This window comes from Alistipes sp. Marseille-P5061, from assembly GCF_900290115.1.
Taxonomy (GTDB): domain Bacteria; phylum Bacteroidota; class Bacteroidia; order Bacteroidales; family Rikenellaceae; genus Alistipes; species Alistipes excrementigallinarum.
The window spans coordinates 1-57,671 of the sequence record NZ_LT985750.1 but is presented as its reverse complement, the minus strand read 5'-3'; the positions used below and the strand labels follow the sequence as shown (position 1 = coordinate 57,671).

39 protein-coding genes (1 of these 39 running past the window's edge) are annotated in these 57,671 nt (G+C 66.2%); 27 read left to right on the top strand and 12 right to left on the bottom strand.

Translation table 11 applies throughout. The features are described 5' to 3' along the window. From C8267_RS07230 to C8267_RS07165, 14 genes are all read left to right on the top strand, one after another. On the top strand, positions 1 to 234 hold the 3' portion of the coding sequence (locus C8267_RS07230) for a beta-ketoacyl-[acyl-carrier-protein] synthase family protein (RefSeq protein WP_106634214.1). It extends 939 nt beyond the left edge of the window; only the last 234 of its 1,173 coding nucleotides appear in the window; its start codon lies off the left edge, out of view; it ends in the stop codon at positions 232 to 234. Beyond that, positions 231 to 1,055 carry a beta-ketoacyl synthase chain length factor gene (locus C8267_RS07225; protein WP_106634213.1) on the top strand — a complete coding sequence of 275 codons (825 nt, stop codon included), beginning with the start codon at positions 231 to 233 and terminating at the stop codon, positions 1,053 to 1,055. The genes C8267_RS07230 and C8267_RS07225 overlap by 4 nt, the downstream gene beginning before the upstream one ends. Beyond that, positions 1,034 to 1,744, top strand: a complete 711-nt coding sequence (locus C8267_RS07220) for a polysaccharide deacetylase family protein (RefSeq protein WP_106634212.1) — start codon at positions 1,034 to 1,036, stop codon at positions 1,742 to 1,744. The genes C8267_RS07225 and C8267_RS07220 overlap by 22 nt, the downstream gene beginning before the upstream one ends. Next, positions 1,728 to 2,363, top strand: coding sequence for a LolA family protein (locus tag C8267_RS07215; RefSeq protein WP_106634211.1), 636 nt, complete (start codon positions 1,728 to 1,730; stop codon positions 2,361 to 2,363). Before C8267_RS07220 ends, C8267_RS07215 begins: the two co-directional genes overlap by 17 nt. A 19-nt stretch (positions 2,364 to 2,382) precedes the next feature. Then, a complete protein-coding gene (locus C8267_RS07210; RefSeq protein ID WP_158699755.1) occupies positions 2,383 to 2,751 on the top strand; it encodes a polyketide synthase dehydratase domain-containing protein in 369 nt (122 codons plus the stop codon). Next, positions 2,744 to 3,937 (top strand): DUF2062 domain-containing protein, encoded by a 1,194-nt coding sequence (locus C8267_RS07205; RefSeq protein ID WP_234025726.1) that lies wholly within the window; start codon positions 2,744 to 2,746, stop codon positions 3,935 to 3,937. The genes C8267_RS07210 and C8267_RS07205 overlap by 8 nt, the downstream gene beginning before the upstream one ends. Next, positions 3,930 to 7,781, top strand: a complete 3,852-nt coding sequence (locus C8267_RS07200; protein WP_106634209.1) for a trifunctional MMPL family transporter/lysophospholipid acyltransferase/class I SAM-dependent methyltransferase — start codon at positions 3,930 to 3,932, stop codon at positions 7,779 to 7,781. Before C8267_RS07205 ends, C8267_RS07200 begins: the two co-directional genes overlap by 8 nt. Continuing rightward, positions 7,778 to 9,274: a phytoene desaturase family protein gene (locus C8267_RS07195; RefSeq protein ID WP_106634208.1), complete on the top strand. Its 1,497-nt coding sequence runs from the start codon at positions 7,778 to 7,780 to the stop codon at positions 9,272 to 9,274. The genes C8267_RS07200 and C8267_RS07195 overlap by 4 nt, the downstream gene beginning before the upstream one ends. Continuing rightward, positions 9,267 to 10,952, top strand: coding sequence for a C45 family peptidase (locus C8267_RS07190; RefSeq protein WP_106634207.1), 1,686 nt, complete (start codon positions 9,267 to 9,269; stop codon positions 10,950 to 10,952). The genes C8267_RS07195 and C8267_RS07190 overlap by 8 nt, the downstream gene beginning before the upstream one ends. A 2-nt stretch (positions 10,953 to 10,954) precedes the next feature. Next, positions 10,955 to 12,268: a phenylacetate--CoA ligase family protein gene (locus C8267_RS07185; RefSeq protein ID WP_106634206.1), complete on the top strand. Its 1,314-nt coding sequence runs from the start codon at positions 10,955 to 10,957 to the stop codon at positions 12,266 to 12,268. Between the two features lie 331 nt (positions 12,269 to 12,599). Then, positions 12,600 to 13,175 carry a hypothetical protein gene (locus C8267_RS07180; RefSeq protein WP_106634205.1) on the top strand — a complete coding sequence of 192 codons (576 nt, stop codon included), beginning with the start codon at positions 12,600 to 12,602 and terminating at the stop codon, positions 13,173 to 13,175. 27 nt (positions 13,176 to 13,202) lie between these two features. Continuing rightward, on the top strand, positions 13,203 to 14,903 hold the full coding sequence (locus C8267_RS07175; protein WP_106634204.1) for a hypothetical protein: 1,701 nt from the start codon (positions 13,203 to 13,205) through the stop codon (positions 14,901 to 14,903). Positions 14,904 to 15,764: 861 nt separating this feature from the next. After that, positions 15,765 to 18,164 carry an outer membrane beta-barrel family protein gene (locus C8267_RS07170; RefSeq protein WP_158699754.1) on the top strand — a complete coding sequence of 800 codons (2,400 nt, stop codon included), beginning with the start codon at positions 15,765 to 15,767 and terminating at the stop codon, positions 18,162 to 18,164. 244 nt (positions 18,165 to 18,408) lie between these two features. Beyond that, positions 18,409 to 19,185, top strand: a complete 777-nt coding sequence (locus C8267_RS07165) for a S1/P1 nuclease (RefSeq protein WP_106634202.1) — start codon at positions 18,409 to 18,411, stop codon at positions 19,183 to 19,185. 404 nt (positions 19,186 to 19,589) lie between these two features. Here C8267_RS07165 and C8267_RS07160 read toward each other — a convergent pair whose 3' ends face one another. The 3 genes from C8267_RS07160 to prmA all read right to left on the bottom strand — a co-directional run bounded on the left by C8267_RS07160 (position 19,590) and on the right by prmA (position 22,185). After that, positions 19,590 to 20,030, bottom strand: coding sequence for a hypothetical protein (locus C8267_RS07160; RefSeq protein WP_158699753.1), 441 nt, complete (start codon positions 20,028 to 20,030; stop codon positions 19,590 to 19,592). Between the two features lie 244 nt (positions 20,031 to 20,274). Then, positions 20,275 to 21,000: a DNA repair protein RecO gene (gene recO, locus C8267_RS07155; protein WP_106634200.1), complete on the bottom strand. Its 726-nt coding sequence runs from the start codon at positions 20,998 to 21,000 to the stop codon at positions 20,275 to 20,277. 351 nt (positions 21,001 to 21,351) lie between these two features. Continuing rightward, positions 21,352 to 22,185, bottom strand: coding sequence for a 50S ribosomal protein L11 methyltransferase (gene prmA / locus C8267_RS07150; RefSeq protein WP_087361924.1), 834 nt, complete (start codon positions 22,183 to 22,185; stop codon positions 21,352 to 21,354). A 69-nt stretch (positions 22,186 to 22,254) separates the two neighbouring features. Between prmA and xerD the strand changes: the two genes are divergently transcribed. The 4 genes from xerD to C8267_RS07130 all read left to right on the top strand — a co-directional run bounded on the left by xerD (position 22,255) and on the right by C8267_RS07130 (position 27,958). Next, positions 22,255 to 23,151, top strand: a complete 897-nt coding sequence (gene xerD, locus C8267_RS07145; protein WP_087361925.1) for a site-specific tyrosine recombinase XerD — start codon at positions 22,255 to 22,257, stop codon at positions 23,149 to 23,151. 421 nt (positions 23,152 to 23,572) lie between these two features. Beyond that, positions 23,573 to 25,150, top strand: a complete 1,578-nt coding sequence (locus tag C8267_RS07140) for a sensor histidine kinase (protein WP_106634199.1) — start codon at positions 23,573 to 23,575, stop codon at positions 25,148 to 25,150. A 7-nt stretch (positions 25,151 to 25,157) separates the two neighbouring features. Next, a complete protein-coding gene (locus C8267_RS07135) occupies positions 25,158 to 26,576 on the top strand; it encodes a response regulator (protein ID WP_317046027.1) in 1,419 nt (472 codons plus the stop codon). Next, complete coding sequence (locus C8267_RS07130) at positions 26,573 to 27,958, top strand: sigma-54-dependent transcriptional regulator (RefSeq protein WP_106634197.1); 1,386 nt, start codon at positions 26,573 to 26,575, stop codon at positions 27,956 to 27,958. Before C8267_RS07135 ends, C8267_RS07130 begins: the two co-directional genes overlap by 4 nt. Positions 27,959 to 29,030: 1,072 nt before the next feature. On the opposite strand, the gene C8267_RS07125 is transcribed toward C8267_RS07130, so the two are convergent. Further along, on the bottom strand, positions 29,031 to 31,334 hold the full coding sequence (locus C8267_RS07125; RefSeq protein ID WP_106634196.1) for a patatin-like phospholipase family protein: 2,304 nt from the start codon (positions 31,332 to 31,334) through the stop codon (positions 29,031 to 29,033). Between the two features lie 89 nt (positions 31,335 to 31,423). On the opposite strand from C8267_RS07125, the gene C8267_RS07120 reads away from it, so the two are divergent. The 5 genes from C8267_RS07120 (at position 31,424) to mnmG (ending at position 38,700) form a co-directional block, all read left to right on the top strand. Further along, the gene (locus tag C8267_RS07120) at positions 31,424 to 32,446 is read left to right on the top strand and encodes a phenylalanine--tRNA ligase subunit alpha (protein WP_087361929.1); all 1,023 of its coding nucleotides are present in this window, start codon (positions 31,424 to 31,426) and stop codon (positions 32,444 to 32,446) included. Positions 32,447 to 32,481: 35 nt separating this feature from the next. Then, positions 32,482 to 34,269, top strand: a complete 1,788-nt coding sequence (locus tag C8267_RS07115; protein WP_158699751.1) for a tetratricopeptide repeat protein — start codon at positions 32,482 to 32,484, stop codon at positions 34,267 to 34,269. 54 nt (positions 34,270 to 34,323) lie between these two features. Beyond that, positions 34,324 to 35,448, top strand: a complete 1,125-nt coding sequence (locus C8267_RS07110) for a murein hydrolase activator EnvC family protein (protein WP_106634195.1) — start codon at positions 34,324 to 34,326, stop codon at positions 35,446 to 35,448. A 159-nt stretch (positions 35,449 to 35,607) separates the two neighbouring features. Then, positions 35,608 to 36,108: an rRNA maturation RNase YbeY gene (ybeY, locus tag C8267_RS07105; RefSeq protein ID WP_106634194.1), complete on the top strand. Its 501-nt coding sequence runs from the start codon at positions 35,608 to 35,610 to the stop codon at positions 36,106 to 36,108. A gap of 570 nt (positions 36,109 to 36,678) precedes the next feature. Next, complete coding sequence (gene mnmG / locus C8267_RS07100) at positions 36,679 to 38,700, top strand: tRNA uridine-5-carboxymethylaminomethyl(34) synthesis enzyme MnmG (protein ID WP_106634193.1); 2,022 nt, start codon at positions 36,679 to 36,681, stop codon at positions 38,698 to 38,700. Between the two features lie 577 nt (positions 38,701 to 39,277). On the opposite strand, the gene C8267_RS07095 is transcribed toward mnmG, so the two are convergent. Continuing rightward, entirely contained in the window at positions 39,278 to 40,291 is a 1,014-nt protein-coding gene (locus C8267_RS07095; protein WP_087361935.1) for a branched-chain amino acid aminotransferase, read from the bottom strand. Positions 40,292 to 40,918: 627 nt separating this feature from the next. Next, the gene (gene metG / locus C8267_RS07090; protein ID WP_106634192.1) at positions 40,919 to 42,961 is read right to left on the bottom strand and encodes a methionine--tRNA ligase; all 2,043 of its coding nucleotides are present in this window, start codon (positions 42,959 to 42,961) and stop codon (positions 40,919 to 40,921) included. Between the two features lie 223 nt (positions 42,962 to 43,184). Here metG and C8267_RS07085 point away from each other — a divergent pair, with 223 nt between their 5' ends. Beyond that, positions 43,185 to 43,559, top strand: coding sequence for a hypothetical protein (locus tag C8267_RS07085; RefSeq protein ID WP_106634191.1), 375 nt, complete (start codon positions 43,185 to 43,187; stop codon positions 43,557 to 43,559). A gap of 292 nt (positions 43,560 to 43,851) precedes the next feature. Here C8267_RS07085 and C8267_RS07080 read toward each other — a convergent pair whose 3' ends face one another. From C8267_RS07080 to C8267_RS07065, 4 genes are all read right to left on the bottom strand, one after another. Next, positions 43,852 to 45,990 (bottom strand): S46 family peptidase, encoded by a 2,139-nt coding sequence (locus C8267_RS07080; protein WP_106634190.1) that lies wholly within the window; start codon positions 45,988 to 45,990, stop codon positions 43,852 to 43,854. A gap of 145 nt (positions 45,991 to 46,135) precedes the next feature. Beyond that, a complete protein-coding gene (locus tag C8267_RS07075; protein ID WP_106634189.1) occupies positions 46,136 to 46,630 on the bottom strand; it encodes a pyridoxamine 5'-phosphate oxidase family protein in 495 nt (164 codons plus the stop codon). A 4-nt stretch (positions 46,631 to 46,634) separates the two neighbouring features. Beyond that, a complete protein-coding gene (gene nadA, locus C8267_RS07070) occupies positions 46,635 to 47,576 on the bottom strand; it encodes a quinolinate synthase NadA (protein ID WP_106634188.1) in 942 nt (313 codons plus the stop codon). 381 nt (positions 47,577 to 47,957) lie between these two features. Next, a complete protein-coding gene (locus C8267_RS07065) occupies positions 47,958 to 49,010 on the bottom strand; it encodes an Mrp/NBP35 family ATP-binding protein (protein ID WP_087361941.1) in 1,053 nt (350 codons plus the stop codon). Positions 49,011 to 49,622: 612 nt separating this feature from the next. Between C8267_RS07065 and sppA the strand changes: the two genes are divergently transcribed. From sppA to polA, 3 genes are all read left to right on the top strand, one after another. After that, on the top strand, positions 49,623 to 51,416 hold the full coding sequence (sppA, locus tag C8267_RS07060; RefSeq protein WP_106634187.1) for a signal peptide peptidase SppA: 1,794 nt from the start codon (positions 49,623 to 49,625) through the stop codon (positions 51,414 to 51,416). A gap of 215 nt (positions 51,417 to 51,631) precedes the next feature. Next, positions 51,632 to 52,084, top strand: a complete 453-nt coding sequence (locus C8267_RS07055) for a 6-pyruvoyl trahydropterin synthase family protein (protein WP_087361943.1) — start codon at positions 51,632 to 51,634, stop codon at positions 52,082 to 52,084. Between the two features lie 602 nt (positions 52,085 to 52,686). After that, positions 52,687 to 55,764 (top strand): DNA polymerase I, encoded by a 3,078-nt coding sequence (gene polA, locus C8267_RS07050; protein ID WP_106634186.1) that lies wholly within the window; start codon positions 52,687 to 52,689, stop codon positions 55,762 to 55,764. A gap of 280 nt (positions 55,765 to 56,044) precedes the next feature. Here the strand turns inward: polA and C8267_RS07045 are convergent, their stop codons facing one another. Beyond that, the gene (locus C8267_RS07045; RefSeq protein ID WP_106634185.1) at positions 56,045 to 56,665 is read right to left on the bottom strand and encodes an outer membrane beta-barrel protein; all 621 of its coding nucleotides are present in this window, start codon (positions 56,663 to 56,665) and stop codon (positions 56,045 to 56,047) included. A 23-nt stretch (positions 56,666 to 56,688) separates the two neighbouring features. Beyond that, positions 56,689 to 57,333, bottom strand: coding sequence for a DUF4136 domain-containing protein (locus C8267_RS07040; protein ID WP_106634184.1), 645 nt, complete (start codon positions 57,331 to 57,333; stop codon positions 56,689 to 56,691). Positions 57,334 to 57,671 lie beyond the last annotated feature (338 nt).

Genomic DNA, 57,671 nt, shown 5'->3' with positions numbered 1-57,671 from the left:
AAGGCGACGACGGGACACACGCTCGCCGCCGCCGGAGCCATCGAGGCGGTCATCTCGGTGCTGGCGCTCCACCACGGCGAGTGCTACCCCACGCTGCGCTTTGCGGAGCCCGACCCCGAGGGGGACATCCGTCCGCTGGATTGTCTCACGCGGAGCGACCTGCGCTGCGTGCTGTCGAATTCGTTCGGATTCGGCGGCAACTGCGCCTCGCTCCTTCTCTGCCGGGAACCATGAAGTGCCGCTGCTACATAAACGGGCATGCGCTCCACGACGAGCAGCAGCCCCCCTTCGCCGAGCTGGTCCCCTCGGCAGCCATGCGGCGACGCATGAGCCGCTTCCTGCGCATGGGCGTACCCACGGCGATGGCCGCGCTGCGCCGCAGCGGGGTCGACCCCGCGCAGGTCGACGCCATCATCACCGCCACTGGGTTCGGCTGTCTGGGCGACAGCGAGAAATTCCTGCGTACGATGGTCGAACAGCGCGAGGAGCTGCTCAACCCCACGCCCTTCATCCAGTCGACCTTCAACACGCTCGGGGCGCAGATTGCGCTGCTCTGCGGCAACCGCGCCTACAACATGACCTACGCCCACCGGGGCTACAGCTTCGAGTCGGCGTTGCTCGACGCGGCGATGCTCCTCGACGAGGGGCAGGCGCACCACCTGCTGCTGGGGGCCGCCGACGAGCAGACCCCCGCGCAGCACCGCATCATGGAGCGCATGGGGCTCTGGCGCCGCCACGCGGATGGCGAGGGGGCCCTCTTCCTGCTCCTCTCCAATGAGGCGGGGCCCCGCTGCGCGGGCTGCATCACCGAGGTGCTCTTCCCGGCCGGGGAGGAGCTCCGCGCGTCGGACGACGAGCTGATGCGGCGCTTCGAAGCCGACCGGGTGGTGCGTCCCGAACCGATGCAGCCCGACTGCGCCACCGGCGCGGGGCGGCGGCTGGCCGAAGCGCTGCCGCTGCTGAACAGCGAGGTGCGGCGCATCGTGCTGTGCAACAACTATATGGATACGAACCCAACGGTCATCGTCATCGAATGGGCAGCGCAACGTTCATAATCGCGGCCGCCGTGCTGCTTGCGGCCGTGCTCCTGGTCCGGGGCTCGGCCTCGGTGCGCGCCTCGTGGTACCTGCGCATGCGCTGCCGCGCCCGGAGGGCGGGGCGCCGCGTGGCGCTCACCTTCGACGACGGACCCGACCCGCAGCGGACCCCCGCGGTGCTCGACCTGCTGGCACGGCAGGGGGTGCGGGCCACCTTCTTCGTGGTGGGGGCCCGGGCGGAGGCCCATCCCGAGCTGGTGCGCCGCATGGTGGCCGAGGGGCATGTGGTGGGGAACCACTCCTACACCCACTCGTGGCGCTTCCCGCTCCGCAGCCTCGGCCGCACCATGGAGGAGCTGTGCCGCACGGGCGAGGTGCTGCACCGCATCACGGGGCGGCAGCCGCGCCTCTTCAGGCCCCCCTTCGGGGTGACCAACCCCACGATTGCCCGGGCGGTGCGCCGCCTGGGGCTCGACCCCGTGGGGTGGAGCATCCGCTCGCTCGACACCATGGGACAGAGTCCCGAACGGGTTGCCGCACGCATCCTGCGCCGCCTCCACCCCGGTGCGGTCATCCTGCTGCACGACCGCTGCGCGGGGAGCGAGCGGCTGGTCGGGCTGCTCGTCGAGGGGCTGCGGAGCCGCGGCCTCGAGCCGGTGACCCTGCCCGAACTTTTTGACATCGAAGCCTATGAAAAGACTCGCTAAGCTGACAATAGCCTGCATGCTGCTCGCCGCCGTCGCGGCACCGAACGCCGCACGGGGCCAGGAGGCCTCCGCCGCCGAGCGCTTCGCCGAGCAGTTCGCCGCGCGGAGCCGCTCGGTCGAGAGCATCCTCTGCGCCTTCACCGAGACGCGCCACATGAGCGTCCTGGCCGACGACGTGGTCCGCAGCGGCACCTTCCGCTACAAGCGCCCCGCGCGCATGGCGCTCGACTTCGACTCGGGCGACCGCATCGTCATGACCGGGGAGCTCTTCCTCAACCGCATGGCGGGCCGCACCACCACGGCACGCATGAACTCCAACCCGATGCTCCGCCAGATGCAGTCGATTTTCGGCGCCTGCATGACGGGCGACCTCGAGGCGCTCCGCCAGACGGGGCGCATGAGCGTCACCCCGCGCGAGGGGGGCTACCGCGTGGTGCTCATCCCCGAGAGCCGCGCGGCGCGCCGCTACGTGAGCTCCATCACGCTCGACTTCGACGCCGCGGACATGACCCTCGACCGGCTGCGCATGGAGCAGCCCTCGGGCGATTACACGCTCTACCGCTTCAGCCGCAAGCGGCTCAACGTCGCCATCGACGACGCGGCATTCGACGCCAACTGACCCCTTCACACGAACGACCATGCTGCGCAACGAACTCTATACGCTCGAACAACTCGGAGGCGGCCCCGCCGAGGGTGCCGCTCGGTGCTTCCGCGTGCGGCTCAACGCCGCCCACCCGCTCTTTGCGGGCCACTTTCCCGGGCAGCCGGTGCTCCCGGGCGTCTGCACGCTCGACATGGTGCGCGAGGCGCTCTCGGAGGCGGTGGGACGCCCCTGCCGCTTCGCCGCGGTGCGCGACTGCAAGTTCACCGCGCCGGTCGACCCGCGCCTCACGCAGCAGCTCGAAATCAGCCTCCGCGCCGACGCGGGGCGCATCGACGCCACGGTGACCGACCGCGAACGGACCGTACTCAAACTCAAAGCCTCATACACCGACCTGCATGTCTGACTCCGAGATGAAGATACCCTGGGCCGAACGGGCCCGAAGGCTGGGCTGCGCCGTGGTGATTCCCACCTACAACAACGACCGGACGCTGGGCGGGGTCATCGCCGGCGTGCGGCGCTACTGCGCCGACATCTTCGTGGTCAACGACGGCTCGACGGACCGCACGGCCGAGGTGCTCGCCTCGACGGAGGGCATCCGCACCATCGCCTACGCCCGCAACCGCGGCAAGGGGTACGCCCTGCGCCGCGGGCTCCGCGCCGCACGCGAGGCGGGCTTCCGCTACGCCCTGACCATCGACTCCGACGGGCAGCACTACCCCGACGACATCGCCCGCTTCATCGAACGCATCGAGCGGCGGCCCGACACGCTGCTCATCGGCGCGCGCAACCTGACGGCCGACAACATGCCCGCACGCAACACCTTCGCCAACCGCTTCTCGAACTTCTGGTATCTGGTCGAGACGGGGCGCCGCCTCGAGGATACGCAGTCGGGCTTCCGCCTCTACCCCCTCCGGCAGCTCGGGCGGCTCCGCTCGCTCTGCAGCCGCTACGAATTCGAGGTCGAGGTCATCGTGCGCGCCGCATGGCGCGGCGTCGAGGTGGAGAACATCCCCGTGAGGGTCTACTACGCCCCCGACGGGGAGCGCGTCTCGCACTTCCGCCCGCTGCGCGACTTCACCCGCATCTCGCTGCTCAACAGCGTGCTGGTGCTCGAGGCGCTGCTCTTCTACTACCCGTGGCGCTTCTTCCGCGCACTCACGCGCGAAAACATCCGCCGCTTCATCCGCCGCAACATCACCCGCTCGCCCGAGAGCAACGCCCGGCTGGCCGCAGCCATGGGCTGGGGCGTCCTCTGCGGCATCCTCCCCATCTGGGGCTACCAGATGATTTTCGCCGGCCTGTCGGCCCACTTCATGCGGCTCAACAAGCTGGTGGCCATCGTCTTCTCGAACATCAGCATCCCGCCGATGATACCCTTCATCCTCTACGGCAGCTACTGGCTCGGAGGCCGCATCACGGGGCTCCCCGTCGAGCTGACGCTCGCCGAGGTGACGCTGCGCCGCATGGCCGAGTGTCTGGCGCAGTACCTCGCCGGAAGCGTGGCGCTGGCCGTGGCGGCCGGCGCCGCGGTCTGGGCGGTGAGCTGGTGCGTCATGACCCTCATGAAACGAACACCCTGTCATGAATAGGCTCTTCACATCGCTCTACGACCTGCTGCACCGCCGGCGGGCGCTGCTCTGGACGCTGCTCGCGCTCAGCACGCTGGTCATGGGGTGGTTCGCCGCACGGCTGAGCTTCGCCGAGGACATCACCTCGTTCCTGCCCGACGACAGCCAGGGGCGCCGGACGGCCTCCATCTTCCGCAGCCTGCGCATCAAGGACAAAATCGTCATCATGCTCACGGCCAACGACCCGACCTCGGACGACACCCCGCAGCGGATGGTCGAGGCGGCCGACGCAATCGCCCGGGGGCTCCGCAGCGCCGTTGACGATGGGCTGCTCGAATCCATCACCGACCGCATCGACGAGGGGGTGCTCGACTCGGCCACCGAGCTGATATACAACCACCTGCCCGCCCTGATGGACGACCGCACGCTCGCGCGGCTCGACTCGCTCACCTCGGCGGAGGCCATCGACCATGCGGTGGCGCGCGCCTACGGGCGCCTCACCTCCCCGGCCGGCATCGCGCTCGGGGAGTTCGTCCTGCGCGACCCGCTCGACTGGGGCACGCAGCTCATGGCGGGCTTCCAGCGCTTCGACACCTCGCTCGGGTACGAGCTCTACGACGACCACATCTTCACCCCGGGGCTCGAGACGCTGCTGCTCTTCGCCGTGCCGGCCGGCGGCTCGTCGGCCACGGCCGACAACGAACGGCTCGTCACGCTGCTCGAGGAGCAGCTCGAGGCGGCCTCCGAGCGCTTCGAGGTGCAGGCCGACTACTTCGGCGCCGTGGGGGTGGCCGTCTACAACGCCCGCCAAATCAAGCGCGACACGATGGGGACGCTCACCGTGGCCCTCCTCCTCATCGTGACGGTCATCACGCTCGTCTTCCGCAACCGCTGGGCCGTGCCCCTCATGATGGTGCCGGTGCTCTACGGCGCGCTCTTCGCCCTGGGGGCCGTCTACCTCATCCAGGGGTCAATCTCCTCGATTGCCGTCGGCGCCGGGGCCGCCGTGATGGGCATCGCCCTCAGCTACTCGATTCACATGCTGGCCCACAGCAACCACACCGACGACCCCCGCCGCGTGGTGAGCGAGCTGGCCTATCCCCTCACCGTGGGGAGCTTCACCACCATCGGCGCCTTCTTCGGGCTGGTCTTCACCCGCTCGCAGCTGCTCCACGACTTCGGACTCTTCTCGGCCCTCACGCTGGTGGGGACGACGCTCTTCTGCCTCGTATTCCTCCCCCACATGCTCTCGGGCGGACCGGTGCGGCGCCCCGGGTGGCTGCTCGAACGCATCGAGCGGGTGAACGCCTACCGCTACGACTCGAACCGCTGGCTGGCCGGCGCCCTGATTGCCGCCACGCTCGTCGGGCTCTTCTTCTTCGGCGACGTGCGCTTCGAGAGCGACATGACGCAGCTGAGCTACGAGCCCGAGCGCTTCGCGACGGCCGAGCGGCGGCTGCAGGAGCTCTTCGCCGACACGAACGACTACGTCTATCTGGTCACCACGGCGCCCGACACGGAGCAGGCAGCCGAGGCCTACGGCCGCACGCAGCGCATGCTCGACTCGTTGGCCCGCGCCGGGGAGCTGCGCGAACCGGCCTCGGCGGCCGACTTCGTCGTGCCGATGGAGGTGCAGCGGCGGCGCATCGCCGCGTGGGAGGCCTTCTGGAGCCCCGAAAAGCGGGCCGAGGTGGAGCGGCTCGTGGCCGGGGCGGCCCGCCGCCACGGATTCCGACCCGAGGCCTTCGCCCCCTTCACGCGGCTCCTCGAGCGGCACTACACCCCCTTCGACCCCGCCGGCACGGAGGCCGCGCGCCATCCGCTGCTGGGCGAGTGGCTCAACCAGAGCCCCGACGGACCCCTCTTCGTAAGCCGCATCGTCGTCGATGCACCCCGGAAGGAGCGCGTCTACGCCTCGCTCGAACGCATACCCGAGGTGGGCATCCTCGACCGCGCCTACTTCGCCAGCCGCATGGCCCGGGTGGTCAACGACGACTTCAACACCATCCTCCTCATCTCCTCGGCGCTGGTCTTCTGCGCGCTGCTGCTCTCCTACGGGCGCATCGAGCTGGCGCTGCTGGCCAGCCTCCCCATGGCGATGAGCTGGGTGCTCATCCTCGGGCTGATGGCCCTGCTGGACATCGAGTTCAACATCGTCAACATCATCCTCTCGACCTTCATCTTCGGTCTGGGCGACGACTTCAGCATCTTCATCATGGACGGACTGCTGAGCCAGTACCGCGACGGGCGCCGCCTGCTCGCGGCCCACAAGACCGCCATCTTCTTCTCGGCCTTCACCACCGTGGCCGGCATCGGCGCACTGCTCTTCGCCCGCCACCCGGCGCTCCACTCGCTCGCCTTCATCTCGATTGTGGGGATGGCGGCCGTCGTGCTGGTCGCCTACACGGTGCAGCCCATCCTCTTCCGGATGTTCATCTCGGGGCAGACCGCGCGCGGAGGGTTCCCCTACACGCTCGGGGCGCTCGCCAACACGCTCTACGCCTTCCTCTACTTCGTGACGGGGTGTCTGCTGCTGCAGCTCTACGCCGCACTGCTCCTCATGCTGCCGCTGGGGCGCCGCCGGCGCAAGGCCTGGTTCCACCGGGCGCTCCACCTCCTCTGCCGCCTCTTCCTGGCCACCATCTTCACCACGCGCACCCGACGCATCAACCCCCGCGGCGAGCGCTTCGAACGCCCGGCCGTCGTGGTGGCCAACCACCAGTCGTTCGTCGACATCCTGCTGCTGCTGAGCCTCTCGCCGCGGCTGGTCATGGTGACCAACCACTGGGTGTGGCGCTCGCCCTTCTTCGGGCGCATCGTCCGCTTCGCCGGCTTCCACTCGACGGAGAGCGGCTACGAACGGCTGGCCGAGGAGCTCCGCCGCGAGGTGGACGACGGATACTCGGTGGTGGTCTTCCCCGAAGGGACGCGCTCGGCCGACCTGGAGGTGCACCGCTTCCACCGGGGGGCCTTCCAGCTGGCCGAACGGCTGGGGCTCGACACGGTGCCGGTGGCCATCTACGGCTCGGGGCTCATCTGCTCGAAGCGGCAGCCCTTCTACATCAAGCGGGGCGATTTGAGCTGTCTGGTCATGGAGCGCGTCGCCCCCGCAGAGGGTGGGCCGGGCTCCGATGCCCGCAGCCGCGCACGATGGTTCCGCCTGCGGGTGGCCGAGGGGTACGACCGCCTCTGCCGGCTGGAGGCGGCGAACCCCTACTACGCCCGCGCCGTCATCCGCAACTACCTCTACAAGGGGCCCGTGCTCGAGTGGTACATGCGCATCAAGCTCCGTCTGGAGCGCAACTACGCCGAGCTGGAGCGGCTGCTTCCCGAGCGGGGGAGGATTGTCGACCTGGGGTGCGGCTACGGCCAGGCGAGCTGCCTGCTGGCGCTCCGCAGCCGCGGGCGCGAGCTGCTCGGCATCGACTACGACGCCGAAAAAATTGCCGTGGCCGAACACGGATTCCTGCACGGCGGGCGGCTCCGCTTCCGCTGCGACGACGTCACGCGCTGCGAGCTGCCCCGCGCCGACGCCTTCATCATCAACGACATGCTCCACTACATCGCCCCCGAGGAGCAGGAGCGGCTGCTCTCCCGCTGCGCCGAGCGGCTCACGGCGGGGGGCTGCATCATCGTGCGCGAGGGCGACCGCTCGCGCCGCAAGCGCCACCGCCTGACGGAGGAGACCGAGCGCTGGTCGACGCGCATCCTGGGATTCAACAAGACGTGCGGCACGCTCCACTTCCCCACCGGCGAGTGGATGGAGGAGGCGGCCCGCCGCCTCGGCCTCACGCTCCGCATCGAGGACTACACACGCCATACGTCGAACATGCGCTACATATTCACGAAAGGAGGTGCGCGATGAGCCGTTACGACGTGGTGGTCATCGGAAGCGGCATGGGGGGCCTGACCTGCGCCGCAATGCTCGCCAAGGAGGGGATGAAGGTCTGCGTGGTGGAGAAGAACCACCGCCCGGGGGGCTGTCTGCAGTCGTTCCGCCGCGGCGGGCGCATCCTCGACACGGGCATCCACTACGTGGGGAGCCTGCGCGAGGGGCAGACCATGCATCAGTATCTGAAGTACCTCGGCGTGCTGCCCCGCATCACGCTGCGCGGGCTCGACCCCGAGGGGTTCGACCTCATCCACCTCGAGGGGCGGACTTTCCGCCACGCGCTGGGCTACGACAACTTCGTCGAGGGGCTGGCGGCCGACTTCCCGGCCGAGCGGAGCGGCATTACCGCGTATGCCCGGCTGCTGCAGCGCATCGGCGGCTCCATCGCCCCGGAGGTGCTGCGCCGGGGGCAGCTGTCGGCCGGAGCGACCGAATATCTGGGCGTCTCGGCCGCCGCGGCCATCGACGAGCTGGTGGGCGACCCGCTGCTGCGGCGCGTGCTGGCCGGCAGCGCCCCGCTCTACGGCGGGCGGCGCGACATGTCGCCCCTCTACCACCACGCGATGATCAACCACTCGAACATCGAGGGGGCGGCCAGCTTCGCCGGCGGGACGCAGCGTCTGGCCGACGCGCTGGCGGAGGTGCTCCGCGCGGCGGGCGGCGAGCTGCTTTGCGACGCCCGCGCCAGCCGGCTGCACCTGAGCGGCGGGAGCGTCTGCACCGTGGAGCTCAACGACGGCGAACAACAACTCGAGACACGGTGGGTCATCTCGGACATCGCCCCCGCGGCGACCTTCGCCCTGGTAGACCCCACGCCGCTGCTCCGGCGCTCGTTCCTCCACCGCATGGAGTCGCTCCCCTACACCTACGGCCTCTTCACGGCCCACGTGCGGGTGCGCCCCGGCGCCCTTCCCTACCGCAACTGCAACCACTACCTCTACAACACGCCGGACGTCTGGAGCGAGCAGGGCGACTTCGAGGGGTGCAACATCCCCGTGGTGCTCCTCTGCATGCAGCCCTCGGCCGAAGAGCCGGCGCAGGCCGACGTCGTCACGCTGATGGTCCCCATGCGCATCCAGCCCCTCGAGCCGTGGTTCGGCACCCGCTCGGGAAGGCGCGGGGCCGACTACGAGGCCTTCAAGAGGCGCTTCGCCGAACGGACGCTCCGCTTCGCCGCACGCTTCTTCCCGGGGCTCGACCGCGGGGCCGAGCTGCTCTGCACCTCAACGCCGCTCACCTACCTCGACCTGACGGGCTCGCCCGAAGGGTCGGCCTACGGACTGCAGAAGGATTTCAACCGTCCGGTATCGTCGCTCATCCCCGTGCGCTCGCGCATCGCCAACCTGCTGCTCACGGGCCAGAACCTCAACGTCCACGGCATGCTGGGCGTCACCCTTTCGGCCGCACTCACCTGCAGCGAGCTGGTGGGAGAGGCCTACCTCGCAAAAAAAATCGGTTATGCTTAGGATGTTGCGCAAAACGCTTGGAATCATGCTGACCCTCCTCGCCATCGCACTGGGAGCGGTCGTCGTCGCCCTGCTCACCACGGCGGGAATCGGCTACCGCCTCTACCGCTCGGCCGACATGGGCGAGCCGCGCCTGGAAATCGACACGGCGCTCTACACCGTCACCCGCTCGAACGGCGTGGCTCACTGCGGCGGCTCGACGCTGCGCCGAAATCCGGCCGGAGTGTGGGAGCTCACCACCGGCGGAGACCCCCTCACGCGGGGCGCCGAGTCGGGGGCGCTGCTCCGCGGGCTGATGTACTACCAGGAGCGGGCCTTCGTCGACCAAATCCGCCGCATCATCCCCTCGGAGCGCTACCTGCGCTTCCTGAGGAGCTTCATCGTCATCTTCAACCGCAACCTGGGGCACTGTGTCCCGGAGGAGTACCGCCGCGAAATCTTCGCCTCGTCGCGCTGGTGCTCCCACGAGTTCGACGCCATCGGCAACGCCTACGAGCGCCAAATCAACTACCACGCCGCCCACGACATCGGGCACGTCATGCAGGAGTACATGCTCGTCGGCTGCAGCTCCTTCGCCACGTGGGGCGGCCGCAGCGCCGACTCGACGCTGCTCGTGGGGCGCAACTTCGACTTCTACGTCGGCGACGACTTCGCCCGCAACAAGCTCGTCACCTTCTGCCGCCCCGAGCGGGGCATCCCCTTCGCCTCGGTCGGATGGGCCGGCATGAGCGGCGTCCTCTCGGGGATGAACGCCGCGGGGCTCACCGTGACGCTCAACGCCGCCAAGGGGGCGCTCCCCACCCGTGCGGCCACCCCCATCTCGCTGCTGGCACGCACCATCCTGCAGTATGCCTCCACCATCGAGGAGGCCTGCGCCATCGCCGACACCACCCGCACCTTCGTCTCCGAGTCGCTGCTCATCGCCTCGGCCCGCGACCGCCGCGCCGTAGTCATCGAGAAGACCCCCGAGCGCTCGGCCCTCTACGAGGGCGAGGGCGAGCAACTCCGCTGCACGAACCACTACCAGTCCGCCGCCTTCGCCGACGACCCCTACAACCGCGAGAACATCGCCACGAGCGACAGCCCCTACCGCCTGCAGCGCCTCGGCGAACTGCTCGACAGCCTCGCGCCGCTCACCCCCGCCCGTGCGGTGACCATCCTGCGCGACCGGCGCGGTCTGGGCGGGCGCGACATCGGCCTGACCAACGAGAAGTCGCTCAACCAGGCCATCGCCCACCACAGCGTCGTCTTCGCACCCGAGCGGGGGCTCATGTGGCTCTCGACCGAGCCCTGGCAGGCGGGACGCTTCGTCTGCTACGACCTCGGGCGCATCTTCGCCGGCGAGGCGCCCCCAGAGGGGCGGCTCGACCTGCCGGAGGAGGAGCTGCCGGCCGACAGCCTCTTCCTCAGGGAGGATTATCCGCGCATCGTCGCCTACCGCCGCGACTGTGCCGCGCTGCGGCAGGCCATCGCCCGCCGCGAACGGGTCGACGAGGCGCTGCCCGAGCGCATCCTGGGCGAGAATCCCCGCTTCTTCGGGGCGTGGGCCCTCTGCGCCGACTACCGCGAGGAGGTGCTCGGCGACCGCGAGGGGGCCCGCCGCTGCCGGGAGGAGGCGCTCCGCCTCGAGATACCCCGCCTCTCGGAACGTCAGGAGATTGAACGCAAACTCAAATGACCATGATACGCAACAACCAAATCCAGTTCGCATCGCCCGAGGCGATTCGCGCCTTCCAGGAGGAGCGCCTCCGCGAGACGCTCCGCTACCTCGAGGAGCACTCGCGCTTCTACCGGGAGATGTTCCGCCGCGAGGGCATCGACCCGCGCGACATCCGCACGCTCGACGACCTGCAACGGCTGCCCGTCACCACCAAGGAGCAGCTCCAGCTTCGCAACGACGACTTCCGCTGCGTCGCCCCGCGCCAAATCATCGACTACGTCACCACCTCCGGCACGCTGGGCGACCCGGTCACCTTCGCACTGACGGAAGGGGACCTCGACCGCCTGGCCTACAACGAGATGCTCTCGTTCACCACGGCCGGCTGCACCCCCGACGACATCATCCAGCTGATGGTCACGCTCGACCGCCGCTTCATGGCCGGACTGGCCTACTTCCTCGGGGCGCGGATGCTGGGCTGCGGCGTCACGCGCGTGGGCAACGGCATCCCCGAGCTGCAGTGGGACACCATCCGCCGCATCGCCCCCACCACCTGCATGGTCATCCCCTCGTTCCTGCTGCGGCTGGCCGACTTCGCACAGGCGTCGGGCATCGACTTCCGCCGCAGCCCGCTGCGCCGCGCTCTCTGCATCGGCGAGGGGCTGCGCGACCCCGACAGCTTCGAGCTCAACACGCTCGGGCGGCAGATTCACGAACGCTGGCCCGAGCTGGAGCTCTTCTCGACCTACGCCTCGACCGAGATGCAGAGCTCCTTCACGGAGTGCCCCTGCCACTGCGGCGGACACCTCCCCCCGGACCTCATCATCGTGGAGTTCCTCGACGACGAGGGGCGTCCGGTGGCCGACGGCGAGCCGGGCGAGGTGACCGTCACCACGCTCGGCGTGGAGGGGATGCCGCTGCTGCGCTTCCGCACGGGCGACGTCTGCCGCCACTACTCGGAGCCCTGCCGCTGCGGCCGCAACACGGTGCGGCTCGGCTCGCTGCTCGGGCGCAAGGGGCAGATGATTAAGTTCAAGGGGACGACGCTCTATCCCCCCGCGCTGTTCGACATTCTGGACAACATCCCCGAGGTGGAGAACTACCTGGTCGAGGTCTTCACCGGCTCGCTGGGGACCGACCAGGTGCAGATTCGGGTCGGAAGCCGCGACCACAGCGAGGAGCTCGTCAAGCGCATCAAGGATGTCTTCCGCTCGAAGGTGCGCGTGGCGCCCGACATCCTCTTCGAGCCGGCCGAGCTGATTGCCAAGCTGCAGATGCCCCCGACGAGCCGCAAGGCGGTGAAGTTCATCGACCTGCGCAACAACACGCTTCACTGAAGCGGCGGGCGGCGAAGCCACGGGCGGGCGGCAGGAGGCCGGCGACGGAAAAGGTCGGCCCGGGCGGCGGAACAGGCCTGTCCGGAGCGCCCGGCGCGAAAACGGCGGGGCGGCGGACGGCCGGAGACGGAAAAGGCCGGCCCGGGCGGCGGAACAGGCCGGCCCGGCGCGCCCGGTGCGGAAAACGGCGGGACGGCGGACGGCGGGGAAGCCCCCCGGGCGGGGCAGAGTGTCGTCGGGCCCGGAAGCCGGAAGCGGCATGGCGGACGGACTTTGCCGTTTTTGCAATTTTAATCTATATTTGCACGGAAACCATAAACGCAAACATCCCATGAAGCGACTTCTTCTGGCCCTCGCGGCCGCATGCTCGCTGCTCACCGCGGCGGCACAGCAGACCCCCACCTACGTCTACGGTATCGACTTCTCGCTTGCGCGCGTCTCGGGCGCCAACGAGAGCGACCAGCAGTTTGCCGAGGCCTTCCGCCGCATCAACCAGCTGCTCATCACCGAGGCCGACAAGTACGACTTCGCCCGCGCGCTGCGCCAGCCGCAGCTCAGCGTCGACATCGACCCCATGCTCCAGCGTCTGGACGCCTGCGGCTACGAGCGGCTGCGCGACACGAAGCACACGGCCACCGACGAGGAGGTGCGTGCCGCCATCGCCTCCTACGAGCTGGAGGAGCAGGAGGGCACGGGCATCGTGCTGGTGGCCCTGTTGCTCGACAAGCCCTCGGCCAAGGCCCTCTATGAGATGGTCATCTTCGACATCGCCACGCGCGAGGTCCGCTGCATCGAGCGGGTCGAGGGGCATGCCGGAGGCTTCGGACTGCGTAACTTCTGGGCCAACACCGTCCGGGAGGTGCTCAAGACGTGGCGCCGCGAACACCGCGAGCCGCTGCTCCCGTAAACGGGGCGGCAACCTCGACTCCGGACGATGAGGCGAACGGTCACATACCTGCTGCTGCCGCTCCTCCTTGCGGGGTGCGGGGGCCGGCGCGCCGTCGAGGCGCAGTTCGCCCCGGTGGCTGCGGTGGTTCCCTCGGAGCCCGACAGCGCCCTGCGGCTGCTGCGCGCCATCGACACGGCAAGGCTCCGCACGCGGCGCCAGCGGATGGAGTGGCGGATGCTCACGGCCCGCGCGCAGCTGCTTGCCGACGAGCAGCAGCTCGACAAGGCCTTCACCGCGCCGCTCTACGCCTACTACGAGCAGCACGGGCCGCGCAGCGAGCAGGCCATCGCCGCCTACCTCCACGCCCACGCCTGCCAGAACGAAGGCGACATCGACCAGGCCGTCAAGGCCTACACCCGGGCGGCCATCTGCGCCGAGGGGGCATCCGACGACCGTGAGACGCTGCTGCTGCTCGGCGCCGTATACCACACCCTCGGGGCGCTCCATCTGGAGCAGGGCTACAACGTCGAGGCCGAGGAGGCCTTCCGCAAGGCGGTCGCCATCGGGCAGCGCTGCGGCAACGAAGAGACGGAGGGCTACGCCCGCTTCATGCTCTCGGCGGCGCTCTGCGCCCAGCGCCGCTTCGACGAGGCCATCGGGGAGCTGGCACCGCTCGTGGCGGCGCGCGACACGCTCCGCTTCCGCTACTTCGCCCAGCAGATTACGCTCCAGAACCTCCTCTACCACGCCTATGCCGGCGACTGGGATGCCCAACGGCTCCTGGCCGAGCGTGCCCGCATCGACTTGGGGGCCATCGACTCGGCGCCGCTCTCCTACGGCCGCGCCGCGACCGACGACGCGCAGCGCACCTTCTACGACATCGCCTCGACGATTCTCTTCGCCCAAATCGGGCAGCTCGACTCGGCCCGCTGCTACGCCGACCGGGTGCTCGCCCGCACCTCCGTCTACCACCAGGGCAACGTCGACATCTACCGCATCGCCGCCGGCATCTACCACCGGCAGGGCGACGATGCGACGGCCTATGCCCACGCCCTGCGCTACATCGAGATGCAGGACTCGCTCGAGGCCGCAAGCCGCGACGCCCTCTCGGTGCAGCTCGAGCGGCAGTTCCGGGCCGAAAATGCCGCGGCGCTGCGCGAAACGCGGCTGCGCTACGACGTCTGGATTGCGCTGCTGGTCTGCCTGCTGCTGGCGCTGCTGGCCGTCGGCGTGGCGGGGGCCTACCGCCGCAAGCTGCGGCAGCGCGACGAGCGCATCGGCGAGTATCTGGCACTCATCGACTCCTACCGCGAGTCGCAGGACAGCCTCACCTCGCGGCTCGACGCCTCGGACAGCCGCGAGGCGGCCCTCAAGGAGCTGCTCGAGGGGCGCTTCGCCCACATCCGCGACATCGCCGCAACCTGCTACACCTATGGCGAGGGGGCCCGCCTGAGCGAGAAGATGCGCCAGCTGGCGCTGAGCCCCGCGACGCTGGCCGACGTGGTGCGCATGGCCGACCTCTACAACCGGGGGGCGGTCAGCCGGCTGCGCGAGGCCTTTCCGGGGTGGACGGAGCGCAACCACGACTTCGCGGCGCTGGTCATCGCAGGCTTCTCGCCGCAGGAGATTTGCGTCATGCTGGGGATGACCCCCAACGGCGTCTACACGCTCAAGTCGAAGCTCAAGCGGCGCATCGCCGAATCGGACATCGCCGCGCGCGAGGAGCTGCTGCGCTTCTTCGCATAGCGCCGGGCGGAGCAGGCCGGGAGGGCGCGGAGCAGGTCCGGACAGGTTCGGGCCGGAGGCGGAAAGTTCGGTCATCGGCGGACCGGAGGGGCGCGGGCCGGGTGGCACTCGGAGAGACGCGGACTGGAGGGGCGCGGACCGGGCGGGCGGCGACCCTCAACAGCCGGGCGGCAATACCCCACCTCCCTCCGCCGGGCGGCGACCCTCAACATCCGGGCGGCAATACCCCGTCTCTCTCCGTCGGGCGGCGGCCGGATGCCGGACCTCCGAAGAAGGCAGGCGCTGCGACCGGATGCCGGCCTCGTCCGAAGGCGGCAAGTGCGGCGGCCCCGGGCGCAAGATTTTTTTAGCAGCACCCCACTCATCCACAGTCGTTTGCATCCGTCGGAGCAAGACTTTGCCTGCATCGGCAAGGTGCTCCGGGGGCTATCTTTGCAGTATGGAACTCCCCGCTTCGGGGGCTCCGTCCGGAATCCATACGCATCGACCATGAAACGACTTCTGATTCTGCTGCTCGTAGCAGCCCTTCTCTGCGCCGCCCCGCTTATGGCGCAATCCCCCGTTGAAGCTCCCGCCGCAACCGAAACCTCCGCCCCCGGAAAGAGCGGAACGGCGGAGCCCGGCCGTGCCGGAAAAGATGCGGGGCCGGCAGCAACCAGCCCCGCAGCACCCGAAACCGTGAAACCCGCCGCAACCGTCTCCGGGCAGGAGGCGGGCCGTGCCGGGGAGGTTGAAAAGACCGCTCCCGAAGCCGCGGAGCCCACAGAGCCCTCCGCCCCCGAAAAGAGCGGAACGACGGGACCCGGCCGCGCCGGAAAAGATGCGGGGCCGGCAGCAACCAGCCCCGCAGCACCCGAATCCGTGAAACCCGCCGCAACCGTCCCCAGGCAGGTGGCGGGCCGTGCCGGAGTGGTTGAAGAGACCGCCCCCGAAGCCCCGGAGCCCGCGGAACCATCAGCACCCGACCCCCCCGCATCCGCTGCAACCGAATCCGCAACCTCCTCCGCCTCCTCCGCCTCCACAACCTCCGCCCCCGCAGCTGCGGGGCAGGTGACGGGGTGCGTGGTGGACCGCGCCGGCGAGCCCGTGCCGGGCGTTGCCGTGGTGATGCTCGACCGCGACTCGCTCTACGTGGCTGCCGCAGCAAGCGACGCGAGGGGCTGCTTCCGCATCGCCTCGCGCGTGCGCCCCTACCGCCTCCTCTTCCAGCACCTCTCCTACCGGATGCAGCGCCTCGAGGGGTCGGCCGACAACGTGGGCGTGGTCACCCTCGACGCCTCCGAGACGGCCATCGAGGGGGTGGTCGTCAGCGCCGAGCGCCCCGTAGTGCGGGTCGAGGAGGGGCGCCTCGACTACGACCTCGAGGCGGCGACCCGCGGCATGACGGTCAACAACGCCTACGAGGCCATCACCCGGCTGCCTGGCGTCTCGGAGCAGGAGGGGCGGCTGACGCTCGCCGGTGCCGGGAGCGTGACGGTGATTCTCAACGGCAAGCCCACGACGATGAGCACCGACCAGCTCGAGGCGCTGCTGCGCTCGACCCCCGTCGAGCGGGTCGAACGGGCCGAAGTGATGTACAGCGCCCCGCCGCAGTACCACGTGCGCGGCGCGGCCATCAACATCGTGCTGCGCCACGGCGGCGAACGCGCCTTCTCGGGGCAGCTCCACGGCCAGTATGCCAACAGCTGCTTCGGCGCGTGGGAGGGGGGCGCCAACGTGGTCTACACCTCGCCGAAGTGGTCGGCCGACCTCAACTACACGGGAGGGACCATCCACAACCGCCGCTACTACGAGCTCCGCTCGCTCCACGACTTCGACGGCGAGCGGTACGACATCGCCCAGAGCGAGCGCATCACGCAGCAGGGCTCCTACCACCGGCTGCGCGCCGCTCTCGACTGGAGCCCCTCGGAGCAGAGCCGCCTGAGCGCCGCCTACACCGCCGCATTCAACCCCTCGGGCGAGGGGCTCGCGCTCAGCTCGGGCAGCTTCGTCGACTCGCGCTCCTTGAGCCGGACCGAGTCGCAGATGCACAACCTCGCGCTCCGCTACCGGGCCCCCTTCGGGCTCGAGCTGGGGGCCGACTACACGAGCTACCGCAACCCCGAGCGCTCGGAGCAGCGGAACGACTACGCCTCGGGCAGCCAAAACGCCTTCGACATCGTCTCGGGGCAGCTCATCGACCGGGTGAACGTGACGGCGGACCAGCAGGTGGCACTGGGCGGGCAGTGGAAGCTCAACGCGGGCGGCGCGCTGAGCTGGGCCGGAAGCCACGACTGGCAGCGCTACCTGCCCCGCGAGGGGAGCATCGAGGCGGTCGACACCGAGTCGCGTCTCGACGAGTACACGGCGAACCTCTACGCCGGGGCGAGCCGCACGCTGTCGAAGGGGAGCCTCTCCTTCTCGCTCGCCGGCGAGTACTACCGCATGGGCGACTACGAGAACTGGGCGCTCTACCCCCAGGCGTCGTTCAACTGGATGTTCTCCGAGGAGCACATGCTGCAGCTGACCCTCTCGTCGGACAAGAGCTACCCCTCCTACTGGGAGATGCAGGGGGCGGTCTCCTACGTGGACGGATACTCGGAGATTCACGGCTCGCCCGGGCTGCGGCCGGCGAAGAACTACAGCGCCCAGGCGCTCTACATGCTCCGCTCGAAGTACATCTTCATGCTCTTCTGGAACGAGACCCTCGACTACTTCACCCAGTCGGCCTGGCAATCCTTCGAGCGGCTGGCGCTCATCTACCAGACGCTCAACTGGGACACCAACCGGCAGTGGGGCGCCAACGTCATCATCCCCTTCAAGGCGGGGCGGTGGCTCGAATCGCGCCTCGTCTTCACGGGGCTGCAGCTCACGCAGCGCTGCGACCGCTTCCACGACATCGGCTTCGACCGCTCGAAGTGGGTCGGCATCGTGCGGATGGACAACACCTTCCGCCTGAGCCGCAAGCCCGACCTGACGCTCGACCTCTCGGGCCACTACCAGAGCGCCGCCATCCAGGCGACCTACGACGTGGAGCCCGTCTGGCAGATTGACGCCGGGGCGCGGTGGAGCTTCGCACGGGGGCGCGCCAGCCTCACGGTGCGCTGCACGGACCTCTTCGGCACCTCGATGCCCTATACGAAAATCCGCTACCGCGGGCAGCACCTCGACATGGATTCGGGCTTCTACACGCGGACCTTCACCGCACGGCTCACCTTCCGCTTCGGAGGCTACAAGGAGCGGCGGCACGACTCGGTCGACACCTCGCGCTTCGGCCATTAGGGCGGAACGACGGGGCAGGCGGCGAGGAAAAGGCGGGACGGGGCGGCAGAACGGGACGACGGGGCAGGACGGTCCGGCGGGAAGCGATTGGAGAAGAGTCCGGCGGGACGGGCAAAAACAGCCTGGCGGAGGGTCGTTTCGTTTTATTTCGATAAACCGGGCGTTTTATTTCGAAAAAGAAGGCACAACATTCCGATTTTCTCCCTATATTTGTCCGGAGAAACCCAAAAATCCGAATCGGACCATGAAAAAAGTGCTTCTGCTCGCTGCGGCGCTCCTGATGCTGCAGGTCGACACCGCCTCGGCCTGGGGGCGCACCGGCCACGACGCCATCGCCTACATCGCCGAATGCCACCTGACGCTCCGCGCGCGCCGCGTTATCGAACGCTACCTCGGCCACTCGATTGTCTACGACGCCTCGTGGATGGACGACTGGCGCTCGGAACCCCAATACGCCTGGGGGCGCACCATCCACTCGGCCTCGGTCGACGACCAGTTCGAATACATGCCCGACAAGCGGGGCGACGTCGTCTCGGGACTCGAGCGCTCCATCGAGACGCTCGCCGACTACCGCACGCAGGACGACTCGACGGTGGTCGCCTGCCTGCGCTGCATCATCCACTTCATGGGTGACCTGCACTGCCCGGGCCACGTGCGCTACGGCGGGGGCAAGCTGAAGAGCTATCCGGTCTACTTCAACGGCCGCAAGTACAACTACCACACGGTGTGGGACGACGTAATCCTCGAAAGCTGCCACCGCTGGAGCTACCTCGAGTACGGCCACCAGCTCGACCGCTGCACGCGGCGTGAGATTCGCGCCATCTGCCGCGGCACGGTGCGCGACTGGTTCCGCGAGAATGCCCTCGCAAGCCGTCACATCTACGAGCAGGCGGCCCCCGGGCAGGAGTTCACCACGCGGGAGGTCAAATCGTTCCTCAACCGCAACCACCCGCTGGCCGAGCAGCAGCTGCAGCGGGCCGGCTACCGGCTGGCCCACGTGCTCAACGAGCTCTTCGGGTAGCCCCGGAGGGAAGGCAACGGACCGGGAGGCCATCAGCTCGGGGACCAATGGACCCGGGGCCAACGGACCGGGGAACAACAAACCGGGATGTCCATCAAACAGCGAACCGGCCGCTCCTGTGAGAGCGGCCGGTTCGTTTGTTGTTCCGGCAGTTCGTCCGGGCGCCGGGTACGGGGTGGATGCGGATACGGGCGAAGTCGGGCCGGGGCAAGGCGTCGGATGCGAGGTCCGGGCGGGTGCCGGGTGCCGGACAAAACGACTGGCGAAACAGCGGGCAAAACGGCGGGCAAAATGCCGCGCAAAATGCCGCACAAGGTCTCGCATGGGGTCTCACGCAGGTCATAGCCGCATCAAAGCCCCCGCGTCGGGGCATCGGCAGCGCTTCCGCCCCAAAAGCCCCCGCGTCAGGGCATCGGCAGCGAGATGGTGCGCGCGTCGAGGTAGGAATCGGGATAGGGGCCCCAGTTGGAGGCCTGTCCGTTCGACAGCATGAAGCGGGGCCCCAGCAGCGTCATGTTGTCGATGACGTGCACGCGGCGCGGCAGCTGCTCCCGCGTGACGACCACCACCGACGACATGGGAACCACCGGCCGAGCCGGCGAGCTCTCCAGCTCGGGTTCGTAGACGCGGTAATCGACGTAGTGGCGGCTCCACGACGCCAGCGAATCGAGGCGGTGGAGCACCTCCCGCTCGCCGAAGTCGTTGCGCACGGTGTCACTCCGGAAAATTCGCTCTTCGGGCTGGCCGTAGTGCGGCTGTTGCGCCGCAACCGTGCCGGCACAGCCCAGGGCAAGCAGCAGCGTCAGGGCTGCCTGCAGCAAAGTCTTGTTTCGTCTCTTCATCATGGCTCTCTCCTCCTTGTTGCTTTACTGTTTACGGTAGTTTTCTTGGTTCATTCAATCATGCGCCGGAGCCGCATCCTTGCCCCTCCGGCCCGGGACCGAAGCGGGAGAGAAGACGGGCAACAGCTTCCTCCGACCCGGGACCACTTCCGGCCGGCACCCTTCCGGCCGGTTCCGCTTCCACTCGACCTCCCTTCCGGCCGGCTCCGTGTACGCACCTCCGCGCATTGCCCTTCGGCTCCGCGCCTCAGAAGACCTCGCGCAGAATCCGCACCGACTGCACGGCACTGATGGCGTCGAGGTGGTAGCCGTAGTAGTCGAGCATCGCATTGAGGAACTCGACCCGCTGCGTGCGGTTGAGCGCCAGCGTCCCCAGGCGGTTCACCTCGAGGTGCATCAGTTCGTGGAGCGTGCGGGCGTTCTGCTCCGACATAATTAAAACGTTGCGCCGGGCGGTTTTCGTATAGAGTCCCTCGCGGATGTCGAAGCAGTCCCCCTCGCGGTAGTCGTTGCCCGGAAAGAAGCCCAGAAAGCGGCTCAGACGGGCCAGAAACCAGAGGTGGAAGTTGGCCACCCCCTCCTGCAGCTCGTCGAGCGCCGCCACGCCGTTCCATACGAACTCGAAGAGAGGCTCGTTGGGCTCGCTCTCCTTGACCAGCCGGTAGAGTACCTCGGCCATGAAGAGCGCCACGGTCGACTTGCGCACGTCGAAGGGGAGCGTGCGGAGCACGATGCCGCTGTGCACCTCGCGAAAGCGGTCCATCTGCTGGCGCGACGACTCGAGCCCCTCGAACTCGAGGGCGAACATCGGCTGGAAGAGCGCCAGTTTGGAGCCGCGCCCCCGGCTGCTGCGGACCCCCTGCACCATGTAGCTGCGGCGGCCGCCCACGTCGGTGAGCAGAAAGACGACCATCGATGAGTCGCCGTATTTGAGCGTGTGCAGCACGATGCCGCGTCCCTTGTAGCTTTTCACGTTTTCGGTTTGCAGTACGACACAATGGAGCGCCGAGTGCCTTCCCGGCCCCGGCGCCGCAGCCCCCGGCGGGCGGGAGGGCGGAAGGGGAAGGCGGGGGGCTTTGGCCGCGGGCTGGCGGGCGAGGTCAACCGGCGGGTTGGCAGGCGGAGCAGACCAGCGGGCTGGCGGGCGAAGCCAACCGGCGGGGGTGACGGCCGAAGCCGACCGACGGGCTGGCCGACGGCCGGCCGGGGAAAACAGCCGGGCCCGGCAACCGGGGCTGCCGGCCGGGGCAGGGGACCGGGGGAAACCGCCGGGGCAGACCGCCGGGGCAGACCGTCGTATCAACCGCCACCCCCGGGGACCGGGTCAGGCCTCCGTGCGGCGCAGGTGGAGCAGCTGCCAGCCGTCGCGTTCGCGGCGGGCCACAGGCTCAAATCCCAGCTCGCGGCCACGCGCCAGCAGGCACTCGACATCGCCGGCCAGGAAGCCGCTCAGCAGCAGGTCGCCCCCCGCGGCGAGCGTCGCCGCATAGGCGGGCATGTCGGCCATGAGGATGTTGCGGTTGATGTTGGCCAGGATGAAGTCGAAGCGGCGCCCCGCAAGCAGCCGCGCATCGCCCAGCAGCGGCTCGACCTGCGCACCGACGCCATTGGCCTCGGCATTCTCGCGGCAGTTCTCCACAGCCCAGTCGTCGATGTCAATGGCCGTCATCCGCCGGGCCCCGCAGCGGGCCGCCAGGATGGCCAGCACGCCGGTGCCGCACCCCATGTCAAGTCCGCAGCGGCCGGCAACCCCCAAATCGAGCGTCGCGGAGGCCATGAGCCACGTGGTGGCGTGGTGCCCCGTGCCGAACGACATGCGCGGCATGATGACCACCTCAGCCACCCCCTCGGGCGCCGGCGCATGGAACGGCGCACGGATGAGCAGCCGCCCCTCCACCTCGACGGGCGGGAAGTTGCGCTCCCAGAGGGCGTTCCAGTTCTGCGTCTCGATGGCGACGTAGCGCCCCTCGAGCCCCATCCGCCCGAGCATCGCATCGACCTCGGCCTTGCAGTCGGCCAGCCGCTCGCCCGGGATGTAGGCCTTGAGCAGCGTCCCCTCGGTCTCGAAGCTCTCGAAGGGGTAGTCGGCCAGCTCGGCCGTCACAATCTCGCACTGCTCGCCGTCGCGGCAGGGGATATTCAAGACGACATAGTCCATAATTATGTAAAATTTTTCGTACCTTTGAGGACAAAGTTACGGATAATCTTCGGAAACCCGACCCGTCGAATGGCAGAAAATACGAAAAAGTGGGAGGAGGAGGCCCGCCGCTACCGCCTCTACATCCGCCTTGAGAAGCGTCTCTCGCAGAACACCGTCGCCTCGTACATGCGCGACCTAAGGCAGTTCGCCCACTTCATCCTGCGGCAGTACGACGTCGCCCCGCGCAAGGTCGAGCAACAGATGGTCGAGCGCTACATGGGGTGGCTCTTCGACCGCGGCCGCGAGAAGGCCTCGCAGGCGCGGGCGCTCAGCGGCGTGAAGAGCTTCTTCAACTACCTGCTCCTGAGCGACCGCATCGAGTCTTCGCCCGCCGAGTTCGTCAACGCCCCCAAGTTCGGGCGGCCGCTGCCCGACATCCTCTCGACCGAGGAGATTGACCGCATCATCGCCGCCGCACAGGGGCCGACGACCAAGGGGCTGCGCGACGGCGCCATGCTCGAGGTGCTCTACTCGTGCGGGCTGCGCGCTTCGGAGCTCGTGTCGCTGCGGATGAGCGACCTCTTCTTCGGCGAGGGCTACATCCGCGTCATCGGCAAGGGGGACAAGCAGCGGCTGGTCCCCATCAGCAGCGTGGCGCGCGACAAGGTGCAGCGCTACCTCGAGAAGCGGCGCGAGGTGACCACCAGCGACGACGCCGTCTTCCTCAACAACCGCGGCGGAAGGCTCACGCGCGTGATGCTCTTCACCATCATCAGGCAGGCGGCCGCGCGGGCCGGCATCACGAAGCACATCAGCCCCCACACCTTCCGCCACTCGTTCGCCACCCATCTGCTCGAGGGGGGCGCCAGCATCCGCCAGGTGCAGGAGATGCTGGGCCACGAGAGCATCCTGACCACCGAAATCTACACCCACCTGGACAGCGACCGCCTGCGCGAGACGGTCGAAAAGCACCTGCCCGTCTGAGGGGGGGGGAGAGGCGGCGGGGGTCCGCCCGTCCGAGGCGGCAAAGGAGGCGGGCGGCGGGAAGCGGGGCGCCGCCCGTCCGAGGCAACAAAGGAGGCAGGCGCCGGGAGGCGGGCGCCAACCCGTCCGAGGCAGCAAAGGAGGCAGGCGCCGGGAGGCGGGCGCCAACCCGTCCGAGGCAGCAAAGGAGGCAGGCGCCGACCCGTCCGAGGAGGAGCCGCGGCGGAGAAGACGGGCGGCGGGCCCTCTTCTGAAAAAGGCGGCCGCCGGAGACCGTTTCGGGAGGCCCGTCCGAGCCGCCCGCCCACCGAAAACCGCCCACCGAAAACCGTCGCCGGAAAACCGCCGCCGGAAACCGCTGCCGAAGCGGCCCGCGGCGGGAAATTTGGCAAAACGGGCCGCGAACCCTATCTTTGTACCGATGCCGGAAGAGTCGAAATTCGTCAAGACCAAAATCGTCGCAGGATACCTTCTGCTGGTCGCTGCGGCGCTGCTCGCGGTGGGCTACGTCTACCGCGAAACGGTGCGCGTCGCTGCGCCCGACGGCTCCTACGCGCTGCTCCACCTCAAGCGCAACATGGTGGGCGAGACGCTCTACCACCTCTACCGCGCCGAGAGCTGCGCCCAGCTCGCCATTGCCGGCTACTCCTCCTACGACGCCCGCTACGGCAGCGAAATCGACTCCGTGCGCCGCTGCCTCGACTCGCTGCGCCGCCTCTCGCCCGACGCCGACTCGCTCCAGCGGCTGAGGCTCGACAGCATCGAACACCTCATCGCCGAAAAGGTGCTCCGCACCACCAACCTCCGCCGCTCCATCCGCTCGGCGGGGAGCGCCGCGCTGCTCGACGCCAACGTCGAACGGCTCCTCGCACGGCTCGACTCGCTCTCGGCCGAGGCAAGCCTCACGCAGCCCCCCGTGCGCAGCGTCATCTCGCAGGACACCGTCGCCACGCCGCGCCGCAAGAGGCGCTTCTTCCGCCGCATCGCCGACATCTTCAGCCCCCCGAAGGAGGATTCGACGCTCGTCATCTCGCGCCGCGAGGTCATCGACTCGCTCCCCTCGGCCGAGTCGATGCGCGACACCATCGGGTCGGTGCTCCGCACGCTCCAGAGCACGGTGACCAGCCAGCGCCTCGCCTACAACGACCGGGCCTGGAACGAGGGGCTGCGGCTGAGGGCCAGCAACGAGCTGGTCGACGAGAAGGTCTACCGCCTCATCCGCGACTTCGAGCAGGAGGAGACCGCCTACCTGCTCGGCCGCATCGAACGCGACGAGGCGCTGCGCAAACGCACCACCCGCCAGCTGGGGGCCATCGCCTCGGCGGCCGTCGCCCTCATGCTGCTCTTCGTGGCGATTCTCTGGCGCGACATCAACCGCAGCAACCGCTACAAGCGGGCCCTCGAGCAGGCCAACCGTGACAAGGCGGCGCTGCTCGACGCCCGCCAGAAGCTGATGCTGGCCGTCACGCACGACATCAAGGCGCCGCTGGGGGCCATCATGGGCTACACCGAACTGCTCGAACGGCTCACCCGCGGCGAGCGCGAACGCCACTATCTGGAGAACATCACCCGCTCGTCGGAGCATCTGCTCGCCCTGACGCGCAGCCTGCTCGACTTCTACCGGCTCGACATCCACAAGATGGAGCTCAACACGGTGCCCTTCATCCCCGAGCGCCTCTTCGAGGCCATCCGCGCGGGCTTTGCCGCGCAGGCCGCCGCCAAGGGGCTTACGCTGACGCTCCGCACGGGGGAGGGCTGCCGCTGCGAGGTGACGGGTGACGCCTCGCGCATCCGCCAGGTGGCCGACAACCTGCTCTCGAACGCCGTGAAGTTCACCGACACGGGGGGCGTGGAGCTCGAGGTGGCCTGCGGCGGGGGGCGGCTCCGCTTCTCGGTGCGCGACACGGGGGCCGGCCCTTATACACAACTGACGCTGCCGACGAAAAAACAAAGGGGGGTATTGGGGGGGGGCGGGGTGACAATAACAAAAACAACGTAGCGCTTACATTCACCTGATCCCTGCTTTCCCTCAGAAGCCCAGNACGGGGCGGGGCATCGGGGCCGGGGAGCGGGAGCGCATCTTCCGCGAGTTCGAACGGAGCAGCTCGGCCCGCGGGGTCGAGGGGTTCGGGCTGGGGCTCTCGATTGTGGAGCGGCTCGTGCGGCTGCTCGGGGGCGAAATCACCCTCGAGAGCAGCCCCGGAAAGGGGAGCTGCTTCACGGTGACGCTTCCCGTCGGGGAGCGCACGGCAGGGCCGCGGGACTCTCTCCCGGAGCAGAAGGAGGAGTGCGCCGGGGCGGACGGGGCGACGCTGCTGGTGGTGGACGACGACCCGCTGCAGCTCGAGCTGACCGAGGCGCAGTGCCGCCAGGCGGGCATCCGAGCCGTCAGCTGCAGCCGTCCCGAGCGGGCGGCGCAGATGGCCGCCGAGGGGCGCTTCGACGTGGTGCTGACCGACATCCAGATGCCCGGGACCGACGGATTCGGCGTGCGGGCCGAAGTGGAGCGGGCGGTGCCCGGGCTGCCGGTCATCGCCGTGACGGCCCGCAGCGAGACCGACGAGCTCCTCGAAGCGGGCTTTGCCGCCGCGCTGCGCAAGCCCTTCACGCGGGCGGAGCTCTGCGCGACGCTGGCCGCCGTGCTGCACCGCACGGGGCCGACCGGAGAGGCGGAGCAGACCGGGGCGGAAGAGCGGCCCGGGAAGGAGGAGCGGCCGGCGGAGGATTCGCCGGAACGGTCCGAAGAGGGACAGCCCGGGACGGGAGCTTCGCCCAAGCAGTCCGACAGGCAACAGACAGAGGCGGAGCGGACCGGGGCCAAGCAGCCTGAAGAGGCGGGCGCCAGGGCGGAGCGGAAGCGAACCGCAAAGCCGGGACCGGAAGAACCGGGAGATTCAATAGAACCCGGAGAGCCAAGTGATTCAACAGAGCCGGGCGAATCGGGCGATTCTATAGAATCGGGAGAACCAGGAAAACCGATAGAAACGGACGGGGCGGGAGATTCAACAGAACCAACAGGGTCGGACGGACCGGTGGAGCGGCCCGATTTCGGGCGGCTGACCGCCTTTGCGGGCGACGACCCCGAGGCGGCGCATGCCATTCTGCGCTCGTTTGTCGAGCAGCACACCGCCTCGGTCGAGACGCTGCGCCGCGCCCTCGCCTGCGGGGACCGGGCGACGCTGCACGCCACGGCCCACCGCATGCTCCCCCTCTTCACGATGCTCGACGCCCGGAGCGTAACGACCCCCCTGCGCCGTGCCGAACGCCTCGAGGGGCCCCTCACCCCCCAATTCCGGGCGGAGATGGAGCGCGCCTGCGAAAATGCCCGCCAAATCCTCGTTTTCGCCCAAAAAGAGGTATCTTTGTCCCGGGAGCGCACCTCCGGAGAGGAGGGCGACGGCGCCCCCTTCAAGATGGACCGATGAACGAAACACGCTGTGACATACTGATTGTCGACGACGACATCACCCTCGCGCTGATGCTCCGCACGTGGCTCTCGAAGCAGGGCTTCGGGGCCGAGAGCGTATCGACGGCCGAGGCGGCCCGGCGGAGGCTCTCCGAGGGGGCGTTCCGTCTGGTGCTCTGCGACATGCGCCTGCCCGACGCCGACGGCACCGAGCTGCTGGAGTGGATGGCCGCGGAGGGCATCGCAACGCCCGTCATCATCATGACGGGCTATGCCGACATCCAGAACGCCGTGCAGTGCATGAAGCTCGGGGCGCGCGACTACGTGGCCAAACCGGTCAACCCCGAGCTGCTGCTCCAGAAAATCCGCGAGGTGCTCGTCGCAGGGGAGGCCGCAGACGGAGAGACCGTCCGCGACGCCGCACAGGGCTCCGGAAGGGGCTCGGCGGCCCGCACCCCGGCGCGGCGGTCACAGCCGCAGATGCAGCGCCGCAACTACATCGAGGGGCGCAGCGACGCCGCCCGCAAGCTCTACGAACACGTGCGGCTCGTCGCCCCGACCAACATGTCGGTGCTCATCACCGGCGCCAGCGGCACGGGCAAGGAGCACATCGCCCAGCTGATTCACAGCGAGAGCAAGCGCTCGGGGCGCCCCTTCGTGGCGGTCGACTGCGGCTCGGTGCCGCGCGAGCTGGCCGCCTCGGAGTTCTTCGGCCACGTCAAGGGCTCCTTCACGGGGGCCGTCGGCGACAAGACCGGAGCCTTCATGGCGGCCAACGGAGGCACGCTCTTCCTCGACGAAATCGGCAACCTGAGCTACGAGACCCAGGTGCAGCTGCTCCGCGCGCTGCAGGAGCGCCGCATCCGCCCCGTGGGGAGCAACCGTGAAATCGACATCGACATCCGGCTGGTCGCCGCCACCAACGAGGAGCTCGAGACGGCCATCGCCCGCGGCACCTTCCGCGCCGACCTCTACCACCGCATCAACCAGTTTGCGCTCCGCATGCCCGAGCTGCAGCAGATGCGCGAGGATATTCCGCTCTATGCCGACTTCTTCCTCGACGAGGCCAACCGCGAGCTGGGGCGGCAGATTGTGGGGTTCGACGCTGCGGCCAGCGCCCTGCTGCTGCGCTACGACTGGCCGGGCAACCTGCGCCAGCTGCGCAACGCCGTGATGTCGGCCACGCTGCTGGCCACCGGGCGGTACATCACGGCCCGGGACCTGCCCGCCGAGCTGGCCGGAGCTCCGGCCCCTGCGCCGCTGCGCGACCGCGCCGGCGAGGAGGAGCAGATTCGTCAGGCGCTCGCCGCCACGGGGGGCAACAAGTCGCAGGCGGCCCGGCTGCTGGGCATCGATCGCAAGACGCTCTACAACAAGCTCCACCTCTACCACATCGAATAACGTCCGGCGGGCCGGCAAAGAGGGGGCCGGAACAGACCACAGCCATTCAAGAGGGCCGGCGAGGAGGCAAGCAAGGCCGGCCGCCCGGCAAAGAGAGGGGGCCGGAACAGACCACAGCCTTTCAAGAGGGCCGGCGAGGAGGCAAGGCCGGCGGCGACCCATCGAAAAGCATTTCGGGCGGCACAACGCCCTGGCCCGGGATTCCGGCCGCCCCGGCATTGAGACCGGCACGGAATTGAGGCCGGCATGGGGCCGCTCCACACCCCCTGCACACAAAATTCGTGGAAAAATTCCACACCTGCGACAGTCGCTCCACACCCATCCGGACGGCACAATCCGCAGCAACACATTGACTGACAATGCATTGTCGTTTTACGTGCAATGCGGTACCCTTCTTGCGCCTCGTTTAGACAGAAACAGAGGCGAAAAGCCGCAAACGGAATAACGAACCCACAAAAAAGAAGGTTACCGTAGCGAAGGAATGAAGCCCGCCGGGGCGGCCGCAGCGCCGTCCGCAGTGCAGGGCCACACCATACAGAGACGGCAAATCCACCGGTCCGGGAGCGGGCGGTGAGGCCGGAAATTCGGACAAAGGCGGTACCGGGAAAGGAGGTGAAACAGGAGGAAGCAGAACCGGGAACCAATCCCGCCTCCAGGTTGAAGAGTGAAGGAGACGAACGAACGGAGGCGGGAACCGCACCGAAAGGTCCGCGCCAAAAAATGACGGCGATTTGCCATCGCACAGTCAGTTAGTTAAACAATTGCTTGCCGGGTTACCCCGCATCCTCAACGGATGCGGGGTATACTCATTTTGTGCGGGCGGGGGTGGTGCCGGAAGGCGGGGATACGGGCAGCGGCGGGAGCGTGGGTGGCCGGAGGGAGTGCGGCCAGCCGGAGGGGGCGAAGAAAGAGGCGGCGGAGGCGTGGCGCGGACTGCGGAAGGGAACGGCAGGCGTGAGCGGGGCACAAGAACGCGGCGGCCGGAGGGAGTGCGGCCGGCCGGAGGGAGTCGGAAAGAGGAAGTCGGAAAGAGGGCAGGGGCGGCGGGGGCCCGGCGGCGGCCCTCAACAGGTCAATAGAAGGTCCCCTTGGGGGCGAAGATGGCGTAGCCGAAGTTGAAGGTCAGGTACATGTTCTTCCACGTGTCGACCTCGTACTTGGTCAGCGACAGGCTCACCGGCCCGATGGGCGTGTGGTAGACCAGCGACGCCTCGGCGATGCTGTGCCAGTGGCGGTCCGCCACCGACGTGTTCCCCTCCGGTCGGTAGGTCCTCCGGTCGCGGTACATCGCGTAGAAGCCCGCACGGAAGAAGAAGTTGGGCATCAGGTCGAAGGTCGGCATCACGCCCGCACCCACGAAGCGACGCGCCCGGAAGTCGGGCATGTAAATCATCCGCGTGTGGGCGATGGGCTCGTAGGCCGGCATCGAGAGGAGCGTCGAGTTGTCGGTCGTGAAGTCCGGGTGGTTCGTGTAGACCCCGTCGAGGCTCACCCCGAAGGAGAACCACGGTACCGTCGGCAGGTCGAAGTACTTCTCGTAGGTGAAGCGCACGCCGCCCCACTGCCGGAACTCCTTCGAGAGGTAGTGACGCATGTCGTAGGGCTCGTACTTGTCGCGTCCGACGACGTAGATGGCCGAGAAGGTGAGGTTGGAGCCCCGGCGCGGGTAGAGCCACTTGTCGAAGGTGTTGCGCCCGATTTCGCCCTTGAGCCCGAAGAAGGAGAAGCGCGAAAGGTCGGTCTCTTCGGCGAGGAAGTCCTCCGAGTCGTAGCGGTAGTTGACGTGGCCGCCGTTGGCCCGCAGCGTGAAGAGGCTCCGCTGCGTGAGGGGCATCCCCACGGCCAGCGACAGGAAGCTGGCGCTCTGCTTGATGGGCTGCGTGTTGTTGATTTTCGTCACGTTGCCGAACGAGCCGTGGCGGTAGTTCTGCACCGAGAAGTTGTAGGAGTAGTCCAGGAAGAGGGGCTTCCAGGCGTAGAAGTCGGTGCGGCCCCCCACCGAGCCCCACGTGTAGAGCGGCCCCAGGTAGAGGTCGACCCCCAGCGACTGCGCCACGCGCCCGATGCGGCGGTAGGTAGCCCCGATGTAGGCCTGGTTGAAGGCCGTCGAGGAGACGTTGCCTCCGACCAGCAGCCGGAAGTTGGGCTTGGTGACGAAGCGGGCGCGGAAGGTGTAGCGGCCGCTCACGCTGTCGTAGAGCGCCCGCGGGAACTCCATCGAGAAGTCGCCGTCGGCCAGCACCGAGTAGAGGTTGTCGCGCAGCTGGGCGAAGTTCAGCTCGCGTTCACCGCCGTGGTGCTTCTCGTCGAGCTTGACGAAGTCGCGCACGTATTCGCGCTGCGCGCGGGTGAGCCCCTCGATGTCGTAGCTGCCGAAGCGCAACTCGGGGCAGCGGGCGCGGAAGGCCTCGCGGCGCGCGGCATACTGCTCGGGGGTGCGGCGGTCGCGGATGCGCTCGAGGATTTCGGGCATCTTCTCCATGGCGTCGGCGTAGCCCGCATCCATGATTTCGACGGCGCGGTCGAAGTCGAGCATGTTGACGTCGACGGCACGCCGCACGGTGATGCTCCGCCCGCGTGGCATCTCGTAGTCGGTGCCGTACATGGCCAGCATGAAGGCCTGGTCGAAGAGGCCGTTCTCCTCGCTCGGGGCGCGCCCGCCGTCGGTGCAGATGCTGCCGATGAGCAGGTCGGGGCGGAAGCCCACGTCGAGCGACCGCCAGGGGAAGTTGTCGTAGATGCCGCCGTCGTAGAGCAGCATCGAGTCGATTTTCATCGGCTTGAATACCAGCGGGATGGACATCGACGAGCGGACCGCCTCGCTCAGGTCGCCCGAGCGCAGCACCACCGGTTCGCGGGCGTTCATGTCGCTGGCCACGCAGAGGAAGGGGACCATCAGCTCGTCGAAGTCGCCGCCGCAGGCCGCCGTGGCCGGGGCAAAGAGCTCGGTGAGGGCCATGTCGATTTGGGTCGACGAGATGAGGTTGGTCGGCGTGCGGAAGAGCTTGACCGAGTCGTCGCCCAGGTTGAGGCGGAAGGTGACGAACGACGGCAGGCGGCTCACCTGGCGGTAGTAGGCCGTATAGCGGGGGTCGATGCGTCCCGAGACCCACTCCTTGACCACCCCCGAGGAGACGATTTCGCGCATCTCGGCCGGGGAGTAGCCCGCGGCGTACATCGCCGCGATGATGGAGCCCATCGAGGTGCCGGCCACGTAGTCAATCGGCACGCCGCACTCCTCGAAGGCCTCCAACACGCCGATGTGGTAGAGCCCCTTGGCTCCGCCGCCGCTCATCACCACGCCCACGCGCTGCGCCCGCACGACGCCCGCCGCAAGGAGCGCCACGAGGAGAAAAGAGAGGGTTTTTCGGAACATATCCCAATTTTTTTGTAACTTTGCACGTTATATTGCCGTAACGTCGCAAGAGGCGATAAAAGTAGGGAAAAAGAACAAACTATCAAAATATGACCGACAAAATCAATGAGCTTCTCCGACGAGTCGAAGAGTTCAAACCCAAGGCCGCGGCCGATGTCGAGGAGTTCCGCATCAAAATCCTGGGCAAGAAGGGCGAACTGAACGCCCTGCTCGAAGAGTTCAAGGGGGTTGCGCCGGAGCTCAAGCGCGAATTGGGCCAGAAAATCAACCACCTGAAGAGCGTCGCCACGGAGCGCATCAACGCCCTGCGCAGCCAGATGCAGCAGCAGGCCGCCGACGCCCCCGCCTGCGAGGACATGAGCCGTCCCGGCTCGGCCGAACGGCTCGGGTCGCGCCACCCCATCGCGCTGGTGAAGAACCAGATTGTCGAGGTCTTCTCGCGTCTGGGATACACCGTGGCCGAGGGGCCCGAAATCGAGGATGACTGGCACGTCTTCTCGGCGCTCAACTTCCCGCCCGAGCACCCGGCGCGCGACATGCAGGACACCTTCTTCATCGAGAAGAACCCCGACATCCTGCTGCGCACCCACACCTCGTCGATTCAGGTCCGCACGATGGAGCGTCAGAAGCCCCCCATCCGCGTCATCTGCCCGGGCCGCGTCTTCCGCAACGAGGCCATCTCCTACCGCGCCCACTGCATCTTCCACCAGATTGAGGGGCTCTACATCGACGAGGGGGTCTCGTTCGCCGACCTGAAGCAGTCGCTGCTCTACTTCGCCAAGGAGGTCTTCGGCGAGCAGACCGCCATCCGCATGCGCCCCTCCTACTTCCCCTTCACCGAACCCTCGGCCGAGGTCGACGTCTCGTGCAACCTCTGCGGAGGAAAGGGGTGCCCGGTTTGCAAGGGGACCGGCTGGCTCGAAATCATGGGCTGCGGCATGGTTGACCCCAACGTGCTGGAGGCCAACGGAATAGACCCGAAGAAGTACTCGGGATTCGCCTTCGGCATGGGCATCGAGCGCATCGCCATGCTCAAGTACGGAGTCAAGGACCTGCGCCTCTACTTCGAGAACGACGTGCGGTTCCTCCATCAGTTCGACACGGCGCTCTGAGGCGTCGCGACACACCCCAAAAGCGCAAGCAGACCATGAGACGACTGGCGGCAACCCTGCTTCTGTGCATGTGCATGCTTCCGGGGCTGCTCTCCGCCGCAAGCGGCGGCGGGACGCCCGCGGCAGGCGGCATCGTGCCGCCCGACTCGCTGCGCAGCCTCTACCTCTACACCGATGCGCTGAAGCGGCTGCTCATCGACCGCGACACGGCCGGCGCCCGCACGCTCTGCCACGAGGCGCTGCGCTGCGACTCGGCCTGCGCCCCGGCCAGCTACACGCTGGCGGCCAACGGGATGTACGACTCGAACGACGAGGCGGTCGCGCTGGCCGGACGGGCCTACCGTTCGGACACGACCAACAAGTGGTACGGACGCCTTTACGGCCAGACGCTCATCTATGCCGAGCGCTACGGCGACGCACTCGACATCTTCCGCCGCCTGCTGCGCGACGACCCGCGCGAGCCGGACAACTACCGCCTCGTGGCGGCGCTCTACGAACAGGTCGAGCGCCCCTACTCGGCCCTGGCGACGCTCGACAGCGCCGAGGTGCGCTTCGGACGCACGCCCGTGCTCTCGACCATGAAGCGGCAGCTGCTCATCGCCACGCGCCAGCTCGACAAGGCGGTCGACGAGGCGCGCGCCGTGGCCGAGGAGATTCCCTACGAGGCGGAGCACCACACGGTGCTGGCCAACCTCTACGGGCTGCAGGGCAACGATTCGCTCGCCCGCGCGGAGTTCGACCGTGCGCTGGAGATTGACTCGACCGACGTGCAGACGCTCATGTCGCTGGCCGACTTCTACAACACGCGGCACGACTATGCGGGGCTGCTCTCCGCCACGCGCCGCATCTTCGAGACCGACGCCCTCACCATCGACGAGATGGTCCGCCGCTTCGGGCAGCTCACCTCCGACCTGCGCTTCTACCGCGAATACTACGCACAAATCAACAGCCTGGCCTCGACGCTCATCATCCGCCATCCGGACGACCCGCGCATCGTACGCCTCTATGCCGACCACCTGATTGCCTCGGGCGAGCTGGAGGAGGCCCTCGCCCTCTACAAGCTCCGCACGGCCGACCGGCCCCCGGTGAAGAGCTACTTCCGCGCCGTGGCCGAAATCGAGAACTACCTCCAGCGCCCCGACTCGGTGCAGAAGTACGTCACGCAGGCCATCGCGCTCTTCCCCGACGACCCCGACTTCCGCATCTTCCGGGGCCACGCCCTGAGCTACGCCAAACACCACGAGCGGGCCGTGAAGGCCTACCGCGAGGCGCTGCGCTACGTCGCGGGCGACTCGCTGCGCAGTGCCGTCTGGGGCTTCATCGGCGACGCCTACCACGAGGCCGGCATGACGCGCAAGTGCTTCGCCGCCTACGAAAAGAGCCTCCGCTACCGGTCGGACAACGTCCTGGTGCTCAACAACTACGCCTACTTCCTGGCCGAGAAGGGGGGCGATTTGGAGAAGGCCCTCGTCATGGCGAGCCGCGTGACGGCGCTCACGGACAACGAACCCACCTACCTCGACACCGAGGCGTGGATTCTCTTCCGGCTGGGACGCGCCGCCGAGGCCAAGAAAATCATGCAGCAGGCCATCGCTCTCGACCGCACGAACAGTCCGGTGCTGCTGCTCCACTACGGCGACATCCTCGAGGCGCTCGACGAGCGCTTCATGGCCGAATTCTACTGGCGCAAGGCGCTCGAGAACGGGGCCGACCCCCAGGAGGTCGACCGCCGCATCCGCGCCCGCTCCGAGGCTGCCGGGAACGCCGCCGAGAAGAAGGGTGCCGCGGAGAAGAGGCCCGGACGCGAAGGGCGCTCGAAATAGGCGGTCTGCGGAGCGTTGCGAAGGCCAGACCCCGGGACCCGTAAAGAACCTGCTATGAAGAAGTTGCTCCCATACCTCATGCTGCTTGCGGCACTCTGCGCGCTCCATCCCGTGGCGGCGCAGAACGACCGCATCGAGCGGCAGAAGCGCATCATCGCCGACCTCGAGCAGCGCATCGCCCGGGGCGAACGCGAAATCGCCTCCATCAAGAAGGGGCGTGCGGCCACCGAGGAGCGGCTGCGCCGGCTGGCGCGGCAGATTGACTCGCGCAGCCAGCTGCTCGACGCCACGGAGCAGCAGGCGGCGCTGCTGCGGCTCGAGATTGAGCGCACGGACAGCGTGGCGGGCGACCTCTCGGCGGCGCTCGAGCGCAACCGCCAGCAGTATGGCGCCATGGTGCGCGAGGCCTACCGCAACTACCGCCACAACAACTACCTCACCTACCTCTTCGCGTCGCGCAGCTTCGTCGACGTGGCGCGCAAAATCACCATGCTGCGCGAGGTGGCCGCCATGCGCGAGCGCAAGCTCCTCGAAATCGACAGCCTCGCCCGCGAGGTGGCCGACCAGAAGGCGCTGCTCGACACGCGCCACCGCGCCCTCGACTCGGTGCTGCAGCGCCTCACCTCGCAGCGCGAGAAGCTGCAGCGCGACGCCCGCTCGGCACGCAGCGAGGCATCGCGCCTCTCCAAGCGCGAAAAGACGGCCCTGCAGCAGAAGATGGCAAGCGAGCAGGAGCTCGACGTCGCCATCAGCGAGCTGCGCAAGCTCACGCGCGGCAACACCGAGGGTGCCTCCTTCTCGAACAAGACCACGGGGCTGCGCCTTCCGGTGGTCGGCGGACGCGTGAAGCGCTACATGGAGAACATGGCCGAAATCACCGGTCCGAAGGGGGCGGCCGTCATCTCGATTTACGACGGCAAGGTGGTGGAAATCAAGCGCAACCGCATCACCAACAAGTACGATGTCTTCGTGGCTCACGGCGAGTACATCACCTCCTATGCCAATCTGGGGGCGGTGAACGTCACCAAGGGGCAGAAGGTGTCGCGCAACCAGCGGCTGGGAAGCATCGGCTCGGCGATGAACGTGGTGACGATGGAGCCCGAATACAAGCTCGTCTTCGGCATCTATCCGCCCTCGCCCAACATGAAGATGCGCGCCCAGGACTGCTTCCGCCGCTAAGGGGCGGGGCCGGAGCGAGGGGGGCACACAGGAGGAGCACAGAAGGCCGGAGAGGCCGCACCGGAGCTGAAAAAGGACCCGGAAGGAGCGGGGCCGGGCAAGGGCCGGACAAGGCCGGCAAGGCCGGCAAGGATTGAAACACACAACACACGTCATATTATGGCTGTCAGATACTACAACGACGACTGCACCTACCGCCTGCCCGAGAAGCGGCGCACGGCCCGGTGGCTCGGCGAGGTGGCCCGCGCCGAGGGTTATACGCTCGGCGACGTGAGCTACATCTTCTGCTCGGCCGCACGGCTGCTCGAGATGAACCGCCAGTACCTCGGACACGACTACTATACCGACGTCATCACCTTCGACTACAGCGACCGCCGGGGGACGCACGTCGTCTCGGGCGACATCTTCATCGATGTGGAGACCGTGGCCGACAATGCGCGGCAGTACGGCGCCACGAAGCTCGAGGAGATGCGCCGCGTGGTGGTCCACGGCGTGCTGCACCTCTGCGGGCAGCGCGACAAGACGCCGCACACCAACGCCCAGATGCACCGCAAGGAGGACCGCTACCTCGCCTTCTGGCATGAAGGGGATGCGGCGGCGGAGCAGAGCGCCGCACCCGCCCCGAAACGGGCCAAACGTCCGGCGCATTCAAAAAAGTAAGGGCGGGCAGCCGGAGCAGCACTCCTAACGCCTGCAAAAGCCATTTTCCGCCCCGATAAGAGCCTCCGACAACAGCAGCGAAGACTTCCTGCACCCACCCGGCAAACGCAGCAAAACAGTCTCCTTTCAGCCCATACAGGACCTCAGGCAACAGACAGGGTGCCGCAACTGAGAACAGACGGAGTCCGACCGCACAGCTACCCCGCCGCAACACCCCTTTTCCACCCGGGGAGGTTCGCCGGGAGGGCGAAGAAGGAGAGGCGGCGAAGGGAAGCAGCTGCAACGCTTCCGCTAATCCTGCCGCACCCCCCCTTTTTCCGCCCCGAAAAGCTCGCGAAGGAGGGAAAAACAAAGAAGGACAGCCAACGTGGAAAGCACCGCTAAAAGGCCGCAAAAAGAGGCAAGGCGCGGGTAACAAAAAATTCCAAAAGGGGCAAGGCCGCGAACCGCCGCAAAAGAGGCAAGGCAACGAACCGCAAAACGCCGCAAAAAAGGCAAGGCAGCGGGCAGCGGGAAGAAGCGAAGAGAAAAGAAGCAACGACAAGAGACAAGAGAAGAGAAATAGGAAAGATGGTTCTGGACTACGATATAATCGTCATCGGCGGAGGTCACGCCGGTTGCGAGGCCGCATCGGCCGCCGCACGACTCGGCTCGCGCACGCTGCTGCTGACGATGGATATGGTCAAATTCGCCGAAATGTCGTGCAACCCGGCAGTCGGCGGAGTAGCTAAAGGACAGATTGTCAGAGAGATAGACGCACTCGGAGGTCAGATGGGCCGCATCACCGACCTCACGACGCTGCAGTTCCGCATGCTCAACCGCTCGAAGGGGGCGGCCATGTGGAGTCCCCGCGCGCAGTGCGACAAGCGGGCCTTCTCGGCCGAGTGGCGCCGCACGCTGGAGAACACCGACAACCTCTACATCTGGCAGGATGCGGCCGTCGAGCTGCTCTTCGACCGCGAGCCGGAGCCGGGGGCCGAAGCCGCCGCAACGGCCCCGGAGCGGCCGTCCGCCGACGGTACTCCGGAGACCCCGAACCCGGGCACGGCGGCACCCGCGGCTGCGGCACCATCCGCCGCGGCAGGGGAGGGGGCCGGACAGCCGGGCAGGCTGCGCATCCGCGGCGTGAGGAGCCGCATGGGGGTCGAATTCTCGTGCCGGGCCGTGGTGCTCACGAGCGGCACCTTCCTCGGAGGGTTGATGCACTGCGGTGCGGCCCATGCCGAGGGGGGACGCGCCGGCGACGCCGCCTCGCACGGCATCACCGAATCGCTCGTGGCCGTGGGCTTTGAGACCGGCCGCATGAAGACCGGCACCCCCGCACGCCTCGATGCGCGGACCATCGATTTCAGCCGTCTGGAGCCGCAGCCGGGAGATGAAAAGCCCGAAAAGTTCTCGTTTTCGCCCGAAACACACCCCGTCAGCGAGCAGATGCCCTGTTATCTGGTCTACACGTCGCCCGAAGTGCACGCCATTCTGCGCAGCGGATTCGACCGCTCGCCACTCTTCAACGGCACGATTCACGGCATCGGACCGCGCTACTGCCCCTCGATTGAGGACAAGCTGCGCACCTTTGCCGACAAGGAGCAGCACCAGCTCTTCCTCGAACCCGAGGGGCGGACGACGAACGAATACTACCTCAACGGCTTCTCGTCGTCGCTGCCGTGGGAGGTGCAGTGGGAGGCGCTGCACCGCATCGAGGGCTTCGAGCAGCTCCACATCTACCGCCCGGGTTACGCCATCGAATACGACTACTTCCCGCCCACGCAGCTCCTCCACACGCTCGAGACGAAGCGCGTCGCAGGGCTCTACTTCGCCGGGCAGGTCAACGGCACGACGGGGTATGAGGAGGCGGCCGCCCAGGGGCTCATGGCGGGTATCAATGCCCACCTCAAGCTGGCAGGGCGCGAGCCGCTGGTGCTGCAGCGCGACGAGGCCTACATCGGCGTGCTGATTGACGACCTGGTGACCAAGGGGGTCGACGAGCCCTACCGCATGTTCACCTCGCGGGCCGAGTACCGGATTCTGCTCCGGCAGGACAATGCCGACATGCGGCTGACGCCGAAAGGGTATGAAATCGGTCTGATTTCGGAAAAAAGGTACGCCTATTTCCTGCAAAAAAAATCGCTCGTAGAATCGCTTGTAGCCTTCGCACGCCGGCAGAGTGTCAAAGCAGCCGAAATTGAGAGCTATTTGAAATCGCTCAATTCGGAGCCTCTGACGCAGGGTCGTAAGCTCTACGAGGTACTGATGCGCAACGATATCACCTTCCGCGGACTGAAGGAGGTGCTGCCGCGGCTCCGCCGCTTCATGGAGGAGGTGGCGATGACCGACGAGGCGATGGAGGAGGCAGAAATCCAAATCAAGTACAAAGGCTACATAGAGCGCGAAAAATTCATTGCCGAGAAGCTCCACCGGTTGGAAAACATACGAATTCCGGCCGATTTCGACTTTTTCTCGATGAATTCGCTTACGATTGAGGCGCGGCAGAAGCTCTCGAAAATCCGACCGGAGACCATCGGTCGGGCCTCGCGCATCCCGGGCGTGTCGCCGGCGGACATCAACGTGCTGCTGGTAAAGTTCGGCCGATAGGGGAGCATACCGCACGCAGCAGTGCAGCGCCGAAAGAAAACTTACTGCGACAGAAGCGGCCGAGGGCAAAGGGTATTCAAAACAGAGCAGGACAGCAAGAGTGTGTTCCACGAGGAACACACTCTTTTTTTTATTCGCAACAATGGTTCCACGTGGAACAATCAAGTAATAAGAGAGGCCAAACGTTCCACGTGGAACAGAGGGCGAGGGAGAAGAAAGGAATAAACAGAAAGAGAAAAAGAAACGGAGGCTGGGAAGACAGAGAGTGAAGGGGGAACAGAGGAAGGGAGGTGGAGAGGTAGAGGCAAAGAGGCAGAAGCGGAGAGGCCCGAAAGAGGAGAGCGGGAGAAGGAGAAAAAAATAGAAAAGAGAAGGAAGGTAGAATAGACAGGAGGTTGAACGGAGGCAATGATTGCCAAAGAGAAATCAATAAAAAGGGGTGAACTGGAAAGCGGTTCACCCCTGAAAATTGTTTTGGAACGACGGAAGGGGAGCGGACGCAGCAAAAAAAATTCGTTGAAAATTTTGCTTAAAAAGTGCCGGCCGCCCTGAAGGTTGTTCGAAGCAAAGGGTCGGATTACTCAATAATCGTGTTCCAGCCGTGGGTATCCTCGGCACGGCCGTACTGGATATCCTGCAGGCGCGTGTAGAGCTCCATCGAAACCTTACCCACCTCGGTGCCGTACTCGTAGACCTTGTTGGTCTGCATGTCGAAAATCTTGCCAATCGGCGAGATGACGGCTGCCGTACCGCAGGCGCCGCACTCCTCGAAGGTGCCCAGCTCCTCGAGCGGAATGGGGCGCTCCTCAACCACCAGACCCATGTCGGCAGCAAGCTGACGAAGGCTCTTGTTGGTAATCGACGGCAGAATCGAAGGCGACTTCGGCGTGATGTACTTGCCCTCCTTGATGCCGAAGAAGTTGGCGGCACCGCACTCCTCGATGTACTTGTGCTGTGCAGCGTCGAGGTAGAGGACGTTCGAGTAGCCCAGACGGTGGGCGTTCTCACCCGAGAAGATGCTGGCCGCATAGTTGCCGCCCACCTTCACGTCGCCCGTTCCACGTGGAGCAGCACGGTCCTGTTCGCGGTCCAAAGCAACCATGATGGGCTTGATACCCGTCTTGAAGTAGGCGCCTACGGGCGATGCGTAGACAATCAGCAGCGCATCCTTGGCAGGCTTGACACCCAGTCCGACCGTCGTACCGAACATCACGGGACGCAGGTAGAGCGAAGCACCCGTTCCATAGGGAGGAATGTAGGCCTCGTTGCGCTTAACGACCTCGATGCAGGCGTTGACAATCATCTCGGTGGTGGGAACAGGCAGGCAGAGACGTTTGGCCGAAGACTGGAGACGGTGTGCATTCTCCTCGACACGGAAGAGACGAATCTTGCCGTCGACGCCGCGGAAGGCCTTCAGACCCTCGAACAGCTCGATGCCGTAGTGCAGACACGAGGCCGACATGTGCATCTTGATGTACTCGTCCTGCGTGACCTCCATCTCGCTCCATTTGCCATCCGTGTAGGAATAGCGAACATTCCAGTCGGTTTTGTGGTAGTCAAAACCCAACTTGCTCCAATCAATTGTTTCCATACTCAATTATTTTAAGGTTTTCCAGTATTTTTCCCATTCATCACAACGCGGAACCATTCCGGAACCTTTTCAATTTTCTATTTTCTTTTTTGCGCTTCGCGGGCGGCGGGGCCGGGCTTCGCGAGCAGCGAGGCCGGACAGCGGAGCCGGGGCGAGCCAGTGCCGGCTGCGGACCGGGCAGGCTGCGAGCCGGGCAGGCAGCGGGGCCGGGCTTCGCTGGCGGCGGGCCAGGCTACAACCGGACGACGCCGGAACAGCGGTGCTGCGGTGGTTGCTGCAGGGCGGCAGACCAATGCAGTGGGGCCGGGCTTCGCTGGCGGCGGGCCAGGCTACAACCGGACGACGCCGGAACAGCGGTGCTGCGGTGGTTGCTGCAGGGCGGCAGACCAATGCAGTGGGGCCGGGCTTCGCTGGCGGCGGGCCTAAGCAGGCAGCAGGGCCTACCCAAATACGCCCGGGAACGCTGTCGAACATGCGCAGCCGCAAATGCGAAGTTCACAAATCGAAGCCTCCTTTTTAACAAAGGAGGACCCGACCAAACGCAATCCGTAAATAAAGAACCCTAAAAAAGCGCGAACTGCAAGCAGAAATCCGCCGAAAGCCTGTCCAGCGGCAAAAGCAGCACCGTTAGCCGACGATGGCGCCGTTGGAGGTCTTCTCGTCGGGTCCCAGCAGGCGCAGCTTGCCCGTGGCATCCTCGCCCATGAGTATCATGCCCCGCGAAACAATCCCCTTGAGCGTACGCGGCGCCAGGTTGACCAGAACCAGCACCTGACGGCCCACAAGCTCCTCCGGGGTGAAGTACTCGGCGATGCCCGAGACGATGTCGCGCTGGTCGATGCCCGTGTCGACGGTCAGGTGGAGCAACTTCTTGGTCTGGGCCACCTTCTCGGCCGAGAGGATGGTCGAAACGCGGATGTCCATCTTCTGGAAATCGTCGAACGTTATTTCATCTTTCTGAGCCTCAACATGTTGCGCAGCTTCAGCAGCGGCATTGGCAGCCTTCGTGGCAGCCAGCTTGTCCAACTGGCGCTGGATGACGTCGTCCTCAATCTTCTCGAAGAGCAGCTCGGGCGTGCCGATGCGGTGGCCCGCCTCGATGAGGTCCGTGGCACCCATGCGCTCCCAGTCGAAGCCCTCGACCGAAAGCATCCGGCGCAGCTTGGCTGCCGAGAAGGGCATGAAGGGCTCGATGGCGATGGCCGTGTTGGCCGTAATCTGCAGCGCCACGTAGAGAATCGTCTTCACGCGCTCGGGGTCGCTCTTGATGACCTTCCAGGGCTCGGTGTCGGCCAGGTATTTGTTGCCGATGCGGGCGATGTTCATCGCCTCCTGCAACGCGGCGCGGAAGCGATAGTTCTCGATGTTGTTTTCGAGCGCCTGCTTGACGGCAGCCACGTCGCGCAGCGCCTCGCGGTCGTACTCCGTAAGCTCGCCGCAGGCCGGCACGACGCCGTCGAAGTACTTCTGCGTCAGCACCAGCGCGCGGTTGACGAAGTTGCCCAGCACGGCCACCAGCTCGTTGTTGTTGCGCGTCTGGAAGTCCTTCCACGTGAAGTCGTTGTCTTTGGTTTCGGGGGCGTTGGCGCAGAGCACGTAGCGCAGCACGTCCTCCTTGCCGGGGAACTCGTCCAGATACTCGTGCAGCCAGACGGCCCAGTTGCGCGAGGTCGAAATCTTGTCGCCCTCGAGGTTGAGGAACTCGTTGGCCGGGACATTGTCCGGCAGGATGTAGCCGCCGTGGGCGCGCAGCATCGAGGGGAAGACGATGCAGTGGAAGACGATGTTGTCCTTGCCGATGAAGTGGACCATCTTCGTATCCTCCGACTTCCAGTACTTCTCCCAGTCGGGCGTGAGCTCCTTGGTGGCCGAGATGTAGCCAATCGGCGCGTCAAACCAGACGTAGAGCACCTTGCCCTCGGCACCCTCGACCGGCACGGGGATGCCCCAGTCGAGGTCGCGGCTCACGGCACGCGGCTGGAGACCGCCGTCGAGCCAGCTCTTGCACTGTCCGTAGACGTTGGTCTTCCACTCCTTGTGGCCCTCGAGAATCCACTGGCGGAGGAACCCTTCGTACTCGTTCAGAGGCAGATACCAGTGACGCGTCTCCCGCTTGACGGGGATGGAGCCCGAGACGGCGCTGTGGGGTTCGATGAGCTCGTCGGGCGAGAGCGTCGAGCCGCACTTCTCGCACTGGTCGCCGTAGGCGAGGTCGTAGCCGCACTTGGGGCAGGTGCCGACGATGTAGCGGTCGGCAAGGAAGGTGCGGGCCTCCTCGTCGTAGTACTGCATCGAGCTCTTCTCGATGAACTTGCCCTCGTCGTAGAGCTTGCGGAAGAACTCCGAAGCGGTCTTGGCGTGGGTGGGCGACGAGGTGCGCGAGTAGATGTCGAACGACATGCCGAGGCGCTCGAACGAACGCTTGATGAGTTCGTGGTAGCGGTCGACAATCTGCTGCGGGGTGACGCCCTCCTTGCGGGCCTTGATGGTGATGGGCACGCCGTGCTCGTCGGAGCCGCAGACCGAGATGACGTCGCGGTGGCGCAGACGCAGGTAGCGGGTATAGATGTCCGAAGGTATGTAAACGCCCGCCAGATGGCCGATGTGAACGGGGCCATTGGCATAGGGGAGCGCCGAAGTGACCAGATAGCGCTTGAATTCTTTAGCCATAGATAACGAGTGGAATATTACTAATTTGTGTCAAAAGTAGTAATTTTTAACAGAAAAGGAAAGCAATCGCGGGGAATTTGTTACCAATCGTCAGCCGCGCGCGGAGTCCTCCGCCGGCCGGGGGAGGAAATGGGGGCGAAGCGGTCCGGAAAAAGGGACAAAGGGGACAAAACGGGGCGGAAAGGGGGCGAAAAAGGGGAGGCAGAGGAATGGGGCGAAGCGGATGGAAAACAAGGGCCGGGCGGACGGGAAACAGAGGCGGGAGAACAGGAAAAGAGGCAGGAGAACAGGAAACAAGGGCCGGGCGGACGGGAAACAGAGGCGGGAGAACAGGAAACAGGGCAGGAGAACAGGAAACAGGGCAGGAGAACAGGAAACAGGGCAGGAGAACAGGAAACAGAGGCCGAGAAGGCGGGAAACAGAGGCCGAGCAGGCGGGAAACAGAGACGGGAAGGGCGGGAATGGTGGAAGGGAGAACGGCGGGGCGGGCAGGAAACAGGGCAGAAAAGAGAGGCGGGATGGGCAGGAAAAAAGGGACGAAACGGACAGGAAGCTGCGAAAAGCGAAAATCGGAAGAGGTGCGGAAAGGAAGGGCTGAAGGGCCGGTGGGAGCAAAGGAAAAGAGAAGGCAGAGCGGCAGCAAAAAGAGGGTGCTGCGTGGCGAAAAAAGAAAAAACTGAAAGGCAGGAAAAGAGGGTGCTGCGTGGCGAAAAAGGAAAAACTGAAAGGCAGGAAAGGGGCCCGGAGCGGGCAGAAAACAGAGGCTGGACGGACGGGCAGCGGCCGCTGTCGGGAGCCCTTCGGAAATACTCCTTTTCCGGCCCGTAGAGACAAAAAGGGGAGGGGTCCGTAAAGGACTCCTCCCCGTGGTCAAAACGCGCCCTGTGGGGCTATTTCTGTACAATATCGAGCTCGTCGAGCAACCAGCCCGCACCGGCGAACTTGTCGACGATGAAGAGCACGTAGCGGATGTCAACGGCGATGGTGCGCTGCAACTCCGGCTCGAAGGTGACGTCGCCCGACATCGCCTCCCAGTTGCCGTCGAATGCCAGGCCGATGAGCTCGCCACGGCCATTCATCACCGGCGAACCCGAGTTGCCGCCCGTAATGTCGCAGTTGGCCAGGAACGCCACGGGCATCTCGCCCCGCTCGTTGGCGTAGCGTCCGAAATCACGCGCCGCATAGAGCTCCTTGAGCCGCTCGGGAACGGTGAACTCGGCGGGATTCTCGGGGTCCTCCTTCTCCATGACACCCTTGAGCGTCGTGTAGTAGTTATACTCGATGCCGTCGGCCGGCGAGTAGGGAAGCACCTGTCCGTAGGTCAGACGGATGGTGAAGTTGGCATCGGGCGCCCACGCCTTGCGGGGCTGCTGCAGCATCAGGCCGGCGATGTACTTGCGCTTGCCCTCGGCATAGGAGGCGTGCTTCTCGCGGTAGGCCGCCGCCAGCTCGAAGTACTTCTTCATCACCGACAACGCCAGCTCCACGGCCGGGTCCTCGGCGATTTTCGCGGGCGCATAGTCATCAATCAGCCCGGCAACACGCTCCCCGGAGGTGAAGAGCGAATGGTCGTAGAGGTAGTCGACATAGGCGTCGATGTCGCCACCGAAGCGTTGGTCGATGACCTCCTCGTAGAACGAGGGCAAATCCTGCATGTGCTCGCGCGTGATGGCAAGCATCCGCTTGGCCACCTTGCGGTCCGTCGCCGGGTTGTAGTCCTTGTACCACTCGGCCAGGACCTCCCTGGCCGCTGCCGGGTCGGGGATGCTGTCGACAAGCTCCATCTTCGAGAGATTGACGAACGCACGGGCGGGCGTCAGCAGCTCGACGGCTCCGAGCAGCGCCTCCGAGATGTACTGCATGCCGGCCTCGTAGGGTGCGGCCTGCTCCTCGGCGCGGCGGATTTTGTCCAGCGCGTCGATGTAGCCCTCCTCGGGCAGCGTCTGCTTCTCGGCCCAGGCCTGGAACGAGGCCTCCTGCGCCTGCTTGCGCTCCATGACGCGGAGCTTGAGCAGCGCCTGCGACATGCCAATCGAGTTCTTCCAGTAGTTCGACGAGCGGGCATACTTCGAGGCATACTGAATCCGCACGGCGTCGTCGGCCATCATGTCCTCCCAGAGAATCTCCTGACGCTCGCCGCGGATGAAGATGCGCTGCGGGTTCTGCGTCTCGAGCAGGTTCTTCATCTCGAACGAGGTCATGTAGCGCTCCGTCGAGCCGGGGAAGCCCATAATCATGGCGAAGTCGTTCTCACTCACGCCGTTGAGCGACACCTTGAGGTACTTCTCGGCGCGGTAGGGGACATTCTCGGGCGAGTAGTCGGCCGGACGGTTGTCTTTGCCGGCGTAGACGCGGAAAATCGAGAAGTCGCCCGTATGGCGCGGCCACATCCAGTTGTCCGTATCACCGCCGAACTTGCCAATCGACGAGGGGGGAGCGCCCACCAGACGCACGTCGCGGTAGACCTCCATGACGAACGAGAAGTACTGGTTGCCGCCGAAGAACGAGCGCACGATTACCTCCATGCCGGGGTTCTCCTCTGCGAGGCGGTCGCGGACGGCCTTGATGTTTTCGGTCGTGATGCGCTCGTACTCCTCCTGCGAGGCGATGGAGGGGACGTTGCCCACGATGTCGGCCGTCACGTCGCCGATTTTGCGGATGAAGCGCACCTCGAGCCCCGGTGCGGGGAGCTCCTCGGCCTCGGACATCGCCCAGAAGCCGTTCTTCAGGTAGTCGTGGTCGACGGCCGAGAGCTGCTGGATGGACTCGTAGCCGCAGTGGTGGTTGGTGAAGAGCAGGCCGCGGGGCGAGACGATTTCACCCGTGCAGCCGCCGCCGAAGATGACGACGGCATCCTTGAGCGAGGAGTTGTTGACGCTGTAAATCTCCTCGGCCGAGAGTTTGCAGCCGCGCTCCTTCATCGCCTTGATGTTCATCTTCTGGAGGTAGGGCAGCAGCCACATGCCCTCGTCCGCCAGCGCCGTGAGCGACAGGAAGGCCGCTCCGAGCAGCAAAAGCATTTTCTTCATAAAAATCGGTGTTGTGGTTTATTGGATTTGTCAGGTTTTTTCCAGATTATTTCCAGGTTTGCCGGGCCGTTCGGTTTCTCCGGGCCTTCCGGTTGTTCGGGCTCCCGGCAGCAACGGAAGGGCCCATCGGAGGGGGCAGCCCCTCTCAGCGGATGACCTTGCACTTGCCGCTCACGCGGAGGATGTCGAGCCGCACCACCTCGGTGCGGTGGAACGACTTCTCGGCGTAGCGCATTCCCACCTCCGCGTCGTCGGGCGAATACTTCTCCAGAAGCAGCCCGAGGGCCTGCATCCGCTCCCCTTCGTCGAGGCCGCGCACGGCCCGGCACTCCACGACGATGCTCTCGTAGGCGGTCGTGAAGCGCTCGGGGCAGACCCGCGTACGCCCCACCACGCAGAAGGTGACCCGCGGCGAGCGCTCCACACAGCGCAGCTTGCGCCCCTCGGGGGCACAGTGGATGTAGAGCGCACCGGCGCCGTCCCAGACGTAGCTCAGCGGCACGCCGTAGGCGCCCCCCTCCTCCCGGTCCGAGACCATGGCCAGAAAGCCGTACTCACCCCCGCGCAGCAGCTCTTCGGCCCGCTCGGGGTCGAGCAGGCGGTCACGCCGCCGCACCGTCGCGTTGTCGTAGGGAAGCATCGCCTCAGCGGATGGCAATCATGTTGCGAATCGAGCGCTCGGCGGCGCGGCGCACCTCCTCGTCGAGCTCGATTTCGGGCGACTCGTGCTCGAGGCACTCGGCGATGTTCTCGAGCGTCACCATCTTCATGTACTTGCAGTTGTTGCAGGCGCACGTCTCGTCGTCGGGTGGTGCGGGGATGAAGTGCTTGTCGGGGTAGCGGCGCTGCATCTCGGCGAGGATGCCCGCCTCGGTGACGACGATGAACTCCTGCGCATCGCTGCGGCCGCAGTAGTCGAGTATTCCGGCCGTCGAGCCGACGTAGTCGGCCGCCTCGAGGATGTAGGCGCGGCACTCGGGGTGGGCCACCACCCGTGCGGCGGGGTGTTCACGCTTGAGGGCCAGCAGCTTCTCGAGCGAGAACTCCTCGTGGACGTGGCAGGCGCCGTTCCAGAGCACCATGTTCCTGCGTCCGGTGAGCTTCTGGATGTAGGAGCCCAGGTTGCGGTCTGGGGCGAAAATCAGCGGCTGGTCGGCCGGCAGCGACTCGACCACCTTCAGCGCGTTGGACGAGGTGCAGCAGATGTCCGTGAGCGCCTTGACGCCCACAGTCGTATTGACGTAGGAGACCACCTTGTAGCCCGGGTAGCGCGCCTTGAAGGCGGCGAATTCGGCCGCATCGCACGACTCGGCCAGCGAGCACCCCGCCTCGGGGCAGGGGATGAGCACCTTCTTGTCGGGGCAGAGCACCTTGGCCGTCTCGGCCATGAAGTGCACCCCGGCAAAGAGGATGATGTCGGCGTCGACCTGCTGCGCCTGGACCGAGAGGGCCAGCGAGTCGCCCAGGAAGTCGGCCATCTGCTGCACGTCGGGCGTCGTGTAGTAATGAGCCAGAATCACGGCCCGCTTCTGCCGCTTGAGCTCTTCGATTTTCCGGCGGAGCGCCGGGCGGTTGTCCACAGTCATCTTCTCTTTTATCTTTTATTTATATATTAAAATCTAAAAATAAGAATAATAATGGGTGTTGACAATGTTGACAAGTCGGAGCGCGGAATTTTCTTCGACATCCGTCGTTGCCGCTGTCGGTAACCCGCCGCCGCAAGTGGCTCTGATTCGGGACTGCCCGACGGGTTATGGACAACTGTTGAAAACACTTTTCCACATTTCAACACCCCTCGGTTTTCCACATCGACCCCCTCGCGGCGGATGATTGCGGCTGCAACAACTTTCGAAAACTTTTTTTGGAGTTGTGGAAAATCCGTACACACACCCTTTTTTCGTGGTCTGCAAATTTTCGGGCCCCAAGTTGTTCTTTTTTTTCGAACGGTTATCGACAGGTTGCCAACACTATTTGCGCACCTTTTCCACAATCCGTCCGGCGATGTCGCGGTACCACTTTTCGACCCGCGGGTCGATGCCGGCGGCCGGACGCCCCTCCTCGGAGCACTCCATAATCGACTGTACGATAGGAATTTCGCCCAGGAAGTCGACGCCGTTCTGCTCGGCATAGCGGCGTGCGCCCCCCTTGCCGAAGAGGTAGTAGCGGTTGTCGGGCAGCTCCTCGGGGGTGAACCACGCCATGTTCTCGATGATGCCCGCCACGGGGATGTTGACCTGCGGGTTGCGGAACAACTCCACGCCGCGCACCACGTCGGCCACGGCCACCTGCTGCGGGGTGGAGACAATCACGGCGGCGTCAATCTTCAGCTCGCCGATAATCGAGAGGTGGATGTCGCCCGTGCCGGGAGGCAGGTCCGTGAGCAGGAAGTCCAGCTCGCCCCAGCGTGTCTGGTGAATCATCTGCCGCAGGGCGTTGACCGCCATGGCGCCGCGCCAGAGCAGCGCGTCGGTCGGTTTGATGAAGAAGCCAATCGACATCAGCTCGATGTCCTGCGCCCGGGCGGGGACTATCTGGTCGATGCCGTCCTCCTGCACGGCGTCGGGCAGGTAGCCCTCGACGCCGAACATCCGGGGCTGCGAGGGTCCGTAGATGTCGGCATCGAGCACGCCGACGCGGTAGCCCATGTTGCGCAGCGCCACGGCGAGGTTGGCCGTGACGGTCGACTTGCCGACGCCCCCCTTGCCCGAGGCGACGGCCACCACGTGGCGGATGGCCCCCGTCGTGGTGCGGTGCTCCTGCTGCTGGGGTTTGCGCGGCGTACCCTCGCGCAGCATCACCGTGACGGTGGCGGCGGGGAAGGCTTCGCGCAGCAGCGCCTCGGCCTGCGCCTTGAGCTTGAAGGCGAAGGGGTCGCGCGCCTTGGCGAAGTGCAGCGCCACGGAGATGTGTTCGTCCGAGGCGTTGACCTGCTCGACGAAGCCGCTCTTGACCAGGTCCTCGCCCGTTTCGGGGTGGATGAGCGAGCCGAGCAGCTCGATGATTTTCTCCTTTGTATCCATAGGTTGAAAAGGGTGTTTTGCGTTTTTCCGACCCTTCGCTCCGCACTGCCGCTGATGTCGGTGTGCGGCATGCGGCGGAGCGGGCGGGGTGTAGTTTTCGCAAATATAATGCTTATTTTGAAGAAAAGTGCTTTTTGGAGCGGAATATTTATCGAAAAACGATAAAATTTATTTGTTTTTCAGAATGAAGTGTTTATCTTTGCCGTAGAATAGGAGTTCGCGCGCATGCGCGGAGGCGGTTTCGGGGGTTCGTCCGGTCCTCCAGAGCGGTCGCAACAGTCCGGCAGCTGGTCGGTTCGGGCGGGGTCGCCGGGGGGGGCGGTCCCGAGGGCCGGAGAGAAGCCGGCGTGCGGTTCCGATAAGGCCGGAGGGTCCGGAGCGGCTGTTGAAAACCGGGGCCGGGTCTGTGGAAAAGAAGCCGGCGGGCTGTCCGTTCAAGGCGAGTTTCCGGTGAGCTGTCCCGCGGGCGGCCGGAGAAAAGCTGGCGGCAGTCCTTTTGGGGGCGAGTTCCCGGGACGTCTGGAGAGAAATCGGCGGGCTGTCCGTTCAGGCGCGTTTCCGGACCTTCAAAAACATGCTGGAAAACAACAAACAATAAAAACCATACGCACAATGAATTTTCTCAAGACTTTTCTGGCGGGGGTGCTGGCCTTCGTGGTCGGATGCTTCCTCGTCTGCTACATCGGCATGATGCTGCTGGTGAGCATGGCCGGTCTGGCGGGCTCCTTCGAGAAGGCGGTCTCGGTTCCCGACGGCTCGATTCTCGAAATCAACCTCGACGAGACCATCACCGACTCGCCCGCAACGAATCCTCTGGCCGAGTTTGACTTCGCGACGATGACCTCGCGCCACTCGCTGCCCGTCCTCAAGGCGATGGGCGCCATCGAGGCCGCGGCCGCCGACAGCCGCATCCGCGGCATCTACCTGCGCCTCAACGGCGCGGGCGGCATCGCCGGTTCGGCCCTCATGGAGGAGCTGCGCGGCGCGATTGCCGACTTCCGGCAGAGCGGCAAGTTCGTCGTCTCCTACAACGAGGTCTACAACCAGGGGGCCTACTACCTCGCCTCGGTGGCCGACAGCGTATACCTCCACCCCGAAGGGGGGATGGACTGGTCGGGTCTGGCCTTCAACCTCACCTTCTACAAGGGGCTGCTCGACAAGCTGGACCTCCACGCCGAGGTCTTCCGCCCGACGGTCTGCAAGTACAAGAGCGCCGTCGAGCCCTACATCCTCGACCGCATGTCGGACGCCAATCGGCTGCAGATGCAGGAGCTGGTCAACTCCATCTGGGGAACGCTCGTGCGGGCCGTCTCCGATGCGCGCGGCATCTCGCCCGAGGAGCTCAACCGCATGGCCGACAATCTGGAGGTAGTGCTGCCCGAGGATGCCCTCGAGAAGGGGCTGGTCGACGGCCTGCTCTACGAGGACCAGATGAACGACGTCTTCGCCTCGTACGGCCTGGAGCCCGACGCCGAGGGCCACTACAGCTTCGTCACGCTGGGCGACTACGCCGCGCAGACGGGCTTCGGCGCAGCGTCGAGCCTCTCGCAGCCCGCCGTGGCGGTGGTCTATGCCGACGGCTCGATTGTCGACGGCGAGGGCTACGAGCTGGACAAGATTTACGGCAACACGCTGGCACGCACGCTGGCCGGGGTGCGCGCCGACGAGAGCGTCAAGGCGGTGGTGCTGCGGGTCAACTCGCCCGGCGGCAGCGCCCTGGCCTCCGACATCATCTGGCGTGAGCTGGAGCTGCTGCGCGCCGAGAAGCCCGTCATCGTCTCGATGGGCTCCTATGCCGCCAGCGGCGGATACTACATCTCCTGCCCGGCCGACGCCATCGTCTCCGACCGGCTGACGCTCACGGGCTCCATCGGCGTCTTCGGCATGTACCTCTACACGCCCGACGCGCTGAAGAACAAGCTCGGCATCACGCTCGACGGCGTGAAGAGCAACCGCTCGGCCGGCATGGGCTCCATCTCGCCGCTCACGCCGGCGGAACGCGCCTCCATCATGCGCGGTGTCGACAAGGTCTACGCCACCTTCACGGGCAACGTCGCCCAGGGGCGCAACCTGCCGCTGGAGCGCGTGCTGGAGATTGCCGGCGGCCGCGTATGGTCGGGTGAGGATGCCCTCGACATCGGTCTGGTGGACGGCATTGGCGGTCTGCGTGAGGCGATTGCCCTGGCGGCCGACAAGGCGGAGCTGGGGGGCGACTTCCGCGTCAAGGAGGTTGTCGAGCAGCCCGAGGGTCTCTGGGCGCTCCTCTCGGAGCTGGGTGTGAGCGTGCGGCAGCAGATGCTCCGCTCGGAGCTCGGCGGCATGATGAAGGAGTACCGTCAGGTGCAGGAGCTCACCTCGCAGCAGGGCGTGGTGATGTACTGCCCGTGGCAGCCCGAGTGGCGGTAGCGGCTCCGGAAGCGGTGGTTCCGGCGGCCCGGGTGCTGCGCGATGACAGCGGCTGCGGCTGCGCAGGAAAGGCCCCGCAGCGCGGAAGCAGGCAGCAGGAGCCGGAACGGGTTCCGCAGCGGGTGCCGGGGGTATGACTGCCCCACAGATAAGGGAGGGAGAAAAGTCGGCGAAGGCTTTTCTCCTTCCGTTTTTTATGCGTAACTTTGTTCGCTATGGCAACAATCAGACTTACCAAGGAGTTCTCCTTCGAGGCGGCGCACGCCCTCGAGGGATACGACGGCGCCTGCCGCGAGATTCACGGCCATTCGTACCGTCTTTTCGTGACGGTCAAGGGGCGCCCCTGTGCGGATGAGTCGCACCCCAAGTGCGGCATGGTGATGGATTTCGGCGATTTGAAGCGCATCGTGGGCGAGGAGGTCGTTTCGCGCCTCGACCACGCCTTCGTGCTGCGCCGCTCGCCGGCCAACGAGGAGCTCGCCCGGCTGCTCGGCGAGCGGTTCCACCGTCTGGTCGAGGTCGACTACCAGCCCACGTGCGAGAACATGCTCGCCGACTTTGCCGCCCGCATTGCGCGGCGGCTCCCCGCCGGTGTGGAGCTCCATGCCCTCCGGCTCCACGAGACGGCCACCTCCTTTGCCGAGTGGTACGCCGAGGACAACCGCTGAGGCGCCGGGTGCCGTGTGCCGGTGCCGGTAAGGGGGTGAGGCCCGCGATGTTGAGGGGTTGAGGTGCCGGGAAACCGGGGCGCCAAGGTCGAGAAAACGGGATGCCGGGTCGTTGAGGTGTCGGGCCGTTGAGGGTTCGGACAAATCGGACCGGGCCGCGTGCCGGAAATCGGGTGCCGGGTGGCGTGTGTCGGACGTTGTGCCGCGTATGCCGCTCCCCCATTCCGAACCGCCGCAAACGCTGCCCCGCCCAAACCTCCGCGAACCGCCCGCGCCGCCCTGCCCNCTCCCTCTGGCGATCTGACTGCGTAGTTGCCAATGTGTGTGGTACGATGTGTCTTTTTTTTTTTTTCAAACAAAAAGCCGCCATCCGGGTCCTGGTCCGTTCTGGGGGGCTGGGAGTTGTTTAAAGGAGCCGGGCGCCGCCCTGCCCCGCCCAAAGCGCCGCCACTCTCCGCCTGCTGCGCCGACGGTTGAAGGTCGAGGGTCGGTCCGCCGCCCTGTCGCCCGCCACTCCCCGCCCGCTGCGCTGCCGACAGTTGACGCCCGGTCGCCCTGCCGCCCGCCGCGATACGACGAATGAAACAAAATCGGAAAATGCGATGAAAAAGCTCTTTCTGGTCGATGCATACGCATTGATATTCAAATACTACTACGCCTTCCTGGGGCGTCCGATGCGCAACCGCGCCGGAATGAACACCTCCGTCGTCTTCGGATTCGTGAAGTTCCTGCGCGACATCCTCAAGCGCGAGCAGCCCGACCTGCTGGGGGTTGCCTTCGACCCCAAGGGGGGCAGTTTCCGCCGCGAGCTCTACCCCGCCTACAAGGCCAACCGCGCAGAGACGCCCGAGGATATCCTCCTCTCGGTCCCCTACGTCAAGCGGGTGCTCGACGCCATGTGCATCCCCGTGCTCGAGGTCGAGGGGTTCGAGGCCGACGACGTCATCGGCACGCTGGCCCACAAGGGGGTCGACGCGGGCTACGAGGTCTACATGGTGACCCCCGACAAGGACTACGGACAGCTCGTGCGCGACCACTGCGTCATCTACAAGCAGAAGGGCTCCGACGGCATCGAGATTGTCGACCGCGAGGCGATTCGCCTCAAGTACGGCATCGACGACCCCGTGCTCGTGCGCGACATCCTGGCGCTGTGGGGCGACGCCTCGGACAACATCCCCGGCGTGCCGGGCATCGGCGAGAAGGGGGCCTGCAAACTGGTGCAGGCGTGGGGCGACGTGGAGAACATCCTGCGCAACGTCGACCACATCGCCGGAAAACAGGGCGAACGCATCGCCTCGTGGCGCGACAACCTGCTGCTGGCCAAGCGGCTGACCACCATCCGGCTGGATGTTCCCATCGACTTCCGCCCCGAGGAGCTGACCCTCTGCGAGCCCCATGTCGACCAGCTGCGGGCGCTCTTCGCCGAGCTCGACTTCAGGGCCTTCATGAACGATTTGCGGAACCTCTCGCCCGCCGAGCCTCTGTCGGACGCCCCCCGTCAGGAGGCGCAGACGCAGCTGGCCGAGGTGGCGCGCGCCAAGTCGGCCGCCGCCCGCAAGGCCGCGCTGGCGGGTCAGGGCGACCTCTTCGCCGCTCCGGCCGCGGGTGCGGATACGGGTGCAGGCGCTGCGGCAGGAGCCGCAGGTGCAGGGAGCGCCCAAACGGTCGGTGCCGCCGGAACAGCCGGGAGTGCCGGAACAGCCGCCGCCGGTGTTGCAGCAGGAGCGGGTGCCGGAATGGCCGGAGCCTCCTCCCCTGCCGGAACTGACTCTGCGGCCGGAGCGCTCTCCCCCGCTGCCGAGGGAACGGATGCCGATGCCGGAGCGGCCGCCGGGAGTGCGGAGGCAGATGGTGCGGCGGAGGCCGAACCCATGGCCACGGCGCTGACGACGCCCCACGAATATCGGCTCGTCGAGAGTGCGGAGGCGCTGCGCGGGGTGGTCGAGAAGCTGCTCGGCGCGACGGAGTTCTGCTTCGACACCGAGACCACGGGCCTCGACCTCTTCAACGACCGCATCGTCGGCCTCTCGCTCGCCGTCGAGCCCCACCGCGCCTGGTACGTCCCCTTCACGCCCGGGGTGGAGGCGGAGTATGCCGCCATCATCCGCCCCCTCTTCGAGTCGGAGCAGATTGCCAAAATCGGCCAGAACATCAAGTTCGACCTCATGGTGCTGCGGCGGCTGGGCGTCGCCCTCCGCGGCCGCCTCTACGACACGATGATTCTCCACTACCTGCTCGACCCCGAATCGCGCCACAACATGAACGCCCTGGCGGAGCGCTACCTCAACTATCGCCCCATCGAAATCGAGACGCTCATCGGCCGCGGGGCCCGTCAGCTGACGATGGACCAGGTGGCCGTCACGCGCGTGGCGGAGTATGCCGCCGAGGATGCCGACATCACGCTGCAGCTCAAGCAGTGCCTCTGGCCCGAGGTGGTGCGCGAGGGTCTGCAGCACCTCTATGCCGAAATCGAGGAGCCGATGATTGCCGTGCTGGCCGACATCGAGACAGCCGGCGTGCGGATTGACACCGCGGCGCTGGCCGACTACGCCGTCGAGCTGCGCGAACGGCTCGCAACCCTCGAGCAGGAGATTCGCACGCTGGCCGAAGAGCCGGCGCTCAACATCAACTCGACGCGCCAGCTGGGCGAGGTGCTCTTCGGCAAGCTGCGCATCGCCGAGAAGCCCAAGATGACCCGCACGAAGCAGTTCTGCACCGACGAGGAGTATCTGCAGGGCTTTGCCGGCAAGTACCGCATTGTCGCCGCCGTGCTCGAGTACCGCGGCGTGAAGAAGCTGCTGTCGACCTACGTCGAGGCGCTCCCGCAGCTGGTCAACCCCCGCACGGGGCGCATCCATACGTCGTTCAACCAGGCGGTGACGGCCACCGGGCGCCTCTCGTCGACGAACCCCAACCTGCAGAACATCCCCGTGCGCGACGAGCTGGGGCGCCGCATCCGCCGCGCCTTCATCCCCTCGGACGACGACCACCTGCTGCTCTCGGCCGACTACAGCCAGGTCGAGCTGCGGCTGATGGCCCACCTCTCGGGCGACGAGTCGCTCATCGCCGCCTTCGAGCACGGCGAGGACATCCACGCCGCCACGGCCGCGCGCCTCTTCCACAAGGAGCTCGACGAGGTGACCCCCGAGGAGCGGCGGCGGGCCAAGACGGCCAATTTCGGCATCATCTACGGCATTTCGGCCTTCGGGCTGAGCCAGCGGCTCGAGATTCCGCGCAAGGAGGCTCGGGAGCTTATCGAGGGCTATTTCGCCACCTATCCCGGGGTGAAGGCCTACATGGAGCGGGTGGTCGAGCAGGCGCGCCGCGACGGCTTCGTATCGACGATTTTCGGCCGGCGGCGCTATCTGAACGACATCAATTCGCGCAACGCCGTGGCGCGCGGTCTGGCCGAGCGCAACGCCGTCAACGCCCCGATTCAGGGCTCGGCGGCCGACATCATGAAGATTGCGATGATTGAGGTGAGCCGCCGCTTTGCGGCCGAGGGCATCCGCTCGAAGGTGATTCTGCAGGTGCACGACGAACTGGTGGTCGACCTGCTGCGCGAGGAGCAGGAGCGCGTCACGCGCATCGTCACCGAGGCGATGGAGTCGGCCGCGCGGCTGCGCGTGCGGCTGGTGGTCGAGTGCGGCGTGGGTAAGAACTGGCTCGAGGCGCACTGACGACGAGGGTGAAGCGAAAGAGGCTGCACCTGTATATCCTGAAAAACCCCGTCTGCTTCTCTTGCAGACGGGGTTTTTGTCTGGCCGGCCGAGGCTCCGCGCGGAGGGGGCAGCCTTCCGTGTTTGCCCTCTTTCCGAGTGTATCGGGGGCGCCGGACGGGCCGGGCGCTTCGGAAGAGCCGGAGGGGGCGGGGTTTCCGGGTGCGTCCGGGCGCCTTGGGGAGTCTCTTTTTCGGCCGGGCCGGCCTCAGGGGTGCGGGGTCGCCGTGCAGGGAGCGCCTCAGAACGAGACGCCGACGCGCAGGCCGAAGCCGCCGATGTTGTCAAGCGTGTAGCCCAGCACCTCGCTCGAGTTGGTCGCGATGCTGTAGAAGGCCGCCACGTGGAAGCCCAGCCGGTAGTCCGGGCGCGGGAAGATGCTCACACCCACCTCGGGCGAGAAGTAGAAGCCCCACGAATCGGAGTATTGCTTGACCGTGTAGTAGTAGGAGGACATCTCGGCGTAGCAGGCGCCGATTTTCGTGCCCACGTAGGGCTGGAGGACGCTCTCGGGCAGGAAGACGTAGCGGCTCGCAACACCGAACGGCAGCTGGAAGAGCGCGTGCTTCTGGGCGGCCGTCAGCGCCGAGTTGCCCGTCGGGTAGATGGTCTGGCGCGGGATGGACTGCAGGTTGGTCTGGTAGTTGATGAACAGACCCACGGCCATGCGCGGGCAGAAGTAGTAGCCGCCCTCGAAGTTCATGCCCCACCCCGAGGCCTTGTCGGCGAAGAGGCCGCTGCCCACGGGGAAGTTGCTTTGCCAGTCGATGTTCATGTAGGTGTTGGGGAAGAGCTGCGCCTTGCCCGGCAGCGTCAGTACGAAGAGCCCGGTTGCGAGCAGCAGGAGTTTTATGGTTTTCATGGTCTCATGCGTTTTTTAGATGGTTATTGTGCCAGATAGGGGGATTGTACGAAGGCCTGGTTCAGACCGTCGACGGTGCGCTGCAGGTTGAGCTCGTCGTCCGCGGTGAGCAGCCCGCCCAGGAAGCAGTCCCAGACGACGGGGAGCTGCTTGCTGCCCGCGTCGGCGTCGCCCTCGAGGTTGACCATCTCGACCAGCAGCGAGCCGGTCCGGTAGCCGTAGAGCACCGGATAGGGGTAGTACCACCCCAGCCAGTCGCCCCAGTAGCCCGGGCCCCAGTAGTAGGGGTAATAGCCCCACCAGTAGGGGTAGTTGTAGCCTACGTAGTAGGTCACGCGGCTCACGTAGCTCAGCTGGAGGCCCAGCTGTGCCGCGGCCTTGTCCTCCACGCGCGTGTAGTTGCGTGTGTCGAGGTTGTCGACCACCGTGGCGATGAGCTGCTGTGCGTCGGCATCCTTCCAGTATTCGGCCTTGTCGGTGTTGCCGATGAGCAGGATGCTGTCGGGGATGAAGTAGGTGTTGAAGGAGGCGAAGTCGGTCCCCTCGTCGTAGGCCGTGTAGACCAGGTTGTCGTTGTTGAGCCCCGATGCGGAGGGCTCCTTCTGACACGAAGCGGCTGCAATGCCCAGGAGAGCAACCGCAAGGATTCGGAAAATTCGAACGCTCATGACATTTTGATTTTTATGGTTTGTTGGCTGTCGATGCCGGGGGTTCAAATACTGTTCCACTCGAGCGGGGAGCGCGTCGGCGGACCGAATCTGCCGCAAAAAGGTTTTTTCGTGCCGGCGGTGCGGGGTGCGGCGGTGCGTTGCGGGGACTTTTCGGCGGGGAAAGGGCGGAGCGGGGCGCTGCGGTGCGTAACATCTGACGCCGCCCGGGAAAAGAGAGGGGGGAAGATTGTGGGGGGGCGCGAGCAAAAAAAAAAAAAAGAGAAAAGTATGGGGAGCAGTGGACTGCGGATACAAAAACTAAATAAACAGTCAGCATCACGAAGTACTCAGCGAGA

What these genes read in the sequence shown, in the direction of transcription:
- C8267_RS07215 (WP_106634211.1), top strand. Translation starts at nt 1,728, where the DNA reads ATGAAAAGACTCGCTAAGCTGACAATAGCCTGCATGCTGCTCGCCGCC.
- C8267_RS07115 (WP_158699751.1), top strand. Translation starts at nt 32,482, where the DNA reads ATGAGACGACTGGCGGCAACCCTGCTTCTGTGCATGTGCATGCTTCCG.
- prmA (WP_087361924.1), bottom strand. Translation starts at nt 22,185, where the DNA reads ATGGACTATGTCGTCTTGAATATCCCCTGCCGCGACGGCGAGCAGTGC.
- C8267_RS07080 (WP_106634190.1), bottom strand. Translation starts at nt 45,990, where the DNA reads ATGAAGAAAATGCTTTTGCTGCTCGGAGCGGCCTTCCTGTCGCTCACG.
- C8267_RS07120 (WP_087361929.1), top strand. Translation starts at nt 31,424, where the DNA reads ATGACCGACAAAATCAATGAGCTTCTCCGACGAGTCGAAGAGTTCAAA.
- C8267_RS07210 (WP_158699755.1), top strand. Translation starts at nt 2,383, where the DNA reads ATGCTGCGCAACGAACTCTATACGCTCGAACAACTCGGAGGCGGCCCC.
- C8267_RS07165 (WP_106634202.1), top strand. Translation starts at nt 18,409, where the DNA reads ATGAAAAAAGTGCTTCTGCTCGCTGCGGCGCTCCTGATGCTGCAGGTC.
- C8267_RS07130 (WP_106634197.1), top strand. Translation starts at nt 26,573, where the DNA reads ATGAACGAAACACGCTGTGACATACTGATTGTCGACGACGACATCACC.
- C8267_RS07180 (WP_106634205.1), top strand. Translation starts at nt 12,600, where the DNA reads ATGAAGCGACTTCTTCTGGCCCTCGCGGCCGCATGCTCGCTGCTCACC.
- C8267_RS07075 (WP_106634189.1), bottom strand. Translation starts at nt 46,630, where the DNA reads ATGCTTCCCTACGACAACGCGACGGTGCGGCGGCGTGACCGCCTGCTC.
- sppA (WP_106634187.1), top strand. Translation starts at nt 49,623, where the DNA reads ATGAATTTTCTCAAGACTTTTCTGGCGGGGGTGCTGGCCTTCGTGGTC.
- C8267_RS07225 (WP_106634213.1), top strand. Translation starts at nt 231, where the DNA reads ATGAAGTGCCGCTGCTACATAAACGGGCATGCGCTCCACGACGAGCAG.
- C8267_RS07085 (WP_106634191.1), top strand. Translation starts at nt 43,185, where the DNA reads ATGGAAAACAAGGGCCGGGCGGACGGGAAACAGAGGCGGGAGAACAGG.
- nadA (WP_106634188.1), bottom strand. Translation starts at nt 47,576, where the DNA reads ATGACTGTGGACAACCGCCCGGCGCTCCGCCGGAAAATCGAAGAGCTC.
- metG (WP_106634192.1), bottom strand. Translation starts at nt 42,961, where the DNA reads ATGGCTAAAGAATTCAAGCGCTATCTGGTCACTTCGGCGCTCCCCTAT.
- C8267_RS07205 (WP_234025726.1), top strand. Translation starts at nt 2,744, where the DNA reads ATGTCTGACTCCGAGATGAAGATACCCTGGGCCGAACGGGCCCGAAGG.
- C8267_RS07140 (WP_106634199.1), top strand. Translation starts at nt 23,573, where the DNA reads ATGCCGGAAGAGTCGAAATTCGTCAAGACCAAAATCGTCGCAGGATAC.
- C8267_RS07175 (WP_106634204.1), top strand. Translation starts at nt 13,203, where the DNA reads ATGAGGCGAACGGTCACATACCTGCTGCTGCCGCTCCTCCTTGCGGGG.
- polA (WP_106634186.1), top strand. Translation starts at nt 52,687, where the DNA reads ATGAAAAAGCTCTTTCTGGTCGATGCATACGCATTGATATTCAAATAC.
- ybeY (WP_106634194.1), top strand. Translation starts at nt 35,608, where the DNA reads ATGGCTGTCAGATACTACAACGACGACTGCACCTACCGCCTGCCCGAG.
- C8267_RS07095 (WP_087361935.1), bottom strand. Translation starts at nt 40,291, where the DNA reads ATGGAAACAATTGATTGGAGCAAGTTGGGTTTTGACTACCACAAAACC.
- xerD (WP_087361925.1), top strand. Translation starts at nt 22,255, where the DNA reads ATGGCAGAAAATACGAAAAAGTGGGAGGAGGAGGCCCGCCGCTACCGC.
- C8267_RS07185 (WP_106634206.1), top strand. Translation starts at nt 10,955, where the DNA reads ATGATACGCAACAACCAAATCCAGTTCGCATCGCCCGAGGCGATTCGC.
- C8267_RS07065 (WP_087361941.1), bottom strand. Translation starts at nt 49,010, where the DNA reads ATGGATACAAAGGAGAAAATCATCGAGCTGCTCGGCTCGCTCATCCAC.
- C8267_RS07200 (WP_106634209.1), top strand. Translation starts at nt 3,930, where the DNA reads ATGAATAGGCTCTTCACATCGCTCTACGACCTGCTGCACCGCCGGCGG.
- C8267_RS07045 (WP_106634185.1), bottom strand. Translation starts at nt 56,665, where the DNA reads ATGAAAACCATAAAACTCCTGCTGCTCGCAACCGGGCTCTTCGTACTG.
- C8267_RS07110 (WP_106634195.1), top strand. Translation starts at nt 34,324, where the DNA reads ATGAAGAAGTTGCTCCCATACCTCATGCTGCTTGCGGCACTCTGCGCG.
- C8267_RS07055 (WP_087361943.1), top strand. Translation starts at nt 51,632, where the DNA reads ATGGCAACAATCAGACTTACCAAGGAGTTCTCCTTCGAGGCGGCGCAC.
- C8267_RS07190 (WP_106634207.1), top strand. Translation starts at nt 9,267, where the DNA reads ATGCTTAGGATGTTGCGCAAAACGCTTGGAATCATGCTGACCCTCCTC.
- C8267_RS07125 (WP_106634196.1), bottom strand. Translation starts at nt 31,334, where the DNA reads ATGTTCCGAAAAACCCTCTCTTTTCTCCTCGTGGCGCTCCTTGCGGCG.
- C8267_RS07160 (WP_158699753.1), bottom strand. Translation starts at nt 20,030, where the DNA reads ATGATGAAGAGACGAAACAAGACTTTGCTGCAGGCAGCCCTGACGCTG.
- C8267_RS07195 (WP_106634208.1), top strand. Translation starts at nt 7,778, where the DNA reads ATGAGCCGTTACGACGTGGTGGTCATCGGAAGCGGCATGGGGGGCCTG.
- mnmG (WP_106634193.1), top strand. Translation starts at nt 36,679, where the DNA reads ATGGTTCTGGACTACGATATAATCGTCATCGGCGGAGGTCACGCCGGT.
- C8267_RS07040 (WP_106634184.1), bottom strand. Translation starts at nt 57,333, where the DNA reads ATGAGCGTTCGAATTTTCCGAATCCTTGCGGTTGCTCTCCTGGGCATT.
- C8267_RS07220 (WP_106634212.1), top strand. Translation starts at nt 1,034, where the DNA reads ATGGGCAGCGCAACGTTCATAATCGCGGCCGCCGTGCTGCTTGCGGCC.